57 protein-coding genes and 1 pseudogene (1 of these 58 running past the window's edge) are annotated in these 56918 nt (G+C 67.7%); 26 read left to right on the top strand and 32 right to left on the bottom strand.

The genetic code is table 11. The annotated features are described in order from the left end of the window. From N1031_RS18310 to N1031_RS18260, 11 genes are all read right to left on the bottom strand, one after another. Nucleotides 1-485 carry the 5' portion of a TrmH family RNA methyltransferase gene (locus tag N1031_RS18310; RefSeq protein ID WP_259481330.1) on the bottom strand. The gene continues 337 nt to the left of window position 1, outside the view, so 485 of the gene's 822 nt are visible here — the first part of the coding sequence; it begins with the start codon at nt 483-485; its stop codon lies off the left edge, out of view. 36 nt (nt 486-521) lie between these two features. Then, entirely contained in the window at nt 522-1046 is a 525-nt protein-coding gene (locus tag N1031_RS18305) for a ferritin (RefSeq protein WP_259481328.1), read from the bottom strand. Nucleotides 1047-1085: 39 nt separating this feature from the next. Continuing rightward, nucleotides 1086-2360, bottom strand: a complete 1275-nt coding sequence (locus tag N1031_RS18300; RefSeq protein WP_259481326.1) for an NRAMP family divalent metal transporter — start codon at nt 2358-2360, stop codon at nt 1086-1088. Between the two features lie 30 nt (nt 2361-2390). Then, nucleotides 2391-2912, bottom strand: a complete 522-nt coding sequence (locus N1031_RS18295; protein ID WP_259481323.1) for a VanZ family protein — start codon at nt 2910-2912, stop codon at nt 2391-2393. Between the two features lie 85 nt (nt 2913-2997). Further along, a complete protein-coding gene (locus tag N1031_RS18290) occupies nt 2998-4290 on the bottom strand; it encodes a type I glutamate--ammonia ligase (protein WP_259481321.1) in 1293 nt (430 codons plus the stop codon). A 289-nt stretch (nt 4291-4579) separates the two neighbouring features. Then, nucleotides 4580-4894 carry a putative quinol monooxygenase gene (locus N1031_RS18285; RefSeq protein ID WP_259481320.1) on the bottom strand — a complete coding sequence of 105 codons (315 nt, stop codon included), beginning with the start codon at nt 4892-4894 and terminating at the stop codon, nt 4580-4582. Between the two features lie 35 nt (nt 4895-4929). Further along, nucleotides 4930-6396 (bottom strand): GH32 C-terminal domain-containing protein, encoded by a 1467-nt coding sequence (locus N1031_RS18280; RefSeq protein ID WP_259481318.1) that lies wholly within the window; start codon nt 6394-6396, stop codon nt 4930-4932. Beyond that, nucleotides 6393-7793, bottom strand: coding sequence for a glycoside hydrolase family protein (locus N1031_RS18275; protein ID WP_259481315.1), 1401 nt, complete (start codon nt 7791-7793; stop codon nt 6393-6395). Before N1031_RS18275 ends, N1031_RS18280 begins: the two co-directional genes overlap by 4 nt. A gap of 85 nt (nt 7794-7878) precedes the next feature. Next, nucleotides 7879-8754, bottom strand: a complete 876-nt coding sequence (locus N1031_RS18270) for a carbohydrate ABC transporter permease (RefSeq protein ID WP_259481313.1) — start codon at nt 8752-8754, stop codon at nt 7879-7881. Continuing rightward, a complete protein-coding gene (locus N1031_RS18265; RefSeq protein WP_259481311.1) occupies nt 8751-9701 on the bottom strand; it encodes a carbohydrate ABC transporter permease in 951 nt (316 codons plus the stop codon). Before N1031_RS18265 ends, N1031_RS18270 begins: the two co-directional genes overlap by 4 nt. Nucleotides 9702-9753: 52 nt before the next feature. Then, complete coding sequence (locus N1031_RS18260) at nt 9754-10998, bottom strand: ABC transporter substrate-binding protein (protein ID WP_259481310.1); 1245 nt, start codon at nt 10996-10998, stop codon at nt 9754-9756. 159 nt (nt 10999-11157) lie between these two features. Here N1031_RS18260 and N1031_RS18255 point away from each other — a divergent pair, with 159 nt between their 5' ends. Genes N1031_RS18255 through N1031_RS18245 form a run of 3 tightly spaced genes read left to right on the top strand, consistent with a single transcriptional unit; the run spans nt 11158 to nt 13419 of the window. Next, nucleotides 11158-12201 carry a LacI family DNA-binding transcriptional regulator gene (locus N1031_RS18255; protein WP_259481308.1) on the top strand — a complete coding sequence of 348 codons (1044 nt, stop codon included), beginning with the start codon at nt 11158-11160 and terminating at the stop codon, nt 12199-12201. After that, complete coding sequence (locus N1031_RS18250) at nt 12198-13151, top strand: carbohydrate kinase family protein (RefSeq protein ID WP_259481306.1); 954 nt, start codon at nt 12198-12200, stop codon at nt 13149-13151. The genes N1031_RS18255 and N1031_RS18250 overlap by 4 nt, the downstream gene beginning before the upstream one ends. Nucleotides 13152-13209: 58 nt before the next feature. After that, nucleotides 13210-13419 carry a TOBE domain-containing protein gene (locus N1031_RS18245; RefSeq protein WP_259481304.1) on the top strand — a complete coding sequence of 70 codons (210 nt, stop codon included), beginning with the start codon at nt 13210-13212 and terminating at the stop codon, nt 13417-13419. A gap of 25 nt (nt 13420-13444) precedes the next feature. Here N1031_RS18245 and N1031_RS18240 read toward each other — a convergent pair whose 3' ends face one another. After that, complete coding sequence (locus tag N1031_RS18240; RefSeq protein ID WP_259481302.1) at nt 13445-13834, bottom strand: VOC family protein; 390 nt, start codon at nt 13832-13834, stop codon at nt 13445-13447. After that, nucleotides 13831-14112 (bottom strand): ArsR/SmtB family transcription factor, encoded by a 282-nt coding sequence (locus tag N1031_RS18235; RefSeq protein WP_259481301.1) that lies wholly within the window; start codon nt 14110-14112, stop codon nt 13831-13833. Before N1031_RS18235 ends, N1031_RS18240 begins: the two co-directional genes overlap by 4 nt. 188 nt (nt 14113-14300) lie before the next feature. Between N1031_RS18235 and N1031_RS18230 the strand changes: the two genes are divergently transcribed. Further along, a complete protein-coding gene (locus N1031_RS18230) occupies nt 14301-15800 on the top strand; it encodes a cell wall-binding repeat-containing protein (RefSeq protein ID WP_259481300.1) in 1500 nt (499 codons plus the stop codon). 19 nt (nt 15801-15819) lie between these two features. Here the strand turns inward: N1031_RS18230 and N1031_RS18225 are convergent, their stop codons facing one another. Then, the gene (locus tag N1031_RS18225; protein WP_259481297.1) at nt 15820-16632 is read right to left on the bottom strand and encodes a shikimate 5-dehydrogenase; all 813 of its coding nucleotides are present in this window, start codon (nt 16630-16632) and stop codon (nt 15820-15822) included. Between the two features lie 111 nt (nt 16633-16743). On the opposite strand from N1031_RS18225, the gene N1031_RS18220 reads away from it, so the two are divergent. The 4 genes from N1031_RS18220 (at nt 16744) to N1031_RS18205 (ending at nt 21017) form a co-directional block, all read left to right on the top strand. Further along, on the top strand, nt 16744-17529 hold the full coding sequence (locus tag N1031_RS18220; RefSeq protein ID WP_259481406.1) for a DeoR/GlpR family DNA-binding transcription regulator: 786 nt from the start codon (nt 16744-16746) through the stop codon (nt 17527-17529). Next, a complete protein-coding gene (locus N1031_RS18215) occupies nt 17526-18470 on the top strand; it encodes a 1-phosphofructokinase family hexose kinase (protein WP_259481294.1) in 945 nt (314 codons plus the stop codon). Before N1031_RS18220 ends, N1031_RS18215 begins: the two co-directional genes overlap by 4 nt. A 48-nt stretch (nt 18471-18518) precedes the next feature. Continuing rightward, nucleotides 18519-20681 carry a PTS fructose transporter subunit IIABC gene (locus N1031_RS18210; protein ID WP_259481292.1) on the top strand — a complete coding sequence of 721 codons (2163 nt, stop codon included), beginning with the start codon at nt 18519-18521 and terminating at the stop codon, nt 20679-20681. A 66-nt stretch (nt 20682-20747) separates the two neighbouring features. Next, complete coding sequence (locus N1031_RS18205) at nt 20748-21017, top strand: HPr family phosphocarrier protein (RefSeq protein WP_259481291.1); 270 nt, start codon at nt 20748-20750, stop codon at nt 21015-21017. A gap of 84 nt (nt 21018-21101) precedes the next feature. Here the strand turns inward: N1031_RS18205 and N1031_RS18200 are convergent, their stop codons facing one another. Then, nucleotides 21102-21548, bottom strand: coding sequence for a MarR family winged helix-turn-helix transcriptional regulator (locus N1031_RS18200; RefSeq protein WP_259481288.1), 447 nt, complete (start codon nt 21546-21548; stop codon nt 21102-21104). Nucleotides 21549-21665: 117 nt separating this feature from the next. Between N1031_RS18200 and N1031_RS18195 the strand changes: the two genes are divergently transcribed. From N1031_RS18195 to N1031_RS18135, 13 genes are all read left to right on the top strand, one after another. After that, nucleotides 21666-22856, top strand: coding sequence for an MFS transporter (locus tag N1031_RS18195; protein WP_259481286.1), 1191 nt, complete (start codon nt 21666-21668; stop codon nt 22854-22856). Nucleotides 22857-22897: 41 nt separating this feature from the next. Then, nucleotides 22898-23734, top strand: a complete 837-nt coding sequence (locus tag N1031_RS18190; protein WP_259481284.1) for an aldo/keto reductase — start codon at nt 22898-22900, stop codon at nt 23732-23734. A 92-nt stretch (nt 23735-23826) separates the two neighbouring features. Further along, nucleotides 23827-24285, top strand: coding sequence for a hypothetical protein (locus N1031_RS18185; protein ID WP_259481282.1), 459 nt, complete (start codon nt 23827-23829; stop codon nt 24283-24285). Between the two features lie 103 nt (nt 24286-24388). Beyond that, nucleotides 24389-25657 carry an ATP-binding protein gene (locus N1031_RS18180; RefSeq protein WP_259481279.1) on the top strand — a complete coding sequence of 423 codons (1269 nt, stop codon included), beginning with the start codon at nt 24389-24391 and terminating at the stop codon, nt 25655-25657. A 461-nt stretch (nt 25658-26118) separates the two neighbouring features. Continuing rightward, a complete protein-coding gene (locus N1031_RS18175) occupies nt 26119-26334 on the top strand; it encodes a hypothetical protein (RefSeq protein ID WP_259481276.1) in 216 nt (71 codons plus the stop codon). Between the two features lie 221 nt (nt 26335-26555). After that, nucleotides 26556-27464 (top strand): aldo/keto reductase, encoded by a 909-nt coding sequence (locus N1031_RS18170; protein WP_259481274.1) that lies wholly within the window; start codon nt 26556-26558, stop codon nt 27462-27464. A 42-nt stretch (nt 27465-27506) separates the two neighbouring features. After that, nucleotides 27507-28826, top strand: coding sequence for an NtaA/DmoA family FMN-dependent monooxygenase (locus tag N1031_RS18165; protein ID WP_259481272.1), 1320 nt, complete (start codon nt 27507-27509; stop codon nt 28824-28826). A gap of 52 nt (nt 28827-28878) precedes the next feature. Continuing rightward, nucleotides 28879-29718, top strand: a complete 840-nt coding sequence (locus tag N1031_RS18160; protein WP_259481271.1) for an ATP-binding cassette domain-containing protein — start codon at nt 28879-28881, stop codon at nt 29716-29718. Nucleotides 29719-29723: 5 nt separating this feature from the next. Further along, entirely contained in the window at nt 29724-30512 is a 789-nt protein-coding gene (locus N1031_RS18155) for an ABC transporter ATP-binding protein (RefSeq protein WP_259481269.1), read from the top strand. Beyond that, the gene (locus N1031_RS18150; RefSeq protein ID WP_259481267.1) at nt 30502-31611 is read left to right on the top strand and encodes an ABC transporter permease; all 1110 of its coding nucleotides are present in this window, start codon (nt 30502-30504) and stop codon (nt 31609-31611) included. The genes N1031_RS18155 and N1031_RS18150 overlap by 11 nt, the downstream gene beginning before the upstream one ends. Further along, nucleotides 31608-32591 (top strand): ABC transporter permease, encoded by a 984-nt coding sequence (locus N1031_RS18145; RefSeq protein ID WP_259481265.1) that lies wholly within the window; start codon nt 31608-31610, stop codon nt 32589-32591. Before N1031_RS18150 ends, N1031_RS18145 begins: the two co-directional genes overlap by 4 nt. A gap of 99 nt (nt 32592-32690) precedes the next feature. Further along, nucleotides 32691-34346, top strand: coding sequence for an ABC transporter substrate-binding protein (locus N1031_RS18140; RefSeq protein WP_259481264.1), 1656 nt, complete (start codon nt 32691-32693; stop codon nt 34344-34346). Between the two features lie 109 nt (nt 34347-34455). After that, the gene (locus N1031_RS18135; protein ID WP_259481263.1) at nt 34456-35205 is read left to right on the top strand and encodes a GntR family transcriptional regulator; all 750 of its coding nucleotides are present in this window, start codon (nt 34456-34458) and stop codon (nt 35203-35205) included. Between the two features lie 30 nt (nt 35206-35235). On the opposite strand, the gene N1031_RS18130 is transcribed toward N1031_RS18135, so the two are convergent. The 8 genes from N1031_RS18130 to N1031_RS18095 all read right to left on the bottom strand — a co-directional run bounded on the left by N1031_RS18130 (nt 35236) and on the right by N1031_RS18095 (nt 44010). Continuing rightward, entirely contained in the window at nt 35236-36915 is a 1680-nt protein-coding gene (locus N1031_RS18130; protein WP_259481260.1) for a ribulokinase, read from the bottom strand. Then, complete coding sequence (locus N1031_RS18125) at nt 36912-38066, bottom strand: Gfo/Idh/MocA family protein (protein WP_259481258.1); 1155 nt, start codon at nt 38064-38066, stop codon at nt 36912-36914. The genes N1031_RS18130 and N1031_RS18125 overlap by 4 nt, the downstream gene beginning before the upstream one ends. Before the next feature lie 48 nt (nt 38067-38114). Further along, nucleotides 38115-38732: a KpsF/GutQ family sugar-phosphate isomerase gene (locus N1031_RS18120; RefSeq protein WP_259481256.1), complete on the bottom strand. Its 618-nt coding sequence runs from the start codon at nt 38730-38732 to the stop codon at nt 38115-38117. Next, complete coding sequence (araD, locus tag N1031_RS18115; RefSeq protein WP_259481255.1) at nt 38701-39411, bottom strand: L-ribulose-5-phosphate 4-epimerase AraD; 711 nt, start codon at nt 39409-39411, stop codon at nt 38701-38703. The genes N1031_RS18120 and araD overlap by 32 nt, the downstream gene beginning before the upstream one ends. A 46-nt stretch (nt 39412-39457) precedes the next feature. Continuing rightward, entirely contained in the window at nt 39458-40429 is a 972-nt protein-coding gene (locus tag N1031_RS18110; protein ID WP_259481253.1) for an ABC transporter permease, read from the bottom strand. After that, on the bottom strand, nt 40426-41925 hold the full coding sequence (locus N1031_RS18105) for a sugar ABC transporter ATP-binding protein (RefSeq protein ID WP_259481251.1): 1500 nt from the start codon (nt 41923-41925) through the stop codon (nt 40426-40428). Before N1031_RS18105 ends, N1031_RS18110 begins: the two co-directional genes overlap by 4 nt. A gap of 79 nt (nt 41926-42004) precedes the next feature. Next, on the bottom strand, nt 42005-42982 hold the full coding sequence (locus N1031_RS18100) for a sugar ABC transporter substrate-binding protein (protein WP_259481249.1): 978 nt from the start codon (nt 42980-42982) through the stop codon (nt 42005-42007). A gap of 179 nt (nt 42983-43161) precedes the next feature. Further along, the gene (locus tag N1031_RS18095) at nt 43162-44010 is read right to left on the bottom strand and encodes a MurR/RpiR family transcriptional regulator (protein ID WP_259481248.1); all 849 of its coding nucleotides are present in this window, start codon (nt 44008-44010) and stop codon (nt 43162-43164) included. A 187-nt stretch (nt 44011-44197) separates the two neighbouring features. On the opposite strand from N1031_RS18095, the gene N1031_RS18090 reads away from it, so the two are divergent. From N1031_RS18090 to N1031_RS18075, 4 genes are all read left to right on the top strand, one after another. Beyond that, nucleotides 44198-44581 carry an LLM class flavin-dependent oxidoreductase gene (locus N1031_RS18090; RefSeq protein ID WP_259481246.1) on the top strand — a complete coding sequence of 128 codons (384 nt, stop codon included), beginning with the start codon at nt 44198-44200 and terminating at the stop codon, nt 44579-44581. 3 nt (nt 44582-44584) lie between these two features. Further along, nucleotides 44585-44785, top strand: coding sequence for an RICIN domain-containing protein (locus tag N1031_RS18085; RefSeq protein WP_310795716.1), 201 nt, complete (start codon nt 44585-44587; stop codon nt 44783-44785). 156 nt (nt 44786-44941) lie between these two features. After that, nucleotides 44942-45253, top strand: a complete 312-nt coding sequence (locus N1031_RS18080) for a transposase (RefSeq protein ID WP_259481244.1) — start codon at nt 44942-44944, stop codon at nt 45251-45253. A 47-nt stretch (nt 45254-45300) separates the two neighbouring features. Beyond that, complete coding sequence (locus tag N1031_RS18075) at nt 45301-46125, top strand: IS3 family transposase (protein WP_259481241.1); 825 nt, start codon at nt 45301-45303, stop codon at nt 46123-46125. A gap of 108 nt (nt 46126-46233) precedes the next feature. Here the strand turns inward: N1031_RS18075 and N1031_RS18070 are convergent, their stop codons facing one another. The 9 genes and pseudogenes from N1031_RS18070 to N1031_RS18030 form a co-directional block, all read right to left on the bottom strand. Then, nucleotides 46234-46416 carry an SDR family oxidoreductase gene (locus N1031_RS18070; RefSeq protein WP_375163655.1) on the bottom strand — a complete coding sequence of 61 codons (183 nt, stop codon included), beginning with the start codon at nt 46414-46416 and terminating at the stop codon, nt 46234-46236. A gap of 49 nt (nt 46417-46465) precedes the next feature. Further along, nucleotides 46466-47714: pseudogene (locus N1031_RS18065) on the bottom strand (IS256 family transposase). 245 nt (nt 47715-47959) lie between these two features. Then, nucleotides 47960-49078 (bottom strand): serine hydrolase domain-containing protein, encoded by a 1119-nt coding sequence (locus N1031_RS18060; protein ID WP_259481240.1) that lies wholly within the window; start codon nt 49076-49078, stop codon nt 47960-47962. A gap of 71 nt (nt 49079-49149) precedes the next feature. Next, nucleotides 49150-50151: an NAD(P)-dependent oxidoreductase gene (locus N1031_RS18055; protein ID WP_259481239.1), complete on the bottom strand. Its 1002-nt coding sequence runs from the start codon at nt 50149-50151 to the stop codon at nt 49150-49152. Further along, nucleotides 50148-50990 carry a DUF6807 domain-containing protein gene (locus tag N1031_RS18050; protein WP_259481237.1) on the bottom strand — a complete coding sequence of 281 codons (843 nt, stop codon included), beginning with the start codon at nt 50988-50990 and terminating at the stop codon, nt 50148-50150. The genes N1031_RS18055 and N1031_RS18050 overlap by 4 nt, the downstream gene beginning before the upstream one ends. Next, nucleotides 50983-52095, bottom strand: coding sequence for a Gfo/Idh/MocA family protein (locus N1031_RS18045; RefSeq protein ID WP_259481235.1), 1113 nt, complete (start codon nt 52093-52095; stop codon nt 50983-50985). The genes N1031_RS18050 and N1031_RS18045 overlap by 8 nt, the downstream gene beginning before the upstream one ends. 28 nt (nt 52096-52123) lie before the next feature. Next, nucleotides 52124-53002 carry a carbohydrate ABC transporter permease gene (locus N1031_RS18040; RefSeq protein WP_259481233.1) on the bottom strand — a complete coding sequence of 293 codons (879 nt, stop codon included), beginning with the start codon at nt 53000-53002 and terminating at the stop codon, nt 52124-52126. Further along, nucleotides 53002-53943: a carbohydrate ABC transporter permease gene (locus N1031_RS18035; protein WP_259481231.1), complete on the bottom strand. Its 942-nt coding sequence runs from the start codon at nt 53941-53943 to the stop codon at nt 53002-53004. Before N1031_RS18035 ends, N1031_RS18040 begins: the two co-directional genes overlap by 1 nt. Continuing rightward, nucleotides 53940-55280 carry an ABC transporter substrate-binding protein gene (locus N1031_RS18030; protein ID WP_259481229.1) on the bottom strand — a complete coding sequence of 447 codons (1341 nt, stop codon included), beginning with the start codon at nt 55278-55280 and terminating at the stop codon, nt 53940-53942. The genes N1031_RS18035 and N1031_RS18030 overlap by 4 nt, the downstream gene beginning before the upstream one ends. A gap of 276 nt (nt 55281-55556) precedes the next feature. Here N1031_RS18030 and N1031_RS18025 point away from each other — a divergent pair, with 276 nt between their 5' ends. Further along, nucleotides 55557-56735 carry an AraC family transcriptional regulator gene (locus N1031_RS18025; RefSeq protein WP_259481227.1) on the top strand — a complete coding sequence of 393 codons (1179 nt, stop codon included), beginning with the start codon at nt 55557-55559 and terminating at the stop codon, nt 56733-56735. Nucleotides 56736-56918: the final 183 nt, after the last annotated feature.

Raw genomic sequence — 56918 nt, 5'->3', positions numbered from 1 at the left:
TCGCTGCAGCGCGGGGTGACGAGCACGGCGTCGGCGCCGATGGCCCCGGCCGAGCGGAAGATCGCGCCCACGTTGGTGGGGTCGGCCACGTTCTCGATCACGACCACGCGCCGGGCGCCCGACAGCAACTCGACGGGCGGCACGAGCGCGGGCCGGTGCATCGAGGCGATGAGACCGCGGTGCAGGGTGTAGCCCGTGAGCTCGGCGAGAAGCGCGTCGGGGCCGACGAACACCGGCACGCCGGGGTGACCGGATGCGGCGAGCGCCTCGAGCGCCTCGGTCTCGCTCGAGCCGAGGGCCAGCACCGAACGCGGCACGTGGCCGGCCCGCAGGGCGCGCTCGAGCACGAGGAGCGACTCGGCGAGGTAGAGCCCGTGCTCGCGGCCGGGCGCGGCGCGGTGCGAGTTCTTGAGCGCGACGTCGGTGGCGTGCGCGTAGTCGGCCAGCCGCGGGTCGTCGAGCGTGGTCACGGGCACGACGGGCATGCCCCCGAGTCTACGAGGACAGTCGCCGGCGGGCGCCTACAGGGCACCGCCGGCGGCCTCGGGGGCGCTGACGTCGGCGGTGCTGGCGCCGGCGGTCTCGCGGGCCACGAAGTTCTCGATGTCGAAGAGGTTGTCGGTGCGCTCGGCGATGTTCAGCAGAGTCTGCATCGAGGCGACCTCCTCCACCTGCTCCTTGAGGAACCACAGCATGGCCTGCTCGCCGAGACCGTCGTTCTCGGCCCGGGCCGCCGCGAACAGCGCCTGGATCTGCGAGGACACCGTCTTCTCCTGCGCGAGGGCCAGCGCGATGGGCTCGCGCACGTCGGCGAAGTCGTTCTTCACGGGCGGCACCCCGGGAATCACCACGCCCATCCCGCTGTCGAGCCGGTACTGCACGAGCATCATGGCGTGGTTGCGCTCCTCGACCGCCTGACGGTAGAAGTAACCGGCCAGCTGGGGCAGGTCGTGGTCGTCGAACCACACCGCGATGGCGATGTACTGCTGCGAGGCGGCGAACTCGTGGCCGATCTGCTCGGCGAGGAGGGTGTCGAAGGTGGGCATGGGGGTCCTTTCAGGTGACGGATGCGGAGGAGTAACGGCCTAGGGCCCGCCCAGGATTCCCGCGACCGCGGAGTACACCCCGAACGCGGCCGTCACGGCGAGCAGCACCCCCACGAACCAGGCGTAGAAGCCGCGCAGACGGTAGGGATCGGGCAGCGCCTTGAGCGCGAGCAGGTAGAGGAAGCCGAGCACGATCGGCAGCAGGAGCGCGTTCATCACCTGCACGAACAGGTTGAGGTCGACGAGGTTGACGCCCGACTCCACCACCACGACGCCGAGCACCATCACGCCGCCGAACACCAGGTAGAACCAGGGCGCCTGACGGGGGCTGCTCTCGAGCGAGCGCCGGTACCCGGCGACCTCTCCCAGGCCCCAGGCCGCGGTGAGGCTCGCGACGATGGCGGCCACGAGGGAGGCGCCGATCATGCCCATCGAGAACAGGATGCGTCCCGCGAAGTCGCCGAGGTGCGGCGTGATGGCGTCGGAGATCTGCTCGACCGAGTCGAGATCGACCGCCGACTGGTTCGTCGCCCAGAGCGTGGCGGCGGTGGTGACGAGCATGCCGATCATGACCAGCTGCGTCACCACGGCGCCCACGGCGGTGTCGAGGCGCGCACCCTTCAGGTGGGTGGGGCCGAGACCTTTGTCGACCACGGCGGACTGCTGGTAGAAGATCATCCAGGGCATCACGACGGCGCCGATGTTGGCCGCCACCAGGAAGAGGTAGCCGCTGTCGCCCACCGGCACGTCGAGCAGCCCCTCGGCGACCTGGGCGGGATCGGGGCGCGCGAGTACCGCGGTAACGAGGAAGACCAGCTCGAACAGCCCGATGCCGATCGCCACCCGCTCCACCCGCTTGTAGCTGCCGGTGACCACCATGAGCACGAGGAAGAGCCCGACGGCGCCGGTGCTCGCCCAGGTGGGGATGCCCCACATGAGCCCGACCCCGGCGATGCCGCTCATCTCGGAGACGATCGCGCCGGCGCAGGCGACAGCGAGGGTGGACACCGACAGCCAGGCCCAGCCGCGGCCGAAGCGCTGGCGGATGAGTTCGCCGTGGCCCTTGCCCGTCACGAGCCCGAGCCGCACGGTCAGCTCCTGCGCGATGAACACGATCGGGATGAGCACGATCTGCGCCGAGAGGAGGGTGTACCCCCACTGCGCGCCGCTCTGGGCCGCGGTGATGAGGCTGCCCGCATCCGTGTCGGCGAGCATGACCGCGAGCCCCGGGCCCGCGACGGCGAGGAACGCGAACCAGCGGACGCGCTTCGGGATGCGACGGGTGCCCTCGACCTGCGTTGCACCCTTCGCCACCCCGGTCCCCTCTCCGAGGTAAGGCTAGCCTTACCTTTGTGGAGCTGTCCACCCGGGGGTCGTGTCACGGGCACCGGCGAGGGCCGCGCTCCGCGCCCAGAGTCGGATGCGGTGGGCCACGACCCAGCCGAGCACCGCGCCGAGGGTGTTGGTGATGAGGTCGTTGACATCGGCGGTGCGGCCGAGGTCGGTGAGGTACTGCGTGGTCTCGATGCCCAGGGTCACGGCGAACGCCAGCGGCAGGGCCACGCGCATCCGCACTCCCGCCGCCGCCAGCAGCAGCCCGAGCGGCACGAACACGAACACGTTGAGCACGGCGTCGATGGCCGACCCCGTGCCGTCGAAGAGGATGGGGACGAGGTTGAGCCGCACGCCGAGGCCCGTGCCCGGGCGCAGGGTCATGTAGCCGACCGCGACGGCCCAGACCGCGATGAGCGCGGGCGCGAAGCGCCTCGACGGAGCGGGAGAAGCGGCGGCACGCACGACGGCCGCCGCCGAGAGCGCCACCAGCACCGCTGCGAACAGCAGGTTGAGCAGCGCGGTGGTGGACATGGCCTCACTCTCGCAGGCGATCCCGGGCCGGCGCTGTGCGCATCCGATGAGGCCCCTGTGCGCGGCCGGGCCCGCGCGGTTCAGGTCAGCAGGTCCAGGCGTAGCGGAGACGGGTCGTGACGGTGGCGGGGTCGACGGCACCGTAGGTGTCGTCCTCGCGGGAGCGGACGGCGACGAGGGCTTCGACGATCTCGGCACCCAGTGTCGCCGCGGCGAACGGGGAACGGGCGAACGCCTCCAGGCGAGCACCCGTCTGGCCGGCCAGCAGTCGCACCCCGGCCGCCTCGCGTTCCGCCTCGGCCAGCAGCTGGGGGTCGACCGTCACCTCGGGCGGGAGCACCGCGCGGGTCTCGATGCCGTCGATCGCGGCGGCGAGCAGCACCGCCGTGGCGAGGTAGGGGTTGGCCGAGGGATCGATGCACTTCACCTCGACCGTCGCCTCGGGAGTGCCCTGCGTCACGGCGCACAACCGCACCGCGGCCTCGCGGTTCTCCAGACCCCAGCAGCCGTAAGCGCCCGCCCACATGCCCGGGCGCAGCCGCAGCGTGGAGAGCACCGAACCCGAGAGCACCGCGAGCACCTCGGGCAGCCGGGCGAGAACGCCGGCGATGGCCGCGGCGCCGTCGTCTGTGAGTCCATGCACCTCGGCGCCACCCGAGATCAGCGGCACTCCGGCGCGGCTGAACGAGAGGTGCTGATGGGCGCCGTTCGAGCTGCCGCCGGCGGCCGGCACGGGCGAGAACGAGGCGGTCAGCCCGTGCAGTCGAGCCGTCTGGGAGATGAGGATGCGCGCCAGCACGAGGTCGTCGGCCGCCTCGACCGGAGGCCGCGGTGCGAGCGACACCTCGTACTGGTCGGGGCCGTACTCGGCGTGCACCTGCGCCACCTCGAGGCCGGCCCGGTCGGCCGCCTCGAGCAGATCGGCGACGAATCCGCGGCTCTCCAGAAGCGAACCGAGGCCGTAGGCCGACCAGCGCTCGCGGGGCACGGCCTCGTCGAGCACGAACTCCACCTCGTGACCCACCAGCGCCTCGAGGCCGCGGTCGCGCATCCGTTCCACCTGCCGCTCCAGCGCCGACCGCGTGCACACCGCGGCGACGGCACCGTCCTGCGTGTGGAAGGTGCCGGGAGCCCAGCGCACCCCCTCGGCGATCTCGCGCAGCCGCGAGCGGTCCACGCGCATCCGCAGGTCGCCGGTGACGGAGAACGTGGGCGTGAACGCGGTCTGGTCGTCGACGCAGAAGACGTTCCAGCTGGGCGAGGCCCCCATCCCGACCGACTCGAACGCCTCGGCGCGCGCCGCGGGCACGGCCTTCGCGCGCACCACCCCCGACAGGTCGACGATCGAGCCGACGATGATGTCGCGTTCCCCGCTCATGCGTTCAGGCTAGCGCCCTCACACGGGGCGTGACCCCGGTTGGGGATATGGCGCCCGGCCCTGCGCACCCGTAGCGTCGAAGCACCGAGGCGGGTGACATTTTGGGGCATTCGAACTCGAGGGCTCGGCGACAGCGTGGTCGCCCGGTCAAGGCCCGTCACCGCTCCGATCGCACTCCACCGCTTGCACCCGGTGGGGTGCCGTCGGCGTCGCGGTGGACTCCCCGCCGGACACGATTGGGGTCGTGCCGGCGGGGAGCCCGACGGCGGTCACCGTCCCACCCGCCCCGTCACGACCTCAGGAACTGGAGCTCGGATGCACCCGTCACCATCCCGGCGATCGCACCGTTGAACTCGGCGTTCGCGGGGTCGGCGAGGTGGTGCTCGAACGCCGCCTGATCGGCGTAGCGTTCGAGCACCACGAACCGGCTGCTGTCATCAGCGTCGCGGTACACCTCGAAGCGGAGGGTGCCCGGCGAGCGGGACACGTGCTGCCCGTACTCCGCCAGGAGCCCGGCCACGGACTCCTCGTGCCCGCGCCCCGCCCGGATCCGGGCGATCAGGTCGACGGGCGCCTGCCCCGCTGCCACGGGATCATCGTTCATCTCCGCCTCTCCTCTTCGGTCCACGACAGCGGCCCCTAGCGCACGGACACGGCGATCTCCGTCACCTCGAGAGCGCTCGCCGCGGAGTAGAAGCCGATGGCTCCGCCCTGAAGGTCGTAGCCGCGGGTGGTGAGCGCGACATCGTCGACGTACACGGAGATCACCGATCCCTCCACCATCACCGTGACCGCCCACGCGGCGGCGCCACCGTCGAGCGGACGCTCGATCTCGAAGTCGGGGTCGCTGACATAGCTGCGGTCGACCTCGTGATCGAACGGCACGTCGATGCGGTGCGGCCGGCGGTCGAAGACGAAGCGCCCTCTGGCCGGCTCGAAGCGCACCAGATAGGCAGCCGTGAAGTCCTCGTTCGCCTGCACGGCGATGCCGAACTCCTCGGCTCCCTCGGGGGCCGCCACCGTCGCGCGCACGAGAGTGGGCCGGTCGAGCGTGGCCACCGACACCCACCCGAACGGCTCCACCGCGGAGGGCTGGGAGCGCACGGCCGATGCTCCCTCGATCCGCCAGTCACCGGAGCGCGCTTCGATCTGCGGGGCGACGGGCGCGAACGCATCGAGCCGCTCGGTGAGCGGCAGCACGCCCAGTGTCCCGTCGTCGCGCGGCACGAGCTCGTGCACCACGAGGTCACCGCCCCACTGCCGGTGCCCACGGTCGGAGTCGCCCGCCCGAGTGGCGATCCACCCCACCAGGATGCGACGCCCGGCGACGTCGACACTCGTCGCCGCGTAGAAGTCGTTACCGTCCAGCGCATCCCAGGCCGCGGCGCGCCAGGATTCCTGCGAGCCCGCCGGGCGTCGTCGATAGCGCACCGCGAAGCGATCGGAATAGGTGGAGTAGAGGAGGTACTCGACACCATCCCGTTCGAAGACCTCGGGACACTCCGGAGCGAGCGTCGTGCCCGGCGCGAACAAGGGCGGCTGGGCCTTCCAGGTGACGAGATCGGACGACGTCGCCACGCCCACCGCGCCGCCACGCCGGGCAGGCTCGAGATCGAGTTGGGCGCACAGCAGCATGCTCCAGCCCCGCTCGGCGTCGCCCACCACGAACGGGTCACGCCACGCGTTCGCGTCGTACCAGCGCGGGTCGGCGGCGAAGGCGAAGCCCTCGTCCTTCTCCCACCGTTCGAGGTCGCTCGACGTCGCGTGCAGCACCACCTGCTCGCGCTCGGGCGCCACCGCGTGCGGGTTGATGCCCACGTAGAAGGCGTGGAACACGCCGTCGGCAGGACCGACGACGGAGCCGGCCCCGGCCAGCAGATCCTGCTCGCCGGGCGCCCCGGAGGGGATGGCGTTCGGATGCTCGGTGAAGGTCACGAAGTCGGTGGTGCTGAGGTGCGCCCACCGCAACTTCTTCGATACCTCGGCCGACCCCGTGTCGTCGAAGTCGAGGTGCGTGTAGAAGAGATGGCACACGCCGTCGTGCACGACGGGCATGACGTCGCCGAACCATCCCTCGAGGGGGCGGTAGAAAAGAGCCTGGGTCATCGACGCTCCTTCAGGCTGCGGCGGATGCTCGTGTCGGTGAACACGGCCGATCCCTCCACCACGCCGAGGGTGAGCGCACTGCCGGGCTTGGTGTTGAGGCGCGCGTTGAGCGCCACGCCGTCGACGTACAGGGTGGCGATGGTGTCGTCGACCACCACCTCGAGTCGGTGGGGAACCTCGGGGTCGAGCACGATCGGCCGGTCGAGCCCCTTGTTGGCGTACTGGTGCCAGGGGTAGTTCGGCCGGCGGTCGAAGAACAGGCGGTTCTCGCCCGGCGTCACGACGAACTCGTATCCGGCTCCGGTGACCGAGTCCTCGTAGAGCCGGAGCGAGAGGGCACGGGTTCCCGGAGCCACGGTGAAGGTGGTGCCGAACAGGAACAGCGTGCCCGAGTCCGGCGTGAGCACCTGCTCGGCGAGTCCGTCGATCGAAGCGAGCTCGAGCGGGTCCGACCCCAGCGACTCCGCCTCGCCGAACGCATCCGCGACGCCCTGCGGAATCGCGGCGGCCAGCGATCCGTCGGCGCGCTGCACCAGTTCGTGCACCACGAGGGTGCCGCCCCACTCCCACGAGGCCAGGTCGTCGTCGTTCTCCTTGGTGGGCACCCATCCGAAGAGATAGCGGCGCCCGCCGTCCGCCGCGGAGCGAGCCGCGTAGTAGGCGCGCCCGTCGAACGCATCGTCGACCGGGGCCGTCCACGGCCCGTCGAGCGAGGTGCTCATGCGATACACGGTCTTGCTCTTGTCGCTGTACTCGGTGGTGAGGAGGTACCAGTAGTCACCCATCCGGAACAGATCGGGCATCTCGTGCATGCTGTAGAGCCCCGGGTCCCAGAAGTCGCCCTGGAACTCCCAGTTCTCGAGATCGGTCGAGGTGAAGGCCACCGTCGAGCCGGTGAGCACCTTCGGCCCCTTCTTCCTCCCCCCGAGGATCATGAGGTACTCCCCCGCCTCCTCGTTCCAGAGCACGAACGGGTCGCGCCAATCGTCGGGGTCGTAGCCCTCCTGCGGCGGGACGAGCCTGGTGTCGGTCTTCTCCCAGGTCACGAGGTCGTCGCTCGCGGCGATCATGAGCACTTGCGAGGCCTTGCCCTGGGCTGGGTAGTCCCGGTTGTACCCGGTGTAGAGCGCGTAGTAGCGGCCGTCTCGCGCCTTGAACACGCTCCCGGCGAAGATGAACTGGTCCTGCTCGTCATCGCCGCCGCGGTGCAGCGACTCGCCCCGGTCGTCGTAGTCCACGAAGTCGCGCGTGGTGGCGAGAGCCCAGCCGAAGGGCTCCCCGAAGGGCCCCGGCTTGCGGGTGTCCCGCTGGTGGTAGAGGTAGAACACGCCGTTCTCGGCGTACGGCATGCAGTCGCCGAACCAGGTGCCTTCTGGTTGGTAGTAGAGGGAGTGCACGGCGATCGGTCCTTTCAGGATGGAGGGTGTTGTCGAGGGGTGCGGATGAGCGCAGCGTGCTGCGCGGGGCTGCCGGGCGAGGCGCTCAGCGGCCGCCCATCCCGCTCAGGGCGATGCCGTTCACGAGGTACTTCTGCAGCAGGATCACGATGATCGCGCTCGGGAGCACCGAGATGGTCGACGCCGCCATGAGCAGGTTCCACTGGTTGCCGGTCTGGCCGAGGAACATGTTGAGACCGAGCGGGACGGTGGCCATGTTCACGTCGCTCACGATGAGCAGCGGCCACAGGAAGCTGTTCCAGTACCCGATGAAGGTGAACACGGCCAGCGTTCCGAGCGCCGGCTTCGACAGCGGCAGGATGATGCGGGTGAACGAGGTCCAGCGGTTCGCGCCGTCCAGCCGGGCCGCCTCCTCGAGTTCGTCGGGCAGCGTGAGGAAGAACTGGCGCAGCAGGAAGGTGCCGAAGGCGGTGAAGGCCCAGGGCACGATGAGCGCCTGGTAGGAGTTCACCCAGCCCAGTTCCCGCATCAGGATGAACATCGGAACGATGAGCACCTCCTGTGGGATCATCAGGGTGCCGAGGTAGAGCAGGAAGGTGCCGTCGCGCCCCTTCCAGCGCAGCCGGGAGAAGGCGTAGGCCGCCATCGCCGAGGTCGCGACCACGATCACCGTGCCGATGCCCGCCACGATGAGACCGTTCAGCATGAAGCGCCCGAAGGGCAGATAGTTCCAGGCGTCGGCGAAGTTCTGCCACTCGATGCTCGACCCGACGAGACTCGGCGGGTTGGAGAAGACCTCGCTGGAGGGCTTGAGGGCGGTGGAGACCATCCAGATGAACGGGATGAGGGTGATCACCGCCGCCACGAGGATGAGCACCTGCGAGACGACGCCGCCGATGGCGGACTTCGCGCGCTCCGGCGTCATCGGGCGACGAGGCGCCCGGAACTGATGGGTCGTCATGAGTAGTGCACCCACCTCTTCTGACTGCGGAACTGGATGAAGGTGATCACCATGATGAGCAGGAACAACGACCAGGCGATAGAGGAGGCGTAACCCATCTCGTAGCCCTGGAAGCCCTGCTGGTAGAGGTAGAACACGAGAGTGGTGGTCGAGGAGCCCGGCCCTCCGCCGGTGAGGATGAACGGCTGGGCGAACACCTGCAGCGAGGAGATGACGGTCATGACAGTGGCGAAGAAGATGCTCGGGGTGAGCATCGGCAGGGTCACACTGACCAGCCGCCGCCACCAGCCGGCGCCGTCGATCTCGGCCGCCTCGTAGAGCGTCTTCGGGATGCCCTCGATGCCGGCGATGAAGATGATCATGTTGTAGCCGAAGCCCGCCCACACCGACATGATGATGACCGCCGGCATCGCCCACTCCGAGCTGCCCAGCCAGTTGGGACCACTGGTTCCGGTGAAGGTCTGGAAGAACCAGGCGATGAGCCCGTCGTCCTGGTTGTAGAGCAGACGCCAGACCACGGCGTTCGCCACGATCGGGCTCACCACGGGCAGGAAGAAGACGAACCGCAGAAATCCCTTCCAGCGCACCTTCGAGGTGAGCCACAGCGCGAGGCTGAGCGACACGATCAGGTTCAGCAGCACGTAGACGCCGACGAAGTAGAAGGTGTTGCCCACTACCTGCCAGAACACCGGATCAGCGGTGAACAGGGTGATGAAGTTCTCGAGCCCGGTGAAGGTCGCCTCGCCGATCAGCGGCCACTCGAAGAAGCTGAGCACCAGCGAGGCGCCGATCGGCAGGATGGTGAAGCAGGCGAAGCCGAGCAGGTTCGGGGCCAGAAAGCCCAGTGCCGCGCCTCTGTCGGAGCGCCCGACGCCGCGGCGCCTGGCCTTCTTCAGCACCTCCGGCACCGTGGTCGGCGGTGGTGTCTGGGTGGGTGTGGTTGTCATGATCTCTCCCTGGGCGGGGCCCCGCTGACGGGGCCCCGCTTCTCGGGTGCGGCTAGTTGCCGACCTGGCTCTGCACCTGCTCGAGAACCTCCGCAGGTGTCTTCGCTCCGCTGAACGCCTCGACTCCGTACTGCAGCATCAGCGCGGAGAGCTGGTTCCACTTGGGCGTCGTGCGGTAGACGTTCACGGTGCTGAGCGCCGTTTCGATCGCCTCCTGAGCGCCGTCGACGCCGGCGGTGGTGTACCAGTTCTCCTGGGCGTCGAGGTAGGCCGGGAAGCCCCGCCCCGCGTCGGCGATGTACTTCTGCGCGTCGGCGCCGATGATCACCGAGATGGCCTTCCAGGCCTCCTCCGGGTGGTCGCAACCCTGCGTCACGCCGAAGCCGGTTCCCGACATCGTCGTGATCGAGGTGCCGTCCGTCGCGGGGACGGTCGCGAGCCCCACCGTGAAGTCGACGTTCGCCTTGGCGTTGATGAGCTGCCACGGACCGTCGACGTACATGGCGACGTTGCCGCTGCGCCACTGGTCGGCGGTCCAGTTCGACGCGCCGGTGGCGGGCGGCGCGGGGGCGACCTGCTCCTTCGTCACGAGGTCGGTGACCCAGGTGAAGCCCTCGACGACCTTGTCGTTCGTGAGGTCGGGCTTGCCGTCGGCGATGTAGTCGCCACCGATGCTGAGCACGTAGGGCAGCCAGGTGTCGGGGGTGCCGTCGGCGGCGAAGCCGTACTTGCCGTCGGTGGTGAGGGTCTTGGCAGCGGAGAGGAACTCCTCCTTGCTCCAGCCGGGGGTCGGCACCGGGAGACCCGCGGCGTCGAACATGTCCTTGTTGTAGTAGAGCACGTACGGGCCGAGGTCGTACGGCACGGCGAGCTGCTCGCCGTCGTCGTTCTGCAGGCCTTCGACGATCGACGGCGCGTAGTCGGCGATGTCGAAGTCCGTCGACTCGAACGACGGCTCGAGGTCGGTGAACAGCGATCCGACGTCGGGCACCCGCTGAGCCTGGAGGCCCGCGATGCAGGCGAGGTCGTTGCTGGCGGCCTGGGTGGTGAGCTTGTTGTAGTAGTCCTTGAACGGGGCGCTCTCGAAGTTCACCGTGATCTCGGGGTACTGCTCGTGCACCATGTCGGCGAGGTGCTCCCAGACGTCGACCTCCGCCTGGGAGTCGGCCGACATGATCCAGCGCAGTTCGACGTCGCCGCCGTCGGCCGATCCCGAGTCGCTGCTCGAGCATCCGCTGGCCAGCAGCGCGACGGCCGCCGTCGTCGCGACCAGCGCGACGCCTCTGTTGATCTTCATTGATTCACCTTTCGCGGGGTTCCTGGTGCGTTGTCCACGATGTTCTGACATCGTTGTCATGCGCTACCTTGACACAACACAATTTGATAGTCAAACGTTGCAGCTCAGATCATGTTGAGATTCCGATAACGTTGTCATGTCGAAGCCAGAGGAGTGCAGATGAGTACGTCCGTCGATGAGGACCGCGATTGGCGGGCCCTTCCCCGGGTGGGAAGGGCCACGATGAAAGACGTGGCGGCGCTCGCAGGGGTGGGCGTGAAGACCGTCTCCCGCGTGGTGAACGGGGAGCGCTACGTCAGCGAAGAGACACGGACCGCCGTCGAACGCGCCATCGTGCAGCTGCGATTCCAGCGCAACACGGGCGCGGCGAGCCTCAGGCACGGCAGCTCGGCGACCATCGGGCTCATCGTCGAGGACATCGCGGAGCCGTTCCAGTCGAACTTCGCCCGGGCGGTGGAAGGTCTGGCCATCGCGAACGGCACACTCCTGTTCACCGCGTCGTCGTCTGACAACATCGATCGCGAACGTGAGATGGCCCTGTCGCTGATCGCCCGACGCGTCGACGGGCTCATCGTGATCCCCTCGCCTTTCGACCACGGATTCCTTCAGCCCGAACTCGCGGCCGGCCTGCCGATCGTCTTCGCCGACCGGCCGCCGCTCGGTCTCGTCGCCGACTCCGTGACCTCCGACAACAGGGGCGGCGCGCGTGCCGCGGTGACCCACCTGATCGAGCAGGGTTGTCGACGGGTCGTCTACATCGGTGACGGAGAAGACATCTACACGGGCGCCGAGCGGCTCGCCGGCTACCGCGATGCCCTCGCCGATGCCGACATCCCCCTCGACAGCGACCTGGTGTTCCTGGGTCACCCTGATTCCGCCCGCTCGGAGGCTGCACTCAGGACCAGCTTCACGGGCGCCACGCAACCGACCGGCTTGTTCACCGGCAACACCCTGAACACGATCGCGACCCTGCGCACGGCCGCCTACGCCGAGTTCCTGCCCGCACACGTGGCGTTCGACGATTTCGAGCTCGCCGACCTGATGGCACGACCCCTCACGGTAGTCGCGCAAGATCCAGCCGAGATGGGCCGACGAGCCGCAGGACTTCTGTTCGATCGCCTCGAGAACGGCCCCGGACCCCACGAGACCGTCACCCTGCCCACACGGCTGATCCTGCGCGATTCCTCCAGGACCGCGCGATGATCGTCGCTCTCGGCGAGGCGCTCATCGACCTCATCCAGCGACCCGACGGCCTGTTCGAAGCCCGTGTCGGAGGCGGACCGCTGAACACCGCGGTCACGATCGCACGGCTCGGCGGAGCCGTGGAGTTCGCCGGCCGCGTGAGCAGCGACGCATTCGGCACCCGGATCCTGGAGCGGCTCCGCTCCGACGGGGTCGGGACCACGCTCATCGCCGGGGCCGCACAGCCCACGACGCTGTCCGTCGCCACGCTGAGCGACACCGGCGGGGCCGACTACTCGTTCTACCTGCAGGGCACGGCCGACTGGCAGTGGACCTCGGCCGAGCTGGGCAGGGTCGCCGAGCTGCAACCGGCAGCTCTGCACGTCGGCTCGTTGAGCGCGGCGATCGAACCCGGCTCGGCGCTCATCGAGACCCTGCAGCGCGAGCTCGCCACCACCACCCTCATCTCCTACGACATGAACCTGCGACCCGGCCTCGGTCTCGCGGTCGCCCGCGAGCGCGACCGGGTGGAGCGGCAGGTGCGGCTCGCGCACATCGTCAAGGCGAGCGACGACGACATCGCGTGGCTCCACCCGGGGGTCGATCCGTTTCTCACGGCCGCGAGCTGGACGGCTCCGGAGAGGGCCGTCGTCGTGACCACCGGCGCCGCCGGCGCAGCAGTCCTGTTGCACGGTGGCCATCGCATCGATGTGCCTGGTGTGCCGGTCGAGGTGGCCGACACCATCGGCGCCGGGGATTCGTTCTGCGGCGGCCTGCTCGTAGCACTCGATCGAGCGGGATTCCTCGCAGACGGCTCGCGCGGCATTCGAGGGATGACCTCGGCCGCGTGGACGACGGCCCTCTCCTTCGCGATGCGGGTCGCCGCGCTCACGTGCACCCGTGTGGGTGCGGAGCCCCCGACTCTCCGCGAGCTCGACGACTTCGCCGTCGCCGTCGCCGGCGTGAGCTGACGCGACGACACCGCCTGCACTCCCGGCGTAGGCTGGCGCCGGAGCAGAAGGAGCCGCCATGCGCATCAGTGCACGCAACCGCCTCAAGGGCACCATCGTCGAGGTCACGAAGGGCGCGACCACGGCGCACGTGCGCATCGACGTGGGCGGCTCGGTGGTAACCGCGTCGATCACGAACGAGGCCGTCGACGAGCTCGGCCTCGTGGTGGGCGGAGAGGCCTACGCGGTCGTGAAGGCGTCCGACGTCATGGTCGCCGTCGACGACTGAGGATGCGCGTGGCGCGCGGGCCGCGTCAGCCGACCCACTGCGCGAGCTGCAGCAGGTTGCCGCAGGTGTCGTCGAGCACGGCGACGATCACCGGTCCCATGGTCGTCGGCGGCTGCGTGAAGGTCTCACCGAGGGCGAGCAGCCTCTCGTACTCGGCCTGCACGTCGTCGACGCCGAGCACGAGGAACGGGATGCCGTCGGCCGCGAGTGCCTCGGTGAAGGGCACGACGGCCGGGTGGCCCTTCGGCTCGAGGGAGAGCTGGGTGCCCTCCGGATGCGCGGGGTCGACGACGGTCAGCCACCGATGCTCTCCCAGCGGCACGTCGGCGGCGACCACGAAGCCGAGCCGGCCGGTGTAGAAGTCGAGGGCCCGCTGCTGGTCGTCGACGAAGATGCTGACGGTCTGAAGTCTCACGGTGAGGTCCCTTCGGGGTTCCAGCGCCGCGCGATCTGCGCGAGCGGTGCGGTGTCGATCGTGTGGAACTTGTAGCGCCCCCGCCGCTCCGTGTGCACGAGGCCGGCGGCCTCCAGCACGTCGAGGTGCTGCGAGACGGCCTGCCTCGACGAGGTGAGGCCGTGGTTCATGGCCAGCCTCGAGCAGAGTTCGAAGAGTGTCTGCCCGTCTCGCTGCGCGAGTTCGTCGAGCAGGGCCCTCCTCGTCTCGTCGGCGAGCGCCTTGAAGACATCCGTCACGGTGACGACAATAGGCAAGCATTCACTTGCCTGTCAAGACTTCGTCCGTCGGGTGATCTCCGCCGTCGTGCCCACCATGTGGTCGGTCCGGCGAGCAGAGCCGGCTGCCCCAGAAAGTGGGGCTGCCGCTGCGGAGACCCCAGTCGATAGCGTACGAAAGCTCTTCGCCACACCGGAAGGACCCGTCCGTGCTCAGAACCACCGCATCCGTTGCCGCCGCGACCATCGCCGCCGTGGCCCTCGCTCTCATCGCACCGGCTTCGGCGTCAGCGGACGCCGTCGTCGCCGAGAGCTCCACGACGGCCGACGCGCAGGAACTCGCCGATTCGAACGGGCCGCTGCCGATCCGCTACGCCACCCCTCCCACTCTGGGACCCTACGACTGGAACGGTCCCGAGATCACGAACCTCGCGATCACCGCGACGAGCGACGGGTTCACGGTCGATTTCGACTTCGCCTCCGTGGCGAGCCCCACCATCCCTAACCTGTTCTACGGCGGGCTGGTCACCCTGCTGGTCGACTACGGCGACGCCTCCACACCGGTACGCCCGGCGCCGGTCATCGGTGGGCCGCCGCCGCTCTACGACGAGCCCGCGCTCGGCCTCGAGTCCAGCTCGGCGGCCAGGCAGACCGGCCACTTCACCCAGGACTACCGGATCGACCGCGCCGACCCGCTCGTCGTCGCCCTCTACACGGCCACCTCGTGCGACCCGTCATCCGGGCCCGTCGGATGCGGTGGGGGCGACGATCTCTTCGCCTCGGCCGTGCTCACCCCACCCACCGGCCCCGACCGCGTGACCGGCGCCGACCGCTACGAGGTCGCCGTGAACGTCTCCGCGCGTGCCTACCCGAGCGGCGCCTACACGGTCTTCGTCGCCACCGGCGCGAACTACCCCGACGCACTCTCCGCCGGACCGGCGGCCGCGATGCTCAACGCTCCTCTGCTGCTCACGCCTTCCGACGGGCTCCCGGGCCTCGTGCGCACTGAGATCGAGCGGCTCCAGCCCGGCCGCATCGTGGTGGTGGGCGGCCCCAACTCGGTGTCCGGAGCCGTGGTGGACGACCTGAAGAGCATCCAGGCGAACACCGTCCGCATCGACGGCGCCGACCGATTCGAGGTCTCGCGCGCACTGAGCGAGTTCGCCTTCGGCCCCTCCAGCCAGACCGCGTACGTGGCGACCGGCACGAACTTCCCCGACGCACTGAGCGCGGGCGCGGCCGCCGCCAGCGCTTACGGGCCGGTGCTGCTGGTGAACGGCGGGGCGAGCAGCCTCGACTCCGCCACCGTCGCAACGCTCACGAGCCTCGGCGTGAAGAACATCGTGATCGCGGGCGGCCCGAACTCGGTCAGCCCCGGTATCGAGGCCTCGCTCGGCTCCGTCTCGGGCGTCACCTCGGTGGTGCGCGATGGTGGCACCGACCGCTACGCCGCCTCGGCCGCCATCAACACCCGGGCGTTCCCGACTGCTGGCCGGGCCTTCCTCGCCACGGGCCTGAAGTTCCCGGACGCGCTCGCCGGCTCCGCCTGGGCCGGCGCGATCGGCGCCCCGCTCTACGTGGTCACCAGCGAGTGCGTCCCGCAGGCGACCCTCGCCGCGATGAGCGCACAGGGCGTGACCCACGTCACCCTGCTCGGCGGCCCGGCGACGCTCACCACCTCGGTCGAGTCGCTCACTCCGTGCGCGTAGCGGTTCGGGATGCGGCCGGTCAGGCCCGCGAGAAGGCCGAGGCCCGCTCGACCTGCTCGCGTGACGGCGTGACTCCGGTGTAGCGGGCGAACTGCCGGGCGGCCTGGAGTGCGATCACGTCGGCGCCCGTGATGAGCGAGGCTCCCGTCTCGCGCGCCGCACGCACGAGCGGCGTCTCCGACGGGAACGCCACCACGTCGACCACGGTCCCTGCCGCCGCGACGTGCTCGAGCGGGAAGGCGAGGGCGTCCTCGTCCTGCCCGGCCATGCCGAGCGGGGTGACGTTCACGATCACCGCGTGGCCCGCATCCGGGAGCTCGGAGGCGAAGCGGTAGCCGTACTTCTCGGCCAGGGCCGCCCCCGCCTCGCGATTGCGCGCGAGCACCGTGAGGTCGTCGAAGCCCGCCCCACGGAAGGCGGCGACGACGGCCTTGGCCATGCCCCCCGAGCCGCGCACCAGCACGGAGGCCGAAGGCTCGACCTCGTGCCGCGCCAGCAGCTCGGCCACCGCTTCGTAGTCGGTGTTGGAGGCGGTGAGGGTGCCGTCGTCGTTGACGATCGTGTTGATCGACTCGATGGCCGCGGCGGAGGGCTCGACCACGTCGACGAGCGGGATGACGGCCTCCTTGAACGGCATCGACACCGAGCAGCCCCGGATGCCGAGTGCTCGCACGCCGCCGATGGCCGCCGCGATGTCGTCGGTGGTGAACGCCTTGTAGATGAAGTTGAGGCCCAGCTCGTCGTAGAGGTGGTTGTGGAACCGGGTTCCGATGTTCGAGGGACGACCTGCCAGCGAGATGCAGAGCGTCATGTCTTTGTTGAGGATCGGCATGGAGCCATTCCATCACGGCCCGAGGTCGAATTGTTGGAATAGTTGGTTTTCTTCTGGCATAGCCTGTTGTTTTGTGTTGTACTGTGTGGACTCAGAACGGAGAGGGTGAGCATGTACGCAACGGAGCGGCAGGAGCAGATCGCGCGGATGCTGTCGGAGACGGGCCGCGTGGGAGTGCTCGAGCTCGCCACCCAGTTCGACGTGACCACCGAGACGGTGCGCCGCGACCTCGACGCCCTCGAGCGCGACGGCGTGCTCCGGCGGGTGCACGGCGGCGCGGTGCACCTCGACCGCACCAGCACGGTCGAGCAGTCGACGGCCGATCGCGCCGTGCAGCACAGCGAGGCCAAGAACGCCATCGCCCAGCGCGCGCTCGAGGTGCTCGGCGACGGCTTCCAGGGCTCGGTCTACTTCGACGCCGGCACCACCACGGCGGCCGTGGCCGACCGGCTGGGCTCGCGGCTCGCATCTGTCGGTGGCCGCGCCGAGGTCGTGACCCACTCGTTCTCGCTCGCCCCCGCGCTCTCCGCGGCCGAGGGCGTGTCGCTCTCCATCGTCGGCGGCCGCGTGCGCGGCGTGACCGGGGCCGCTGTCGGTGCCGAGACGGTGCGGGTGATCTCGGGCCTGCGCCCCGACGTGGCGTTCCTCGGCACGAACGCGCTCTCCGCCGGATTCGGTGCGAGCACCCCCGACCCCGAAGAGGCTGCGGTCAAGATCGCCATCGTGCGCGCCGCCCGCCGGGTCGTGCTGGTGGTCGACGGCAGCAAGTTCGAGCGCGAACGCCTCGTCTCGTTCGCCGCGCTCGCCGAGATCGACGTGCTGGTCACCGACACCCCCCTTCCCGCCGCGCTGGCCGAGGCCGCGCGCGAGGCGAACGTCGACGTGTGGCTCGCATGATCGTCACCGTCACCGCCAACCCGTCGCTCGACCGCACCGTCGGTCTCGACGGCCCGCTCGTGCCGGGAGCCGTGCAGCGCGCATCCGGCAGCCGGGAGGACGCCGGGGGCAAGGGTGTCAACGTCGCCCGGGCGCTGACCGCCGCGGGTCTCGACGTGACCGCGGTCGTGCCGTGCGCCGACGACGACCCCTATCTGCCGCTGCTGCGCCGCACCGGCATCGCCGTGCGCCGGGTGGAGGTGGCCGGCCGGGTGAGGTCGAACCTCACCGTGGCCGAGCCCGACGGCACGACGACCAAGATCAACCTGCCCGGCGCCGAGCTGAGCGCGGCGGAACGCGAGGCGCTCGTCTACGGCATCGTCGCGGCGGCCGAGGGGGCCTCGTGGGTGGTGCTGGCGGGATCGCTCCCTCCCGGCGCGGGCAGCAGCTTCTACGCCGACACCATCGCGGCGCTCCGCTCTCGGCTGGGCACCGCCGCCCCGCGCATCGCCGTCGACACCTCGGGCGAGGCGCTGGCGCGCGTGGTCGCCGAAGGCCGGCCCGATCTCATCAAGCCCAATGAGTTCGAGCTCGCCGAACTGACCGGATGCGCGACCGCCGACGAGGCGATCGCCCTGGCTCGCGCGGGCGGCCGGGCCCTCGCACTCGACACCGTCGGGGCCGCCCTCGTCACCCTCGGCGCCGAGGGGGCACTCCTTCTCACCGCCGACGGCAGCTACGCGGCACGAGCGCCGAAGATCGCGGTGGCGAGCACGGTCGGGGCGGGCGACAGCGCCCTGGCGGGCTACCTCATCGCGGAAGCGGCCGGCGCCCCGCCGGCCGAGCGCCTGCGTCTCGCCGTCGCCTACGGCGCATCCGCCGCCTCGCTTCCCGGCACCCAGATCCCCACCCCGCGAGACATCCCCGACAGCGAGATCACGGTCTCCCGCATCGAGGCGTGACGTCACGCCCCACCCGCACCCTCACCGATTGACCATGGAGGTCACATCATGTCCCAGACCATCACCACCGAACTGGTGTCGCTCGACGGAGAGCTCGGCGACGACAAGGCCTCGGTGATCCGCGCACTCGCCGAGCGCGTCGTCGCGCAGGGCCGCGCGACCGATGCCGCAGCACTGTTCGCCGACGCGTGGGCGCGCGAAGAGAAGGACGAGACCGGCCTGCCGGGCGGCATCGCCATCCCGCACGCGAAGAGCCCGGCGGTCACGGTGCCCTCGCTGGCGTTCGCCCGCCTCGACCCGGGGGTGGCCTTCGGAGCCCCGGACGGTCCGGCCGACCTCGTGTTTCTCATCGCCGCGCCGGCGGATGCCGCCGAGGCGCACCTCGCCGTGCTGTCGCGGCTCGCCCGCAGCCTCATGCAGGACGAGTTCACGGCCCGGCTGCGGGCGGCGACGACGGCGGAGGAGGTCGTCGGGATCGTGGGCGGGGCACTCGGAGAGGGGGATGCGGCGGCGACGGCCGCCCCGGCGGTCACGCAGGCGGATCCGGGCGCCTCGGCATCCGCGTCCGCGTCCGCATCCGCATCCGGGCACGGCGTCGCCGACGCCCTCTCGATCGAGGGGCGCCCCGCCCGCATCGTCGCGGTGACGGCCTGCGCCACCGGCATCGCCCACACGTTCATGGCCGCCGACGCACTCACCGCCGCGGGCAAGAAGGCCGGAATCGACCTCGTGGTCGAGCCCCAGGGGTCGAGTGGATACCAGGCGGTGGCGCCCTCGATCATCGAGAACGCCGACGCCGTCGTGTTCGCCACCGACGTCGACGTGCGCGAGCTCAACCGGTTCGCCGGCAAGCCCGTCGTGCGCTCGGGCGTGAAGCGGGGCATCGAGCAGCCGCTGCAGCTCATCGAGGAGGCGGTCGCCGCGGCCAAGGACCCGAACGGGGCCCGCGTGGCGGCGGGGTCGGCGACCGCGTCGTCGGCGGGCGGCGGCGCATCCGGATCGACCGCCTCGACCGGCTCGTTCGGGGCGCGCATCCAGCGCGTGCTGCTCACCGGTGTGAGCTACATGATCCCCTTCGTGGCGGGAGGCGGTCTGCTCATCGCCCTCGGCTTCCTGCTCGGCGGCTTCGAGGTGACCGCGCACGCGTCGACCGTGATCGTGCAGAACTCGCTGTGGGACCTCCCGACGCAGGACATCACCTCGCCTCTCGGTCCCCTCGGCCAATATCTCGGCTCGGTCGCCTTCATGATCGGGTCGACCTCGATGAACTTCCTGGTGTCGGCGCTCGCGGGCTACATCGCCTTCGCGATAGCCGACCGGCCGGGCATCGCCCCGGGCTTCGTGGCGGGCGCCGTGGCCGTGCTCATGTCGGCCGGCTTCATCGGCGGCATCATCGGCGGCCTGCTCGCCGGCGTGATCGCGCTGTACCTGACCCGTCTCCCCGCCCCGCGTTGGCTTCGCGGTCTCATGCCCGTGGTGATCATCCCGCTGCTCGCCTCGATCGTGGCCTCCGGCATCATGATCCTCTTCCTCGGGCGGCCCATCGCGTGGCTCATGGAGCGCATGACCGAGGGGCTCAACGCCCTCGCCGCCACCGGCGCCATCGTCGTCGTGGGCGTGATCGTGGGCCTCATGCAGTGCTTCGACCTCGGTGGCCCCGTGAACAAGGTGGCGTACGCGTTCGCCGTGGCGGGCCTCAGCACGGCCGCACCCGGTGAGACGGCTCCGTACCTGATCATGGCGGCCGTGATGGCCGCGGGCATGGTGCCGCCTCTCGCGATGGCGCTCGCCTCGACGGTGCTGGCGCGCAAGCTGTTCACGCCGCTCGAGCGCCAGAACGGCGTGGCCGCATGGCTGCTCGGGGCCTCGTTCATCTCGGAGGGCGCCATCCCGTTCGCCGCCGCCGACCCGCTCCGGGTCATCCCCGCCTCGATGGCCGGCGGTGCGGTCACGGGCGCCCTGACGATGGTGTTCGGGGTGCAGTCGTACGCGCCGCACGGCGGCATCTTCGTGTTCTTCGCCATCACGCCGCTGTGGGGGTTCCTGCTCGCGCTCGTGGCGGGAACCGTGGTCTCGGCGGTGCTGGTGATCGTGCTGAAGCGCTTCGTGGCCCCGAAGGAGCTGCGCGAGGCCGAGGCGCCGTTCGAAGCGGATGAGGCGGTTCCGGTGCAGGCGCCGACCGCGAAGACCCCGGCGCCCGCCGTCGCCTGACGACTCCGCGCATCCCGCCCGCCCGCCTGCCCACCCCGCCGCATCCGTTCGACCAGGAGACACCCCATGCCCGAGCGCACCGCCACCATCGCCAGCAGCACCGGCCTCCACGCCCGGCCCGCCAAGCTCTTCGTGCAGGAGGTGCAGGCGAAGGCCATCCCCGTCACCATCTCGCGGCCGGACGGCCCCGCGCTGCCGGCGGGGAGCATCCTGTCGCTGCTCGGTCTCGGCGTGGGCCACGGCGAGACGGTGACGCTGTCGGCCGAGGGCGAAGGCGCCGAGCGCGTGCTCGACGAGCTGGTCGCGTTCCTCGAGATCGACCACGACGCGGAGTGAGGGCGGCACCGGCCTCGCCAGCAAAGTGAGAACGTCACGATCACGCAGGCCGTCTATCCAAGCTGACCGTCATGGTTCAGCGGCTCAAGCCAGCGCGAGATCGTGCAGCGCCTCCACCACGGGGGCGAGCTCAGGCTGCGCCGCCGCGTCTTCGAGCGCCCTCCGCAGGGTCTCGTCATGGATGGGGTGGGCGCGCTCGTAGAGGTCGCGGCCGGCGGGCGTGAGCTCGGTGTAGATGCCGCGCCGGTCGTCGGCGCAGAGCACCCGGGTGAGCAGGCCCCGGTCTTCAAGCCTGGTCACCAGGCGCGTGGTGGCGCTGGGACTGAGCGCGGTGGCGCGGGCCAGCTGCTGCATCCGCATGTGCCACCCGTCCTGCCGGTCGAGCGCGTCGAGCACCGTGTACTCCACCACCGACAACTCGACCGAGTCGCCGAGGCTGCGCTCCAGCGCGGACTCCAGCAATCCGTGCAGAGCGGCGAGTCTGCGCCATCCCTGCGCCCGGATCTCGACGGCGTCGTCTGCGATGCCCATGGCGGCACACTCCTCAGCATTAGTTGCTTGCGCGGCATAGTTGCGTGTGCAATGATAATGCCAGCTGACGCAATATCCCGCGTTCGCAACTAATTTCAGCGTACCAGGAGTACCTTCATGCCTCTAGGACTGATCGCCCTCGCGCTCGGCGCGTTCGGCATCGGACTGACCGAGTTCGTCATCATGGGCCTGCTGCCCGAGGTGGCCGCCGACTTCGACGTCTCCGAAGCCACCGCCGGCTGGCTCATCTCGGGATACGCCCTCAGCGTGGTGGTCGGGGCCCTGGTCATCACCGCCGTGACCACCAGGCTGCCCCGCAAGCCCGTCTTGCTCGGCCTGATCGTGCTGTTCATCGTCGGCAACCTGCTCACCGCCGTCGCCGACGACTACGGCGTCGCGATGCTCGGCCGCGTCATCGCCGCGCTCTGCCACGGCGCGTTCTTCGGCATCGGCTCCGTGGTCGCCTCGAGCCTGGTGCCGGCCGAGAAGAAGGCCGGCGCGATCGCCTTCATGTTCACCGGCCTCACCGCGGCGAACGTGTTCGGTGTGCCGTTCGGCACCTTCCTCGGCCAGCAGCTCGGCTGGCGCTCCACCTTCTGGGCGATCTCGGCGATCGGCGTGCTCGCCCTCATCGGGGTCGCCGTGCTGGTGCCGAAGCTGCACAGCCCCGGGGAGCGGGTGAGCATCCGCCGCGAACTGGCCGCCTTCCGCTCCGGCCAGGTGTGGCTCTCGCTCGTCGTCACGATCCTCGCCTACGGCGGGATGTTCGGGGCCTTCACCTACATCGCCTACACCCTCACCGAGGTCAGCGGCTTCACCTCCGGCACCGTCCCGTGGCTGCTCGTTCTGTTCGGCGTGGGTCTGGTCATCGGCAACTGGCTCGGCGGACGCTTCGCCGACCGCTCGGTCGACGGCACCCTGATCGTCTTCATCGCCGCACTCGTCGTGGTGCTCACCCTGTTCGCCCTCCTCGCCGGCTCCGGCGTGGCCACCGTCGTCGCGCTGTTCCTGATGGGCGGATTCGGCTTCGGCACGGTGCCCGGGCTGCAGACCCGCGTGATGACCTACGCCGGCGCCGCGCCCACCCTCGCCTCCGGCGCGAACATCGGAGCCTTCAACGTGGGCAACGCCCTCGGAGCGTGGGCGGGCGGCGTGGGCATCGCTGCGGGACTCGGCTACACCTCGCCCATCTGGATCGGTGCGATCATCACCGCAGCCGCGCTGATCGTGATGGCGGTCGCCGCCGCGGGCGCCCGGCGTCGCACGACCGCACCCGAGCCCATCGGCGATCCCGTCGCCGCGAACTGAACCAGGCCCATCCCGGCAGCCTCCCCCACGAAAGAGAACTCATGAGCATCACCCCGATCATCCCGACCGTCACCCTGAACAACGGCGTCGAGATCCCCCAGCTCGGCTTCGGCGTGTTCCAGGTTCCGGATGCGGAGACCACCGCCGCCGTCACCATCGCCCTGGCCGCCGGCTACCGCAGCATCGACACCGCCGCGATCTACGGCAACGAGGCCGGCGTCGGCCGCGCCCTCGCCGACTCGGGTCTCGCACGCGAGGAGTTGTTCGTCACCTCGAAGGTGTGGAACTCCGACCAGGGTTACGACAGCACCCTGCGCGCCTTCGACGCCACTCTCGGCAGGCTCGGCCTAGAGGCGCTGGACCTCTACCTCATCCACTGGCCCACCCCGCAGCGCGGCCTCTACCTCGACACCTGGCGGGCGCTCGAGGCGCTCTACGCCGAGGGGCGCGTGCGGGCGATCGGCGTCTCCAACTTCGAGCCGGCGCACCTCGAGCGGCTCATCGCCGGGTCGTCCGTGGTGCCCGCGGTCAACCAGGTCGAGCTGCACCCGGCCCTCCAGAACCGCGCGGTCGTCGCCGCCGACACCCGTTACGGCATCGCGACCGAGGTGTGGAGCCCGCTCGCGCAGGGCACCGTGCTCGACGACCCGACCGTCACCGGAATCGCCGCCGCCCACGGCAAGACCCCGGCTCAGGTCGTGCTGCGCTGGCACCTCCAGCAGGGCCGCATCGTCATCCCGAAGTCCGTCACCCCGCGGCGCATCGCCGAGAACCTCGACGTGTTTGACTTCGAGCTCGCCGGCGACGAACTGGCGTCGATCGACACCCTCGACCGCGACGGCCGCACCGGACCGCATCCGGACGAGTTCAACGCCTGAGCGGCGGGGTGCGGGCGGTTAGGATGTTCATCACCTGTTGATGATGCGGCCGGCCACCTCGGCTCCGCTGGTCGGCGAGAGGAGCCGCGAGAGTGCACTCTCGACGAGTCGCCGCCGCAGCATTCACCGCCGCGGCACTCCTCGGGGCGACGGCCCTGGCCGGATGCACGTCCGACCCACCCGCATCCGGGAGCGAGTACGTGCAGGTCTTCGCCGCGGACCCCAGCTCGGTCGACGCCCTGCCTGCCGGCCTGATCGACCGACTCAAGCCCGCGTCGCCGATCGACGAGACCCGGCACGTGGGTTCAGCAAGCGGGTTCGACTACTGGGCCGCGACGACCGAGAACGGCCAGATCTGCCTGATCGCGAACCAGACGGAAGCGACCGACGGGTACGCGCTCGCCTGCTCGTCCGCCGCGAGCATCCTCGCGGGCGGCCTGGAGCTGACCACCCACCAGACCCGGGCCGCTCTCGTCGCCGACGGGGGCGAGCCCGCGGCTGACGGCGCCTGGGAGCAGGTCTCGGAGAACCTGTTCGTGGCGGGCAGGTGAGCGCTCCGAGGCGCAAGCGCCTCTCAGCGGGCCACCTGGGATCCGACAAGCAGAATGCTTGGGATCGGTAAAGTAAAGTACCTGTTTTTGGTAAAGTAGAAGCATGGGTGACTATCGACGTCGTGTGGTCGACGACGAGCTCGACGCTGTCTTTCCCGAGCTCGCCGCGATCAGTCTCGACGGCCCAAAGGGCGTGGGCAAGACGGCGACGGCCTCGCGACGCGCAGCGACAGTGGTTCCGCTCGACGAGCCGGCCCGGGTCGACGAGTTCTCCGCCGATCCGGGATTCATCGAGCGAGCAGCGAAACCATTGCTGATCGATGAATGGCAACGCCTGCCGAAGGTGTGGGATCAGGTGCGACGAGCGGTGGACCGCGATCGGCGCGGCGGTCAATTCCTCCTGGCCGGCAGCGCGGCACCGCTCGCTGCGCCCCTGCATTCCGGAGCGGGCCGCATTGCGAGCCTGCGGATGCGGCCCCTCTCGGTCGCCGAGAGGTCGGACCACGTGCCTGCAGTCTCGCTGGCGGCCCTTCTCCGCGGCGAGTCCGAGGTGAGTGCCACCACCGACTGGGCGTTGCCACGGTACGTGGAGGAGATCGTGGCATCCGGGTTCCCCGGCATCCGCGGCCTTGCGCCACGCGCACGGCGACTCGCCCTGGACGGCTACCTCGAGCGCGTCGTGGAACGCGACATGGTCGAGCAAGGCTATCGAGTCCGCTCTCCGGCCAGTCTGCGCGCGTGGCTCCGGGCCTTCGCGATGGCCACCGCTTCCACGGCGAGCTACACGACGATCCTCGACGCCGCGACGATCGGCGACAGTGACAAACCCTCGAAGCCCACCACGATCGTCTACCGCGACGTGCTCACGCAACTCTGGTTGCTCGACCCGATCGAGGCCTGGCGCCCGCAGGGCGTCGACCTCGGCCGACCAGCCAAGGCTCCCAAGCACTTCCTCGCCGACCCCGCGCTTGCAGCGCGCCTGATGGATCTCGACGAGACCGAGCTCCTCTCCGTCAGTGCGCACTCGATGCTCGGCCCCCAACAGGGAACGGCCCTCGGTCAACTGTTCGAAGCGCTCGTGGCTCTCAGCGTGCACACGTATGCTCAGGCGGCCGAAGCCCGAGTGTCGCACTTTCGCGACCAAGCGGGCACGCACGAGGTCGATCTCATCGTCGAGGCCCGTGGCCGCACCCTTGCCATCGAGGTGAAGCTGGCCGCTGCAGTCGACGATTCCGACGTGCGTCACCTGAATTGGCTGAAGGAGCGCCTCGGCGACCGCCTGACGGACCGGATCGTCGTCACCACCGGAGCCAGAGCGTATCGGCGCGCGGATGGGGTCGCAGTCGTGCCGCTCGCCCTGCTCGGCCCCTGACGAGGGTGAGCCCTGACCGTCGGCCGGTTGCGCCCCACCCACGCAAAAACCCCCGAGATGGCGAGATCTCGGGGGTTTTCCGTAGCGGGAGCGGGACTTGAACCCGCGACCCCACGATTAGATGCGTTGCTCCTCATCTCGGTCGAACCGGCTCACGTACCCTTTGTCCTCATGTCCCCGACGTCAGAATCAATCACGTTGTTACGCACAGTTCATTCTCAATCTGCGGGGTAAATGCGGGGTTCGCCAATGATCACTCACTCTCATTCATCGGAACTCGCCACCAGGGGTCACACCTATGTTGTCTAGAATGAGAGCGAGATTCCCTCCCGCTCGGCGTAGTGATGAGCGCAGTGGCCTGCATCCTCGTGACAAGCGTCTCAATCAGAGACCCTATCGACCCGAGGATCAGGACTCCGAACCTTCGTCTCCGCCAGCGCGCGTCCCGGGGCGAGGCCACGATGGCCATTAGCAAGCTGCTCGTCGCCGTGCTCCTCATGGGGTGGTTGATCCTCCCCGCCACCGATGCGCGCGATCCCGCGGCAGTCAGGCCGGACGGCTGGCGCGTCGTGCTGTTCGCCTTCACGCGCGTCGCGCTGCTGCTGTTCTCATGGACCGCAGCTCTCCTAGCGATGGAAGATCGCGCTCGCCGCCGACATGCTATTCACCCTCCGTGAGCTGCGGACCCCGCTGCCGTTCATCGATCTGGCCTCGGGCCGGGTGTATTCGTCAGTTCACCTCCCCCGCAGCTCTCGCTGAACGCATCTCGGCGTAACACCCACGAAAGAATCGGTCGTTCGGCGCAACACGACTGTCACCACGCTCACCACTGGCGCAATCGACCCGAAATCCCGCCTCCCTAGCATCGTCAGCATTCACCTACGGATGCGGACACCAGATGCCATCTCACACTGCCGGAACCCCGCGGCTCGGAGTCGGGACCTTCCCGGTCAGCGGCCTCGGGCGGCCCTCGGCCGAGCAGGCCACAGCGCTGCTCACGCGGGCGCTCGACGCCGGCATCCGGCTGATCGACACCGCCGACAGCTACCACCTCCCCGGCGAATCCGAAGGCTACGCGGAGCGCCTCGTGCTAGCCGCACTGGAGCGGTGGGGCGGCGACGTCACCGAGGTCGCTGTCATCACCAAGGGCGGCCGACGCCTCCTCCCCGACGGCACCCGGGTCAGCGCCGCAAGCCCGCTCGACCTCGAGCAGGCCTGCCGACGTTCGCTCGACCGGCTCGGCCTCGACGCCATCCCCCTCTACCTCCTGCACCGGCCCGACCCGGCCGTGCCCTACGCCGAGTCGCTGCGGGCGCTCGCCACACTGTGCGACACCGGACTGGTGGAGCGCGTCGGGATCTCGAACGCCGACCTCGACCAGATCGCGCTCGCCCACGACATCCTCGGCGAGCGCTTCACCGCCGTGCAGAACGAGTACTCGCCCTGGAACCGCGCCGCCGAACCCGAACTCCGGCACTGCCTCGAGCACGACCTCGAGTTCTTGCCGTGGGGCGGATTCGGCGGCGCCGAGAGCGGCAGCCGCCCCGACACGGAGCCCGCCCTTCGCGAGCTCGCCGAGCGCCACGGATGCACACCCCACCAGGTGCTGCTGCTCTGGCTGCTCGAGCAGGGCACCTGCCCGATTCCGGGCGTGCGCCGCCCGGAGAGCCTCGACTCCTGCCTGGCGGCGCTCGCCCTGCCGAACCGACAGCAGATCGCCATCGATGCCGCCTCCGTCATCGATCGGATCTCTGGGGTCTCCACGGTCTCGACAACCCCAGCATCCCCCACGTTCCCCGCTCACTGAGCGGACGCACCAAGCACCAAGCGACAAGAAGGAGAAAGCCCCATGTTCAAACTCGGATGGTTCGTCGACGGCTACAGCCCGAAGACCTGGTACCAGCCCTGGTCGGGCGAGCACCGCAGCGAGTGGGCGGGCTCGGATTTCTGGGTCGACATCGCCCGATCGATGGAGCGCGGCGGATTCGACATGTTCTTCATGGAGGACACCGCCATGATCGAGGACACCTACCAGGGCTCGATGGATGTCGCGCTGAAGTTCGCCCTGATGGCCCCCAAGAACGACCCGATGCCGCTCGCCCCGCTGATCGCCCAGGCGACCTCGCACATCGGGATCGTGCCGACGATCTCCACCATGCAGTACCATCCCTACCTCGCGGCCCGCCTCGGCACCACGCTCGACCACCTCTCCAACGGCCGCATCGGCTTCAACGTGGTGACCTCGGTCAGCCACCGAGTCGCGCAGAACTACGGCTACGACCGGATGTTCGAACACGACGAGCGCTACGTGCGGGCCGAGGAGTGGATGGACGCGGTGAGTCGGCTCTGGGAGTCCTGGGAGCCCGGCGCGATGATCCTCGACACCGAGGAGCCGCGGTTCGCCGACCACACGAAGGTGCACCCGGTGAACTTCGAAGGAAAGTACTACCGCACCCGCGGGCCGCTGAACAGCCCTCCCGGCCCGCAGGGCCGCCCCGTCATCGCCCAGGCCGGCGGCTCGCCGAAGGGCCGCGACCTCGCCGCCCGCAACGCCGACGTGATGCTCGGGCTCGTCCAGTCGCCTGAAGAGATGATCACCTTCCGCAAAGACATGGACGAACGCCTCATCTCGTTCGGCCGCAAGCCCGAAGACCTGCACATCTTCTACATCGCGCACGCCTTCATCGGCGCCACGGATGCCGACGGCCAGGCCTGGTACGACGGCGTCGAAGCCGAGAACCACGACCCCGACCAGATGGAGATGCGCCTGTGGGGCATGTCGTACGCCAGCGGCGGGGAGTTCGACTATTCGACGTTCGACCTCGACGAGCCGATGTTCAAGGAGATCGGCAACGGCGAGACCACCACGCTCAAGGCGGTCATCGACTCCGCCGGAGACAAGACCCTGCGCGAGGTGATCACCGGTCACGACTACCGCGGCATGGACTTCATCGGCTCGGCCAAGACCATCGCCGGTCAGATGAAAGAGGTGATGGATGCCACCGGTCGCCCCGACGGGTTCCTCATCGAGGGTGTGCAGCACGGCATCAGCCGCCGCTCGGTGGCGGAGATCACTGAGGGCCTCTGCCCCGAGCTGAAGCGGCAGAAGCTCATTCGCAAGTCGTACTCGGGCTCGACCTTCCGCGAGAACCTCAACGACTGGGAGTAGCCCCGCTCGTGCCTCTGCCCACCCGATCGCACCGGAATTCGGAGCTCATCGCATGACCGACACCACCACCGATCTGCGCCTGGCCGCGCTCCGGGTCGCCTACCCCGCGGGCGACCCGGCGCGGCCGGCCCTGAACGACGTGAGCTTCACGCTCGACCACGGGCTCTCCCTCGGGGTGATCGGCGAGTCGGGATCGGGAAAGTCCACGCTCGGCATGACGATCGCGGGTTTCGAGCACCTCTCGGGCGCGGCCATCACCGGCGGGTCGATCCGGGTGCTCGGCACCGAGTACCGCCGCTCCTCGTCGACGCGCTCGGCCATGCCGCGCCGCCGACCGGGGGTGGCGATGCTGTTCCAGGATGCGATGACCTCCCTCGATCCGCTCTACCGCATCGGCGCCCAGGTGAAGAAGGCGATCACGGCCCGCGGGAGGGTCGGCGCGGCCGAGCTGGAGCGGCGGATCGACGCGGCCCTGAACGACGTGGGCGTGCACGACCCCGATCGGGTGAAACGGCTCTATCCCTACGAGCTCTCCGGCGGCATGCGTCAGCGCGTCATGCTCGCGCAAGTGCTGCTCAGCGAACCCGATCTGCTGATCGCCGACGAGCCGACCAGTGCGCTCGACGTGGGCCTGACGGTGATGACGATGGAATTGCTCACCACCGCCTGCCGCGCCCGGGGCATCTCGCTCGTGCTCATCACGCACGACATCCCCGTGGCGCGGCGCTACGTCGACCGTCTCTTGGTGCTGCGACACGGCGAGATGGTGGAGTTCGGGCCCACGGACGAGGTGCTGGAGAACCCGAGGTCGGACTACGCGCGCGACCTGTTCGCGTGCATCCCGGACCTGGATTCCTATCGGCGACCGCTCCTGACGACGGTGGAGAGCTGAACGGCATGGCGGGCTCGGCAGCGCTCGAATCCCTCCGCCTCGACGGCGTCGGCAAGCGGTTCGGCTCCGCCGTCGTGGCGGTCGACGAGCTCGATCTGCTCATCCCCGGCGACGGCCGGCTCGGTGTTGTCGGCGAATCCGGATCGGGCAAGAGCACGCTGGGCCGGATGCTGGTGGGCCTCGAGACCCCGACCACGGGCCAGGTGCTGGTGAACGGGAAGCCGCTCGCCGGCATCCTGAAGTCCGCGACCTCACGGCGGTGGTTCCGGCGCGCGGTGCAGTACGTCAGCCAAGACAGCGTGGGCACGTTCGAGCCCGGCCGGAAGGTGTTCGAATCGGTGACCTTCGCGGCCCGCTACCTGCGCCGGCCGAGCGAGACCGGATTGCGCGACGCGCTCGACGAGATGCTGCACCGCTTCGCGCTCGACCCGGCCGTGCTGCAGCGCTATCCCGGCCAGCTCTCGGGCGGGCAACGGCAACGGCTCTCGGTCATCCGGAGTCTGCTGGTGGAGCCCGAGATGCTGATCTGCGACGAGGTCACCTCGGCGCTGGACGTCTCGGTGCAGGCGCGGGTGCTCAACGCGCTCAAGCAGCCCACGGGCGGCCACCGTCCCGGCCTCGTGTTCATCACGCACGGGCTGCCGGCCTGCGCCTTCGTGACCGACACCATGGCGGTCATGCACCGCGGCCGCATCGTGGAGAGCGGCAGCACCGACCAGATCGTCGAGAACCCCGCCGCCGACTACACGAAGCACCTGCTCCGTTCCTACCGGGAGATGATCCGTGTCGACTGAGACCACCCTGCCGGCCACCGCCGCACGCGAACCCGGCGCCGGCGCCGACTCCCGAGCGGATGCCCGCCCGTCCCGCCCGCGCATCCCCGGACATTGGGTTCTCCGCCGGCTCCTCCAGCTGCCGCTCAGCCTTCTGGTCTTCTCGGTGTTCGTGTTCTTCTTCGCGAAACTGATCCCGGGCGATCCGCTCGCCGCGTCGAGCACCTTCCTCTCGGCCGAACAGGTCGACTCGGTCAAGGACTCGCTCGGCATGAACGACCCCCTGCCCGTTCAGCTCGGCACCTATCTGCTCAGGATGGTCACCTTCGACCTCGGCACGGGCATCAGCGACGGCACCAGCATCGCCGATCAATTCGCTCAGCGCCTGCCGATCAGCCTGCAGCTGACCGTGCTCGGGCTCGGCGCCACACTGCTCGTGTCGGTGGCATTGGCGTTCGTGGGCTCGCTGCACCCGACGAGCCCGATCGGGCGGGTGATCCGCTGGTTCGGCCGCTCCGCCGGCGCATTCCCCGACTTCACGCTCGGCGTGCTGTTCATCTTCGTGTTCTATTCCCTGATCCGGATGGCGCCGGCCCCGCTCGGGCCGATCGATCCGCTGCTGTCGATGCCGCCGCGCATCACCGGCTTTCCGCTGATCGACGCCGTGCTCACGGGCGACAGCGCCGCCCTCGGCTCCCTGCTGGCGCACCTCTGGCTGCCGGTGCTCGTGATCGTGTTCGCCTACACGCCGATGCTGCTGAAGGTGCTGCTGGTGTCGATGGACACCGCGCTCTCGGCTCCGCACACCCTGTTCATGGTGGCGGTGGGCATGCGCCCCCGCGACGTGCGCTGGAGCATGCTGAAGCACTCCACGCCCACCACGGTGGCGAACCTCGGCAACCTCACCGTGATGGTGCTCGGCGGCACGATCGTGATCGAGCAGCTCTTCAGCCTCGGCGGGCTCGGGCAGTACGCCGTGCAGGCCGTCCAATCGGCCGACTACGTCATCGTGCAGAGCTTCCTCGTGGTGTACGCCGCGATCTGCCTGGTGGTCTTTCTGATCTGCGACCTGGTCATCGCCCTGGTCGACCGGCGGCGATCCCTGGGAGTGACCCGATGAGCACCGAAACGACGAGCACGCACCCGACTGGCACCGGCCCCACTGTCACCGACCTCACGGTCACCGACTCCCCGAACACGCTCACCCTCAGCGCCACGCCCGGCCGCACCCCTGCTCGCCGCACAGGTCGGCGCATCCGCCCCTCCGCCGGCGCCCTCCGGCACGCCGGCTGGCTCGTTCCGGCCGCGATCGTGCTCGTGCTCACGCTCTGGCCGAACGACTGGCTCCCGTTCCCGCCGACCGCGTCGGTGGGGGCGGCCGGAAGCGCGCCCGACGGCGTGCACTGGTTCGGCACCGATTCCGCCGGAATGGATGTCTTCTCCCGAACCATCGCGAGCTTCCGCATCGACGTGCTGCTCGGCATCCTGGTGGCGGTGCTCACCACCGTCATCTCCGGTGCGGTCGGGGTGCTGGTGGGCTTCTTCGAGGGCGAACGCAGCGTCACGGGCACGATCACCCGGCTCATCGGCCGCGGACTCGACCTCTTTCAGGCGATCCCGATCATGGCCGCCGCGCTGGTGGCGGTGGTGGCGTTCGGGCTCTCCATCCCCTCGCTCGTGATCAGCCTGGCCGTGGTGCTCAGTCCGGCGCAGATCCGGCTGGTGCGCACCGAGGTGCTGCGGGTGCGCGAACTCGGCTACATCGATGCCGCGACGATCGCCGGCTACGGCCGGTTCCGCATCGCCGTGTCACGCGTGCTGCCGAACTCGGTCTGGCCGCTGGTGGAGAACCTGCCGCTCATCTTCGCCACCTCGATCATGATCCTCGCGGCCCTGGGCTTTCTCGGCGTCGGTCTCCAACCGCCCACACCCGAGTGGGGCGCGATGATCGCCGGCGGGTCGTCGGATGCCGCGGTCGGCCGCTGGTGGACGGCCCTGTTCCCCTCGGCGGCGCTGATCGGAACCGTGCTGGCCACGCTCTCGGTGCGCGACGCCCTCGTGGTCTCGGTCGCGAACCGCCGGGCGACCGGGAGGGGGTGAGGCCCGCAGAAGATCGGCTCCCGCAGCTTTCGCACGAACTCCGACCCCTTCGCACCTCCGACGCTCCACCTCACGCACTGTTCCCGAAAGGACACCGCAATGACACGATCCAGACGAGGCCTCCTGCCTCGGGCGCTGGCAGCACTGGCCCTGGTGGGCCTGCTCGCCGCCTGCACGCCGGCCGCCAACAGCACACCCACCGATTCCAGCAGCTCCGACGCCTCCGACACCCTGGTGGTGGCCATCCCCGCTCTCGGTTCCAAGTGGGGCATGCCCGACACCGCCGACGACGGGCTCCTGCCCATCCTCACGAACGTCCGGGCCACGCTCATCCGCAAGCCCTACGTCGAAACCGGCGCCGACACGGTTCCCGGGCAGGATCTCTACTCGTTCGGCCCGTACCTCGCCAAGAGCTACGATGTGAGCGAAGACGGCCTCACCTACACCTTCCACCTGCGCGACGACATCACGAGCGCCGCCGGAAACCCGCTCACCGTCGACGACGTGATCTGGTCGTACGAGCGCAAGTTCGGCGCCGAGGGCGGTCAGACCCCCGAGGTGAACGCCCCAGCGATCACGAGCGCGAGCCAGTTCAGCAAGGTCGACGACTCCACCGTCGCCGTGACCATCGCATCCGCGTCCGACGGCCTGTTGCTGTTGGCCGTGATGGCCGACTACACCGGCTACATCTACGACTCGGTGCTGCTGAAGGAGCACGCGACGGCCGACGACCCGTACGCCCTGGCCTGGTCGGACTCCAACCCGAACTTCGGCTTCGGCCCCTACTCGGTGGGCGACTACGTGGCGGGCCAGTCGGTCGACCTCGTGAAGAACCCCGGGTTCCCGAGCGACCTCGGAACGGGACCGAACGAGGTGCGGATGCGGGTGATCCCGGATGCGGGCACGCGCTTCAACGCGCTGTCGTCGGGCGATGTCGACATGGCTCTCAACCTCGAACCGCAGGATCTGGCCGAGCTCGCCGATTCGAGCACCATCACCGTGCCGACGGCGGCGAAGTCGAATGCCTGGCTGATCATGTCGATGCTCACCAACAAGGCGCCGTTCGACGACACCCTGGTGCGACAGGCCATGTCGTACGCGATTCCCTACGACCAGATCATCGACAACGTCTACTTCGGTCGGGCCACACGCGGCACGGGTGGACTGCTCGATCCGGATGCGCCCGGCTACACCGACGAGAACCTCACGGTGTACGACTACGACCCCGCGAAGGCGAAGGAACTGCTGGCTCAGGCGGGGCATCCGGATGGCATCTCGTTCACTCTGACGGTCGATTCCACCGTTCCGGAGCTGGAGAGCGCCGCGGTGCAGATGAAGACCGCGGCCGCCGAGTCGGGCCTCGACATCTCGATCGAGAAGGTGTCGCAGTCGGTGTTCTTCGAGGGTCGTGGCGACCACACCCCGCAGGCGTTCCTCACCCGCGACTACGCCATCAGCCTCGTTCCCTCCTATGAGCTGCGGCTGTACACGCATCCGGATTCGCGCAACAACCTCGCCGACTGGACCTCGACGGAGTTCGAGAACCTCGTCACCGCGGCGGAGGCCGAGCCCGACCCGCTCTCGGATGCCGCGGGGGTGAAGTGGAGCGCCGCGGAGAACTACCTCGTGAACGAGTCGCCGCTGAACTTCGTGGCCGCGATCCAGCCGGCCCTGGCGTACTCCTCCACGGTCGACGGGTTCGTCTGGCGCACCGACCAGTTCGTCGACTACACCCAGATCACGAAGAGCAAGTGACGACGGGCTAAAATCGGCAGGACGACGATGCCGGCGGGATGGAGGACGACTCCACTCCCGCCGGCATCTCCGTTCCGGTGGCACGCGCAGGTCGATGGAGGGCAGGTTCATGGAGACACCGAGGCCGTTCAAGACCCGCCAGCCCAAGCAGCACGGCGCCCATCGCCTCTATGCGCTGCTGCGGATGGCGGTGAAGCTCGGCGACTGGGATCCGAGCACGCCGATCGACGAACGCCGGCTCTCGAACGAATGGCTCTTCTCCCGCGCCGAGGTGCGCGAGGTGCTGCGTCTGCTCACCGAGGAGGGCCTCCTCACCCGCCAGGTGTCCATCGGCACCTTCGTGGCGGCCGCACCCGTGCCGATCGACCTCTTCGACTTCACCTCGCTCGACCCCCGGTTCCACCTCACCCGGCGCCAGACCGACAAGTTCGTGATCGACGACGGCGAGTTCCTCTCGTCGAAGTTCGGAGCCTCCGGGACCCTCGTGGTGACCGAGCACCACCTGATGATGAACGACGAGATCGTCGCGGTCAACACCGCCTTCTCGCCCACCGGGGCGAAGTCCGGCCGCACCCGTTTCGAGGAGGTCGAGCACCAGGTTCCGCTCACGGGGCAGTTCCCCGTGGAGTACGGGGTCGACTTCGGCGGCATCGAGATCTCGGTCGACTCCCGGATGGCCGACGCCCAGGTCGCGGCGCTGCTCGACGTGGAGGCCGGGGCGCCCATCCTGATGCGCGATCAGGTGCTCTCCGACGACACGGGCAAGGTCTGGGAATACAGCCTCAGCCAGTGGCGCGCCGACCGCGTCGTCTTCCGCGCGCAGCGGCGAGTGGTCGACGCCGGAACGCAAGCGGACTGACCGCGCGAGCCGGCTGCTCGCGCACGCCGCCTACTCGCGCGCGGCGGCGCTGATGCGGCGCAAAGCGCGCATCACGTCGCTGCCGCCTCGACCGAAGTGCTCGTGCAGCTGAACGTACTGCTCGTAGAGCTCGCCGTACGCCCGGTGCCGTCCCTGATCGGGCAGGTACCGGATGTCGTCCCGGCTGGCCATCGCCGCGGCCGCCTCCGAGATGGTCGAGTATCCCCGACCCGCCAGGCCGGCCGCGACGGCGCCGAAGATGGCCGACCCGAGGGCCGGGCCGATCGCCAATTGCGAGGCCCGGATCTCTCGACCCGTCACATCCGCATAGATCTGCATGAGCAGGGGCGATTTCTGCGAGATTCCGCCGGTGACGGTCATCGTGTCGACCGCGACGCCGTGCTCGACGAAGGTGTCGACGATCGTCCGCATTCCGAAGGCGACGGATTCCAGGAGCGCCCGATAGACCTCCGCCGCGGTGGTCTGAAGGGTCAAACCCACGAGGAGCCCGGACAGCTCGGCGTCGACCAGCACGCTCCGGTTGCCGTTCCACCAGTCGAGGGCCACGAGACCGTTCGCGCCGGGCGCGAGCTCCCGGGCGAGCGACTCCAGGTAGACGAAGATGTCAAGGCCGAGTCTCCGCGCCTCCTCGACATATGACGCCGGCACGCTCTCCCGCACGAACCACGCGAAGATGTCCCCGACCGCCGCCTGCCCCGCCTCGTAGCCGAAGAATCCGGAGAGAATGCCGTCGTGCACGCATCCGGAGATCCCGGGGACCGGCCGGAACGACTCGTCTAGGATCAAGGTGCAGCTCGAGGTTCCGACGATCGAGAAGAGATCGCCCGTTCCGGTCACACCGAGCGCCGGCGCCGAGACATAGGCGTCGCTGTTGGCGACCGCCACGGGCGTGCCCACGGGCAACCCCGTGAGCGCGGCCATCTCCGGGAGGAGGGATCCGGCGCGGGAGCCGGCCGGCCGAAACGGGCCGGGGAGCTTCGCACCGACCCCGACCAGCCCGCTCTCCACGGCGGCCCAGAAGGAGTTGTCCGGGAAGCCGCTCTCGGCATCCCACATGGCCTTGTAGCCGGCCAGCGCGGCGCTGCGCACAGGCACACCGGTCAGCTGCCGGATCACCCAGTCGCCAGCCTCGATGAACTCGTCGGCGCGGGCGTAGACCGCGGGGGCCAGGTCGAGGGTCTCCCAGATCTTCGGGAACATCCACTCCGACGAGATCCTCCCGCCGTACCGCGACAGCCAGGCCTCGCCGCGAGCCTCCGCGACCTCGGTGATCCTCGTCGCGTAGGGCTGCGCCGCGTGATGCTTCCAGAGCTTCACGAACGCGTGCGGCTCGTCAGCGAACTCCGCGAGCGTGCACAGCGGGGTACCGTCGGCAAGGATCGGCAGCACGGTGCAGGCGGTGAAATCGAGGCCGAGCCCCACCACCCGCGAGCCGTCGACATCCGCGGTGGCCAGCACGTCCGGTATGGTTGTCGCCAGCACCTCGACGTAATCGAACGGATGCTGCAAGGCCCAGTCGGCCGGAAGCTCCCGGCCCGAGGGCAGATGCCTGCTCATCACGCCGTGCGGGTAGTCGAGCACGCTGGTGGCCACAATGTCGCCACTCGCAACATCCACCAGCACCGCCCGCCCGGACAGGGTGCCGAAGTCGACGCCGATCGAGTACAGCGGCTCCGCCGTGGTGCTCACAGCTCGACCCAGGCGTTCCCCGCCTCCTGGCTGTCCACGCAGGCGTTGAAGAAGCGCACGCCGGCGACTCCCATGGCCAAAGTCGGGTAGCCATACTCCTGCTCGGGCTTCACCGTTCCGTCACGACGATCCCGAATCGCGTCGGCGAACGCACTGTAGATGTTAGCGAACGCCTCCGTGAGGCCCTCCGGGTGCCCCTTCGGGGTGCGGAGGTACTTCAGCGACTCGGGCCGGGAGTAGGCGCTCCCCCGCGACAGCACCTGCATCGGCTGATCGCGCAGGCGCAGCACGAGGTAGTTGTTGTTCTCCTGCCAGAACTCCAGCGACCCCTTCTCGCCGAGCAGCATCACCTTGAACGCGTTGTCGTAGCCGACCGCCACCTGGCTGCCCCAGAAGAACCCGGACGCGCCGTTCTCGAACTTCGTGATCACCTGGAAGTTGTTGTCGAGCATGGTGCCCGACCCCAGGGCCTCCAGGTTGGCGAGCACGGAGTGGATGCCCAACCCGGTCACGTAGTGCACCCAGTTCTCCATGTGTGATCCGATGTCGCCGATCGCGGCACCGCGACCGGAGAGCGCGGGGATCGACCGCCAGGTCTTCGTCTCCTCGGTCTCCTTCTCGAGCGCGTCGACCAGCCAGTCCTGCGGGTACTCGACCACCACGGTGCGGAGCTCGCCGATGACTCCGTCTTCGTAGAGGGCGCGCGCTTCACGCGACATCGCGTGCCCGGTGAAGGTGTGCATCAGGCAGAACAGGGCGCCCGTGCGGGCAGCGACCTCCTCCAGGTCCACGCCCTCCTCGGGGGTGAGACACAGGGGCTTCTCGCAGGCGACGTGGATGCCGAGTTCCAGGAACGCCTTTGACGCGGCGTAGTGATAGGCGTTCGGCGTCGAGATGTCGACGAAATCGATGCCGTCCTCGCGAGCTGCCTCGCGTTCCGCCATCTCGTCGGCGGATGCATAGATGCGGGATGCGTCGACGCCGAGTTCCGCACCCGTGCGCCGGGACTTCTCGAGATCGTGCGAGAAGACACCGGCGACGAGTTCGGCGTCGCCGTTCAACCGGAGGGCGTTCCGGTGGAGCTCTCCGACGCTGGAGACGTCGCCGCCTCCGACCATTCCGTACTTCAGTACGCGCGATGAGTTTGTCATGGGATTCCTTTACTGTGGTGGTTTGTGATTCGGGGGCGCCGGGCGCGATCAGCTGTGCGCTGCCAGTCGTTCCCCGACAGCGCCACCAGGGTGGATGACGCCGAATTGCCGGCGGTCGAAGCCGTTGCGCTGCATCACGCAGATGGTCACGGCATCCATCACCGCGGTCACGGCCAGGGTGCTGGCGGTGGCGAGCATGTTGAACGGGTCGGGTTCTGCGTCGACCTCGACCCGCAGCGTGATCTCCGCCTTGCGGCCGATGACGGAGTCGGGCACACCGGTGATCGCCACGATGCGGACGCCCAGGCTCGCGAGGGCGGGCAAGAGCCGCACCAGCTCCTCGGTACCGCCCCCCTTCGAGATCAGAATCACCACGTCACCACGCCGCACCGCCCCGAGTGCGCCGTGCGGGGCATCCGACGGGTTGAGGAACGACGCCGAGCAACCCACGCAGCTCAGGGTGTGGGCGATCTTCTTAGCGGCGGCTCCGGATGTGCCGCAGCCGGAGGTGAAGACACGCCCGCCGGGTTCGAGTAGGAGGTCGACGAGCGATTCGACGGCGCTCCAGTCCATCCGGTCGGCCAGCGCCGCGATCGCGGCTGACTCCACCCGCAGCACGGCGCGGGCCTGCTGGTCAACGGACGCGTGCGGCGGGAGACTGGCCATAGTAGGCATCCTTTCCGAACTTGCGCTCGTAGTGCTTGTGCATGAGATCGCGATCAATCGTCGGATCGGCACCCCCGGAGAGAACCGAGGTGTTGAAGGCCTGCTGCGAGACGTACTCCAACACCATCGCGTTGTGAAGGGCGTCGGCGGGCGAGGACCCCCAGACGAACGGGCCGTGGTAGCGCACCAGCACGGCGCGCATCTTCGCCGGATCGAGATCGGCAAATCGCTGCACGATGGCATCACCCGTGGCGAGCTCGTAGTCGCCGGAGACCTCGTCGCTCCCGAGCGTGCGGGTGCACGGGATCGGGCCCGGGAAGTAGTCGGCGTGCGTCGTTCCGTAGCAGGGGATGTCCCGGCCGAGTTGCGCCCAGGCGGTGGCGTACAGGGAGTGGGTGTGGATCACGCCCCGAGCCGAGGGGAAATTGCGGTAGAGCGTGAGGTGTGTGGCGAGGTCGGTGGACGGCGTGGCCGCGCCCTCGACCGCGTTTCCGTCGAGGTCGACGACCGCCAGATCGTCCACGCCCATGTCTTCGTAGGCGACGCCGCTCCCCTTGATGACGACGAGCCCCGACTCCGGGTCGAAACCCGACGCGTTCCCCCAGGTCAGGATCGCGAGAGCTGCGTCCTTCAGCCCGCGATTGGCCTCGACGACCTGCTTCTTCAGTTCTTCCAACATCTGCTGTACCCCGTTTCTCGTTCTCTGGTCACCGTGTCTTCGCCGGTCACCGTGTGATGGTGCGGCCGCCCTGCGACCTCGCCGCGATCTGGGAGAACGCGACCGCTGCCACCAAGATCAGTCCCTTGACCACTTGCTGCACGTAGTCGTTGACGTTGTTCATGACCATTCCGGTCGAGAGGGTGCCCATGATGAGCACACCGACGAGCACCAACCAGAGCCGTCCCTTTCCGCCCGTGATCGCCACGCCCCCGAGCACGACCGCCGTGATGACATCCAGCTCGTAGCCGGAGCCCGCGCTCGGCTGACCGCTGTTCGTGCGCGCAAGCAGGAGCAGGCCGCCGACCGCCGCCAGCAGTCCGCTGAGGGCGAAGACGAAGTACTTGATGCGCGTCACCGGCACGCCGGAGAGGCGGCTGGCCTCCTCGTTGCCGCCGACGCCGTAGATCTGCCGGCCGATCTTCGCCCGGTTGAGCACGATGGCGACCACGACGAAGATGCCGAGGAAGAGGAGACCGGGAATGGGGATCGACAGAAACGAGCCCTGAGCCAATTGCTTGAATCCGGCGTCGATGTCGTAGATCGGTATGCCGTTAGAGAGCAGATAGGCCAGCCCACGGAGCGCCGTCATCACGGCCAGGGTGCCGATGAGCGACGGGATGCGGAACAACGTCAACGACAGAGCGTTGAAGAGACCGATCACGATTCCCACGATCAGGGTGAGAATCACCGCCGACCAGACTGGAAAGCCCATCGACATGAGCAGCGCAGCGGTCACACTCACCAGACCCGCGGTGGCGCCCACCGACAGATCGATGCTGCCGAGGAGCATCACGCAGGCCATGCCGATCGCAATGATGCCGATGACGGAGACCTGGCTGAGGATGGTGGTCAGGGTGCTGGCCGTGAAGAACGACGGCGAGCTCAGGGAGAACACCAGCACCAGCACCGCCAAGACGACGACGATTCCGTACTCGAACACGTAGTGGACGAGACGATCCCGGTTCACAGACCTCATTGCATTCCTTCTTCCATTGCGAGCTTCGTGGAGGCGAGCTCCAAAATCGTTGCCTGATCGGCCTCTCCGCGGCCGAGATCCGCCACCAGATAACCGGCGCTCATCACCGCGATCCGATCGGACATCCCGAGCAATTCGGGCATGTCGGAGCTGATCAGGATGATGGCCTTGCCCTGGTCGGCGAGTTCGCGCATGAGGCCGTAGATCTCGTGTTTCGCTCCGACGTCGATCCCGCGGGTGGGCTCGTCGAAGATGATCACTTCGCAATCCCTCGCCAAGACCTTCGCCACCACGACCTTCTGCTGGTTGCCGCCCGAGAGGGTACTCACGAGGTTGTTCGGGGTCGCCGTCTTGATCGCGAGCTCTGTGGCGTATTTGTCGTAGTACTCGTCCTCCCGGGCGCGACTCAAGATTCCGGCGGCGTTCGAGAGCTTGTCCAAGATGCCCAGTGAGACGTTGCGTTTCACGCTCAGCGACATCACGACTCCCTGATGCTTCCGGTCTTCCGGAATCAGGCCGATGCCCCGGGTCAGCGCGTATCGCGACGAGCGCGGCCGGTAGTCGGCTCCCCGCAACAAGACGGTTCCGCCGTCGATCTTCAACTCACCCATCAGGGCCATCGCAAGCTCCGTGCGCCCGGCGCCGATGAGCCCGCCGAAGCCGAGGATCTCCCCCGCGTGCAGCGCGAAGCTCACGTCGTGGAGCCGATCGTTCTCGAGATTGCTCACCCGCAGAACCTCCGCTCCCGGAGCGGTGCTCGATTCCGGGTAGGACTCGACGAGGTCCCGTCCAACCATGAGGGAGATGAGTTCTCGCCGGGTGACGTCCTCCACCGGCCGGGTCGCGGTCATCCGCCCGTCACAGAGCACGCTGACCTCGTCGCACAGGCTGAAGACCTCCTCGAGCCGGTGCGAGATGTAGATGATCGCGGTGCCGGCCGCCTGCAGGCGGCGGACGATGTCGTAGAAGACCTGGGTCTCGCCGACGGTTAATGAGGCCGTGGGCTCGTCCATGATCAGCAGTCGCGCTTTGCTTGAGACCGCTTTGAGGATCTCCACGATCTGCTGCTGTGCCACACCCAAGGTCTCGACCCTGGCCCCGGGATCGATCTCCACACCCATCTCCCGGCACAGCGCGCGGGCGTCGTCCTTCATCTTCCCGAAGTCGCAGAAGCCGGCCCGGGTCGGCTCGCGGCCGTAGAAGATGTTCTCGGCGACGGTCAGGAAAGGAACGAGGCTGAACTCCTGGTAGATCGCGCGGATTCCGTGGTTCATGGCCTCGCGAGGGGTCATGCCCGTGGATTCGACCCCGTCGATCACGAACCGCCCGCTGGTGGGCACGATCGCCCCCGAGAGCATCTTGATCAGTGTCGACTTGCCCGCGCCGTTCTCGCCGCAGAGGGCGTGGACGCTCCCCTCTTTCACCTCGAAGGATGCGTTCTCCAGGGCCAGGAAGTTCCCGTACTTCTTACTCAGATTCTCGACCTGCAGAATCACCAATGTCGACTCCGATCTCGTGCTGCGGGCTGGTGGACGAGCATCCGGTGGCCCGCTGCGGGGCGGGCCACCGGAGGCACTACTTGGTGGCGAGCGCCTCTTCCTGCGTGAACGGCGTCATCTCCAGCTGCTGACGCTCCTGCTCGGCGGGGAGCCCGTCCTTCAACTGCTGCAACGCCATCTCGACCGCCGCGTAACCGGCGTTGTACGGCTGCAGGTCGACGGTTCCGCGGTAGATGCTGTCGGGGATCGACATGTACTTGATCGCCTCGTCGGTCTTGTCGCCCGAGAAGATGCCACGCTGCGGATCGGTGGCGAGGCCGCTGTTCTCGAAGGCCTGGTAGGCGCCGATTCCACCCGAGTCGTTCGCGGCGACGATCACGTTGAGGTCGGGGTACTGCAGCAGCAGGTTCTGGGTGACGCTGAGGCCCAGATCCGGTGTGTTCGCGTGCTGCCGCGCGACGATCTTCACGTCGGGGAGCTCACGCTTGATCGTCTCCTCGATCCCGTCGCCGCGGGCGATCGACGACTCGATGTTCTCCTCACCGAGAATCGCCACGGTGCCCTTGCCGCCGAGCTCCTCCTTGATCCACTGCACCGCGTTCTCCGCGATCATCTCGCCGTACGCTGCGTCGTCGAGGTAGATCGAGCCTGTCGACGCATCCGCCGTCTGGGCGACCGTGATGCTCGCGACGCCCTTCTCCTTGCCTGCGGTGAGCACCGATTCGAGCGCGGTGCCGTCGACGGGGTTCATGATGATCGCGTTCTGGCCGCCGTTGATCGCGTTCTGCACATCGGTGACCTGCTTGTCGACGTCGCTGCCGGCGTTCAGGGTGGTGCAGCGGATGTTGTTGTCCTTGCAGGCGGCCTCGAAGCCGTCCTTGACGGTCGACACCCACGGGTTCGCGAGCTCGGAGCCGGAGAACGCCATGCTCAGGTTGCTGGAATCAGTCGGCGAATCGCTCTGTCCGGCGTCGGTTCCGCCCGCGGAACACCCCGCGAGCAGCATGACCGCGATCACGGCCGTGCCGACCCCCTGTACGAGTGACTTGTGCATCGTTTTCCTCTTTCTCCTGGTTTTCTCTCGGGATCGTGCGCCGTCGTCGTCGATCGGCACACTTTTCGGGCGCGGCAAGGAGAAGTGGTGGCTCGTCCTGCTCGTGCCGGGGCGGCGAGCGCGTTTCCGCGCTCGCAAGAACTGCGTCTTCTGGGGCTATTGAGGGCTGCTCATCGGCGCTACTTGTAAGCTTCGATCGCCGACAAGGACTGTTCGCCTCTCGGACCGTAAATCTCGGAGTCTTGCGAGATCATCGCCATGTAGAGGGTGTCGACGATGGCGTGTTCGGCGATCCTCCGTGCGATCTCGTCGTGGGTCGGGGTGAGGTCGGTGGTCGCTGTGAACAGGCTGATGTCGGCCAGCTTTCCGAGGGTGCTCTTCTCGTTGTGCAGGATCGCGACGACGGTGGCGCCGTTCTGCTTCGCCAACCGCACCGCGTTCGTGAGCACGCGGCTCTGCCCCGAGAACGAGACAGCGACGATGACGTCAACCGGCTCCGCCAAGCTGCCCGTCGCCAGCATCAACGCGGAGTCGCTGTAGGCGGTGGACTGCTTCCCCACGCGGGTGAATTTCATCTGCGCCGCTTGGCAGACCAGGTGCGCGTCGCCGATTCCGAAGAAGTGCACGATGCGTGCGTCGCGGATGGCCGCCAGTGCCCGCTCGTACTCCGGCGTGTACAGCGCCAAAGTATCGGTGAGCGTGTCGTTGTAGTTGCGGGCAACCTTCTCGAACGCAGTCTTCACACTGTCGCTCGCGGCGATCCGATAGGCGCCGTGCCCGTTCGGCGCCTCACTCGCGTGCTGTAGGAGTTCGGTGAACTCCGCATATCCGGCGGCACCGATCCGTCGGCAGAATCGGATGACGGACGACTCCGAGGTGCCCGCTCTCATCGCGTACTCAGCCAGGGTATAACCTGCGGCCGCCTTGCCGTCGTCGAAGAGTAGATCAGCCGCGCCGCGCTCCGCTTTCGGCAACGAAGCGTAGACGAATCGCGCCTTGACGAAGATGTCGCTTTCATTCGTCGCCATAATGCGCCCCTCCATTGCGGTCTGTGTCGCAGCCCATCACGACCAGAATCTCTCATGGCCATCGCGTGCTTCAACTTCAGATTAGTGATCTGAAGTTGAAGTGTCAAGTGGCTCATTCGGGCCTAAATAGGCCTAGGTGCTCGGAATGCCGTCCCGATTGTTGATGGCAACCCGCTAGGCACTTCATTTGTCAATTCCCGAGCTGAAGCGCTCTCCTGAGTCGTCGAAGCAACAACGCACAGCCGACTCTCGCACTGCACAGCTGTCCGGCCGTCGCACTCAACTCTCTAGCGGCGCCCGACCGCCGTCATACATCTCCAACGGCCGCATCGGCTTCAACGTGGTGACCTCGGTCAGCCACCGAGTCGCGCAGAACTACGGCTACGACCGGATGTTCGAACACGACGAGCGCTACGTGCGGGCCGAGGAGTGGATGGACGCGGTGAGCCGGCTCTGGGAGTCCCGGGAGCTCGCACTCGCCGCCCTCAGGATCGTCGCGAGCCCGGCGGCATTCCTGAGCGACCAGCACAGCTCTCGGCGTATAGAAGTATGCGACGCGGCGCTTACATAGGCCATGCGATCGATCGGGCGGGTCTTGATGCGGGATGCCTCGCCCAACGCCGCGACCATTGCGGCCCGGACGACGCCGTCGAGATTCGGAGCGCTCAGCGGCAAGTGTCTCGATCTCGTCGGCGGATCCACCGCCAACGGAACCCAAGCCCACGTCTGGAGCTGCCACGCCGGTGCGAGCCAGAAATGGACCCTGCCGCAGTAAGGAACAGTCATTCGTGTCGGGGAAGAGCCGAAAGAAACTTCCCCGACACGATGGACGCCACCGCCGGGCGATCATAACGAACGCAACCATCACACCACTCCTAAGATTCGAGGTCTGGGAGCCTGACCCGGTTTCCCGGACACCTGAGTTGAGGCGATGATCGTCTCGGAAGGAGTCCGTGAGATGCCTGCTGCCCACCCGCCGGAGTTCCGGCGTCGAGCCCTGGATCTGGTCGCCCAGGGCAACCCTGTCGGTCAGACTGCCCGTGATCTCGGGATCAGCGAGTCCTGCCTTCGGAACTGGATGAACCGAGACGCGGTCGACACCGGCCGTAAGGCCGGCGTCACGACGGACGAGCACAAGGAGCTCGTCGAGCTGCGGCGTCGGAACCGGGTGCTGGAGATGGAGATCGAGATCCTCAAGCGTGCGTCGGCGTACTTCGCGAGGGAGAACGTGCTCCCAAAATAGGGTTCCGGCTGGTCCAGGAGCTCGCCGCGGACGGTATCCCCGTCGCGGTGGCCTGCCGGTTCCTGAACATCTCCACCTCCGGCTACTACGAGTGGGCGAGCCGACCACCCTCACCGCGGGCGGTCGCGGACGCGGAGCTGACCACGACAATCCGCCGTATCCACGCCGACTCCCGGGAGACCTATGGCGCGCCGCGGGTGCTGGCGGAACTGCGGCGCGGACTCAACGTTCACGTGGGCCGCAAGCGCGTCGCCCGGCTGATGCGACTGGACGGACTGGTCGGGGTCTCCCATCGCCGGAAGCGGCGCGGCTGGAAGCCCGACACTGCCACGCACGAGGACCTCGTGAAGCGGCAGTTCCGCGCCGATGCGCCGAACCGGCTCTGGTTCTGCGACATCACGCAGCACCGGGCGAGAGACGGCTGGGTCTACTGCGCGGCCGTGATCGACGCCTACTCACGCCGGATCGTGGGGTGGTCGATCTCGGATCGGATCACCGCGGACATCGTCGTCGACGCGCTCGACATGGCCCGCTGGCGGCGGCGCCCCGAACCCGGCACCGTGGTTCACGCGGACCGAGGAGCGCAATACACCTCGTGGCTCTTCGGCCACCGGCTCCGCCAAGCCGGGCTCCTCGGATCGATGGGCAGAGTCGCCTCCAGCGTCGACAACGCCCTCATCGAGAGCTTCTGGTCAACGATGCAACGCGAGCTCCTGGACCGCACGGCCTGGGACTCCAAGGCGCAGCTCGCGTCGGCGATGTTCGAGTGGATCGAGGGGCACTACAACCCGCGCCGCCGGCACACAAGCCTCGGCGACCTCAGCCCCGCCGAGTTCGAAGCCCTTCACACCGCCGCAGAAATCGCGGCATGATCAACACACAAGAACCGTCCGGGAAACCGGGTCAGGCTCCCTGCCGTGTGAACGTGGGCTGCGTCGTGGGAGTCCGGCGGGACTTCCGGGCGGCGTGAACTCGTGGGGTCAGACAACGCTGGTTAGCCCTCCGTCGATGTAGATCGTCTGACCGTTGACGAATGTGCTGGCTGAGGAGGAGAGCCAGACTGCGACGCCTACCAGGTCGTCGGGGGTCCCCCATCGGCCAGCTGGCGTGCGGTTCTGGACCCACCCACTGAATGTCGGGTCCTGGGAGAGGGGCTGAGTCATGGTCAAGTCCCGGGTAGTGGTGTAGCGCGGTGTCCTTTGGTTTGAGGGGTCAGGCGCTGAGTTCGAGGACGGTGTCGGTCACCTCCTCGATGCCGGTGTTGGCGACGAGGGTGAGCCTGCTCTTGGCGAGGATGTCGAGCCCGAGGTAGCGGCGGCCTTCGGCCCATTCGTCGGTCTGTTCGGCGAGCACGGCGCCGACGAGGCGGATGATCGCGTCCCGGTTTGGGAAGATTCCGACGCTGTCGGTGCGGCGGCGGATCTCGCGGTTGAGACGCTCGTTCGGGTTGTTGGACCAGATCTGCTGCCAGAGGCCCTCGGGGAATCCGGTGAACGCGAGGATGTCCGCCCGGGCGGCGTCGAGGTGCTCGAACGCGTCGGGGAGTTTCCCGTCGACGTAGTCGAGGAGCCGGTCGAACTGGGCGTGGACGCTGTCGGCGTCGGGCTGGTCGTAGACGGAGTGCAGCATCGCTTTCACCGCTGGCCACATGGCCTTCGGTGTCACGCTCATCAGGTTGGCGGCGTAGTGGGTGCGGCAGCGTTGCCAGACCGCGCCGGGCAGGTTCGCGGCGACCGCTTCGACGAGCCCGGCGTGAGCATCGCTGGTGACGAGACGGACCCCGCCCAGGCCGCGGGCGACGAGGTCGGCGAAGAAACTGTTCCAGGCAGCTCCCGTCTCACTGGTCGCGACCCGCAGCCCGAGGACTTCGCGGCGCCCGTCCGCGTTGACCCCGGTCGCGACGAGCACGACGGCGCCTATGACCCGGCCGCCTTCGCGGACCTTCATGGTGAGCGCGTCGGCGGCGACGAACGTGAACGGGCCGGCGTCGTCGAGCGGACGGTGCCGGAACTGGTCGACGTGCTCGTCGAGCTCGACCGCCATTCGGGACACCTGCGACTTCGAGAGGGAGTGGATCCCGAGGGTCTTGACGAGCTTGTCCATCCGGCGGGTGCTCACGCCGGCGAGGTAGCAGTCCGCGACGACGGTGATCATCGCTGTCTCCGCGCGCTTGCGGCGCTGAAGGGGCCATTCCGGGAAGTACGTGCCCTGCCGCAGCTTCGGGATCGCGACGTCGATCGTTCCGACCCGGGTATCGAGGTCGCGGTGCCGGTACCCGTTGCGCTGGGTCGTGCGGTCGGGTAAGGGCTTGCCCCATTCCGCGCCGACGACAGCGTCTGCGTCCGCGGACAGCAACGCGTTGATCATCGTTTGCAGCAGGCTGCCGCATCAGATCGGGCGACGCGTCGAGAAGGGCTTCGGTGAGCAGGCCGGAAGGGTCGACAATATGAGGTGCGGTCATCGTGATGATGCCTTTCGAGTGGGATGTGAGAGTTTCCTCGAAGGATCACACGGTGACCGCGCCTACGTCCAAGCGACGAACCCAGCCACCGCGCGCTACACCACTATGCGGGACTCCACTCGGAGTGGCTTAGATCAATGAGCGCTTCGAGTAGTTGGGCATCCGAATGGCGGCTCGATTCCACAAGAGCCACAACCAGCTTGTTGATTAGCAGACCGAACTCTTGACGAGGATTGATTGCGTGCTCAGCAAAGGACTCGCCGCAGTGCATTGATGATCGAGGCGCCCCGCCCGTCTGGCCCTGCCTCGAGTCGATTCGTAAGGTAGGCGAATCCCAGGCGGGCGTCAGGATCGGCGAATGCGATCTGACCACCTGCGCCGTCATGACCGAAAGATCGCGGGGACAGAAAGCCTCGCCCTGGCGAGGGCAACTGAAACCCCAGACCCCGTTTTGACCATGGTGGTGGGCGCCCGAAAGCTGGGGGCCCCAACGTCACGGGCGCTGTCGCGCGGGCGAGAATCGCGTCATCAAGTAGACGAACCCCGTCCGTGCGCACGACTGTTGCCGACATCGCTTTGGCGAGGGACCGTGATGTTGCGATGCCGCCTGCGCCGGCGATCTCGGCGGCCCGCACCCTTGGGTCGTTGAATCCTGTTCCTGGCCCGGCGAGTTCGACTGGGAAGGCGCCACCCAGCGTCAACGAGCGCACCCCCCAGTCAGGTTCTTGCGGCGTGCGCTCACCAGCCGCAGCGTGTGCGGTCTCACTGCCCTCTTCAAGCAGCAGCTCTGCGACCCGGAAGGACTGTTCGGGAGGGACGCCGATCCAGATCTCGGCGTTCAGCGGCTGGCTGATGATCTCCTGCAGCGCGTCGCCGACCGATCGACCGCTGACTCTTCGGATCAGTTCGCCGACGAGCCAGCCAAACGTGAGTGCGTGATACTCGTGGGCGGTTCCTGGTGTCCAGAGAGGACGCTGCGAGGCGAGCAGCTCGGTCATGAACGGCCAACTGATTGCCTGATCGGTCGACACGGACCGTCGTGGTGCTGACAGGCCGGCCTGGTGGGCAAGTACGTGCTTGACGAGGACGTCTTCCTTACCCGCCTGCGCGAACTCCGGCCAATAGTGAGCCACCGGCGCCTCGTAGTCCAGACGGCCTTCTTGGACGAGCCGTGCGGCAAGGATGGCGAGAAGCGCCTTCGTACACGAGAAGACGACGGTAGTCGTTGTTGCTGTCCATTGGGATGCGAAGTTTCCGGCGGTCACGCCACCCCAGACGTCGACCACCTGACGGCCGTCGATCCAAACCGATAGCGCCGCCCCCATCGGGCCGCGGTCGGCAAAGGAGTCACGAAAGGCATCCATGACGCGACCGAACTCTACATCCGCTTGGCCATCCACGCTGGATGGGAACTGCACACCCTCCGCGCGAGGATTCATCGGCGAAGGCGCACCGGTGGCGCGACGGCGTGAGGTTCGAACTCCGGGAGTTGCTCGGCCAGTGCCTCGGCCCACCGGTATCCGGAGTCGAGCGTACGTCCCGCGATGTGGGGCGAGAGCACGACGTGATCCAGACTCAACAGCGCGTCCCCGACGGGAAGAGGCTCGACATCGAAGACGTCGGCGGCAAGACTCAGCTCACCGGCGATGACACGTCTCCGCAACTCGGCGACGTCGCAGATGCCGGCACGGGTTGCGAGGACGACCAGCGACCCATTGGGGATGGACCGGATGAGTTCCGCTGTGACAAGACCCCGTGTCGAGTCCATCAGTGGAACCATCGGCACGAAGATGTCCGCATCGACCGGCAGCTTCTCCAGGTTCCACTCACGACGTGCGCCAGCCCGATGGAAGGCGGGCTCGCCGGCGAAAGGGTCCCATGCCGACACGTCGGCACCGAGCATCGAGGTGAAGCTCGCATATCTGCTGGCGATGTTGCCCGCGCCGACGACTCGGATCCGCTTGCCAGCGATCGTGCCGCTGACGAAGCGGAGATCATCGCTGAGCTGCTCCGCCTCATATTCCCAACCGGCGCCCGGACCGTCGAGGACCAGGCTCGTGCGCTGGGGTATCCGGCGGAGCGCCGCGATCGTCAGACCAAGCGCGAACTCGGACACCGACTGCGCCCAGTATCCCTCGGAGGGATGACCGATCCTTTGGATGCCGCGATCGCGGAGGAGGGCGTCCGTGAGCGGGTCGGACGCGTACCCGAGAGTGGTGAATGCCTCACGCAGCGCCGGATAGCCGTCCAGGTCGAGGTCAGTGAGGCTGCCGCCGAGCCAGAACAGCCGATCGACGCTGCTCGACCCGACAGGCGCTCCCTCGCTCGTCCGGATCAGTTCGACATCGCTACTCGGCTCCAGAAGACTCTTCAGACGGTCGGCCGACACAGGCCAGATCTCGTCGAATCGCGGCGTGACGACGATTCGGGTCTTCATGCTCGCTGCTCCTTCGCGTAGTCGCCCCAGCGAGCGTCGATCATTTCATCGGTCAAGTCGGATCCCCCGACGAGGATGCCGTAGTCGAAGGTACGAGACTCGCCCCGGGCGAGTGCCCATGAACCGGCAATGCAGGGAGACGGAGAGATCCCCAATTGGTTGTCGATGCGCCACGGCACCGGATGCTCGAAGTTCTCGGGATGATCAAACATCGCCACTGCGCCCGTCTGTCCGCTCTCCGGCAACGGCATCCGTACGGCGACCCATCGTGCTCGGCTCGCAGGCCCATGGCTGCCTTCGCTGTCGATCGCGGTCCCGCCGACGTCTGAACGGTAGGGCATCCGCAAGAACAGCCCACCGTAGTCATACTGACCGAAAACTAGGTCGCGGTCGGCAGTTAACGTCCACCGCAAACGCAGCTCGAGCACGGAGTCGGTCAGCGTAAGGGACCAGTTCTGCGCGTCGTGCATCATTTGCTCGCCCTGGGGGTCGAGGTAGTCCGTGGTCACAATCCAGCTCACCGCATCGGGACTCGCCGTCGCACTAGCAGTCACTCGCGATGCGAAGCTCCCGTCCAGGTGCGCCGTATCCGGACTGAGTGACTCGCTCCAAAATCCGACGCCATTGACGTCGTTTAGTCCGATGTAGAGACCGTGCTGCCAGGGGTGATGAGAGGGAGCATCCTCAGTCACACTTCCGATGCCTCCTGGCGCCTGAATTGGGTGGAGGAATGGACGCCCACTCACAGGCGCGTTGTGCACCAGCAATGGTTCCGTGGCGTGGGAGGCGAACACTTCAACGCGATGCGCGTGAGACTCAAGACGGACACCTTCAGACATGCAGAACTCCTCGAAAGTTGGGAACAGCCACTTCGAGATCCGACACGGCTGAGTGATGTGCGGCGATGCCCGCAGCCGTCCAGTTGGCCGCAGTGAACGCATCAGGGAAGGGGGCACGATCCTCGAGGATCGCGGAGACGAACTCGTGGGCGAGGTGCGGATGCGATCCGCCGTGGCCGCTTCCCTGCGTGAAGGAGAGGTGCTGGTTCTCGGCTGTGTCGTAGACACCCCGGGTTGTGAATGCACGGATCTCGTCCGGGAGACGATCGGCGTAGTCGGGGATCGAAACGCGCTCCCCTTCCTCGCCCCTGAAAACGACGGGAGCCTCACGCTCGAGTTGCTGCCATTCGTAACTCATCAGCGAGCCGTAGACGTCGAAGCTCTCGACGTACTCACGTGCGACGTCATACAGCGAGCGGGTGACCTCCATCGCGAGGTCAGAGTCGCGCAACGCGAACAACGCACTCTGGACGGCGAAGGGCGGACCTCCCGATCCATCGTCCCTCCGCACCATGCCGGAGCCAATGCAGCGCACGCTTTCCGCCTCCGCTTCCGCTAGCGCGAGCAAGGGCGCGATAGCGTGCGTCGCGTAATGCATCGGAGGCAGCTCGCGCCAGTAGTCCGGCCATCCGGCCATCTCCTGCATATGGGCGCCACGCAGGAACTGGATTCGGCCGAGTTTGCCGCTGGAGACGAGCTCCTGCGCGTAGAAGAACTCCCTGGTGTAGACGGCGGTTTCCATCATCATGTAGTGCTTGCCGGAGCGCTGCTGCGCCCCGACGACTCGTGCGCAATCCTCGAGGCTCACGGCCATCGGCACCGTGCAGGCGACGTGCTTGCCAGCATCCAGGGCTGCCACAGCCTGATCGGCATGGAACCCGATCGGCGTATTGATGTGCACGGCATCAATGTCGGGATCCTCCAGCATCTCCTCGAAACTCGTATACCGCGCGTGCACTCCGAAGTGGTCGGCCACCCGCTCGAGCTGCGCGGCCGACCGCTGACACACGGCCACGAGCTCGGCGCCCGGGTGGGCTTGATAGATCGGGATGAACTCGGCTCCGAAGCCAAGACCGACGATTCCGATGCGCACTGCGCGCGTCATGAGGTTTCCTTTCGTGTGAGGTGGTTCGTCATCCCTTGGTCCCGCCCGTCGCCAGCCCCGCGATGAAACGTCGCTGCATGAAGAGGAAGAGGATGATGAGAGGGATCACGATGATGACGCTCGCCGCGTTGACGAGGTTGTAGAGCTGGGTGAAGCCCTGGCTGAACTGCAGGAACGACGTCGAGATCGGCATCAACTCAGGGTCGACGAGGAAGTTGACGGCGAACAGAAGCTCGCCATACGCGCCGAGGCCGGAGACGAGCCCGACTGTAAGGAAACCCGGCCACCCGATCGGCATGATGATGCGTGTCGCGACCTGCCACTCGTTCGCGCCGTCGAGGCGGGCGGCCTCATCGAGCTCGCGCGGGATCCCGACGAGGAACGTGCGCAGAAGCAGAACTGAGAAGGGCGTATTGAGCGCGACGTAGATGATGATGAGCCCGAGCAGCGTGTTCATCAGTCCGAGCTGCACCCACAGAAAGAACAGGGGCACGATGAACATCTGCACCGGCAGAGAGATCACGAGGAACAGGTACGTCTCGATGCCGCGCTTGAACGGCAGGTTCAGCCGAGCCAGAGCGTAGGCGGCTGAGCCCGCGCAGAGCCAGGTGCCGAGAATGGTTCCGGCGACGATGATGGCGCTGTTGCGGAAGCCCTGTGCCATGTTCCCGCGTTCCCACGCCTCCGCGAAGTTGGCGAAGTCGAGCTCCGACGGTGGGCCGAGCGGATTGGTGCCGATCTCAAGGCTGGTCTTGAACGAGTTGAACACCAGCACGAGCAGCGGAAGTGCGGCGATGAGGGCGAGCAAGATCAGGACGGTGTACGACACGGGTGTCGGCCCCAGCCCGCCCGTCGCGTGGACTGCCGCCTTCTTCCGGGGGGAGCGCAGCGTGGCGAGGACGGCCATTAGTTCTCCTCTCCGCGCCGTAGGAAGTTGAACAGGATCAGGAAGACCGCACTGAGGAGAGACAACGACAGCGCGAGAGCTGACGCGTATCCGGCTTCGCGGGCCACGAATGCGGTGCGGTTCACCAGAAGCGACGCGACATCGCTTGCACCGGCTGGCCCTCCGTTGGTGAGGATGAACGGGTAGTCGAACGTGAGCAGACTGCCGATCGCGATGATCATGAGCGCGAAGGTGAGCGTGGGTCGGATTCCCGGCAGCACGACATAGCGAAACTCCTGCCACGCGTTGGCTCCGTCGATGCGCGCCGCTTCGAACTGACTCGCGTCGATGCCCTGCATCGCGGCGAGGAAGAGGACCACCAGGAAGCCCCAGAAAGTCCAGCTGTCGACGAATGCAACGCTGTAGAGCGCCAGATCCTTATCGGCGAAGAAGTAGACGCCGTCGAGCCAGTGGATGCCGATCCTGTTCAGCGCTGAGGCGAGTCCGACTTCGGGGTCGAGGATGTTGCGCCAGATCTGGGCGTTGATGACGCTCAGCAAGAGGTAGGGGATGAAGAAGAGCACCCGGAACAGCGCGGCTCCCCGTCGGATCCGTGAGAGCATGAAAGCCCCGGCAAGGCCGACGCCGAGGGGAACTGTCAAGAAGATCAGCAGATAGACGAAGTTGTGGCCCAGGGCGTTCCACAGTGCCTCATCGTTCAGCAGCCTGACCCAGTTGTCGAGACCGATGAACTCGGGAGCGCTGATGCCGTTCCAATCGGTGAACGAGTATCCGATCCCCGCGATCGTAGGACCGCCGATCACCAGAAGGTTGATCGCCAGCGCCGGAAGCGCGAAAGCGATCGCGATCAGCTGACTGCGGCGGCGGAGGCCCACCCGCCGAGGGGCGGACGTCGCTGCTGTCGCCTCATCCTTCGCTGGAGGGGCGAGCACCGCGCTCACCGTGCCGCCGTGTCGAACAGGGGCGGGACCACACCGGCGTCAGCATCCTTCTGATAGGCATTCGCAAGCCCGGCGCAGAACTCATCGGCCGACATGTCGCCGGTCAGCATCCGGTCCTGGTTCTCGGAGATGAAGGCCTCCGCAGCGCCACCGAATGACGTCCACGTGACGTAACCGACGTGCTCGGCCAGAGAAGCATCGCTGATCGCGCTGTACTGCGCGACGAACCGCGGATCGATCCCGTCCGGCACCGCCGATGTGTCGAAGGGAACCGGCTTCGGGAGGGCTCCAATCTCCTTGATGGCAGCCCACTGAGTGTCGGTGTCTGAGAACTTCCACTTCAGGTACGCCTCGGCGGCCGGGAGATTCTTGGTCGCAGCGTTGATCGAGATCGTCCCGCCGACCGAGAGTGGGTAGACGTCGCTCGGGATCCCATCCGCGAGCGGAGGTAGCGCAACCCAGTCCCAGTCGGCGTCACTGTCCCCGAAGTACTGGTTGAGCGCCTGGATCTCCCAGCTCCCGGAGACGAACATGCCCGCTTCGCCCGTGACGAGCTTCGCATACTTCTGGGGGTCGGTCGTCGAGAAGTACTGTTTGACACCGCCGCCGAACCAGCCCGCGTTGAAGTCGTCCACCATCATCTGCATGGCGTCGACGAAGGCAGGGTCCTCGAAGCTGACCTCTCCCGCGAGAGCGTCGTGGATCTTGCCCGGTCCGGCGACCTGATTAAGGTAGGCCGACACGAGCCACTCGGTGGCACCGGCGTAATCCGCGTTCCCCGCCGTGAATGGCAGGATGTCCTTCGCCTCCATCTGGGCGGCGAGCGATTCTAGCGACGCCCGGTCGGTGGGCGGCTGCCATCCGTTCTCGTCGAACAGAGTCTTGTTGTAGTAGAGGACGAGGGTCTCGTAGTTCGTCGGCATGGCTACCAGCTCGCCGTTGATGACGCCCATGTCCAAGGCCCAGGGCAGCATCTCGTCCTTCCAGCCCTCCTCCTCAGCGACGGCATCCAGATTGGCGAGATATCCTGCCTCGGCGTAGGGGATCGCTGTCGCCGAGCCCGGCGTTTCGATGAAATCAGGCCCCTGGCCCGCCGCGAGCGCGGTCTGCAGCTTCTGTGCGGCACCGGTCTCGGGCTGAACGACAAGCTGAAGGTCCACATTGGGGTACAACTCAATGAACGGGTCGGCGAGAAGGCGCTGTGCGACCGCTTCCGCATCGGGGTTGGAAGAGTCGACGCCGATCCAGTAGGTCAGCTTTCCGCCGATCTCGCCAACGGGAGTATCCGGTTCCGCCTCGCCGGCGCAGCCGGCGAGGACGATGGCGATGGCAGCCAACGCCGCGGTCGCCGTCAGCAGTCGGCCCCGACGAGGTGCGAAGCGGGCACTGTGGGGTTGAGTTCGATTGATCATCATGACTCCGTTGTCGTGAGCGGGTGACGTCGCGGCGGGCTGGTGCGATGACTCCACGGTAAGCGGGGATGTCGAACGAAGCGATGCGATAAATCGCTGTCTAGGTTAGATTTTTTACATACACATCACGCGCATCGACCAGCACTCGGAGTCGCACGTGAAACTCATCCACGAAAGCCCCGGTATCGTTAGCTTGATGACATGAGCCCCCAGTTACCGCTGTCTCTCACGAAACATGTCGCTCTCGTAGTTGAGACCTCCAACGCCTACGCACGCGGCCTGCTAGTTGGAGTGCGAAAGTACCTCGCGACCCGGCCCGCCTGGTCGATTTACATCGGCGAGCACAGCCGACAGGACACGGACCTTTCGTGGCTCGAAGGGTGGCACGGCGACGGCGTCATAGCCCGCATCGAGAATGAACAGACGGCACTGCAGGTTCGCAAACTCGGAGTGCCCGTCGTGGACCTCAGCTCAGCCAGACTCGCTCTCGAGTTCCCGTGCGTCGAGACCGATGACGAGATGATGGCGCGATGGGCGGTTCGCCACTTCGCCGAGCGAGGGATCGACAACTTCGCTTACTGCGGAGACTCGCGGTTCGGTTGGTCCATCAATCGACAGGAGCACTTCTCTCACCAGGTGCGCGCGCACGGACAAGGCCGCCTCGCACACCTGTTCGAGTTGAGCGATTCAGGCACCGCCGCAGACAGCCGCCGAGCCCTGGTCGATTGGCTCCACTCGCTACCCAAGCCAGTAGGGATCTGGGCGTGCTACGACATCGCTGGCCAGGAGCTCCTCGAAGCATGCAAGGTCGCAAACCTCGCGGTGCCGTACTCGGTGGCGGTTCTCGGAGTCGACAACGATGAGCTCATATGCAACTTGACCTCTCCGCCTATGTCGAGCATCCAACCGGACGCGACCAGCACTGGATACCTCGCTGCGCAGCTCCTAGATTCAATGATGGTCGGCGCGGTCGTAGACCCGGAACTATATCCAATCCCTCCCCTCCGAATCGAACCGCGCCTGTCATCGGACGTTCTGTCGGTTGACGATCCCTTGGTCGTGAAGGCGCTTCGTTGGATTCGAGAGCACGCCGACGAGAGTATCCGCGTTGATGATGTGACACGACAAGTGAATTTGTCCCGTCGCTCACTCGACTACCGCTTTGTCGGCGCCCTCGGCCGGACAGTGCACGACGAGATAACTCGTGTGCGGATGAGCCGCGTCGCAGAGCTCCTGCTGCACACCGACTGGCCATTGACCCGAATCGCCGAGCGCCTCGGCTTTCGCCAATCCGAGTACATGGGCGTGGCGTTCCGCAGACATGTCGGTCGGTCGCCGGGCGAGTTCCGGCAACTGAACGGCGGTACTCGCTCGCTCTGACTGGCAGCTGCGTGAGTATGTCCTCGGCCGCGAACGCCACCACGACAGGCAACGCGAACACGAAGAGAAGAGGAGTATTTCATGGTGGCGCCGGGGACTGCTGCACGTGTAGGTGACATCTTGACCTGCCCCACGGAAAGGGTTCCAGTTTCGGTGGCTAACTGGTGGCCTGATCCGGAAGGC

It is taken from the genome of Herbiconiux moechotypicola, assembly GCF_024979255.1.
GTDB lineage: Bacteria > Actinomycetota > Actinomycetes > Actinomycetales > Microbacteriaceae > Herbiconiux > Herbiconiux moechotypicola.
The sequence above is the reverse complement of the archived record's forward strand: the minus strand, read 5'-3'. Positions and strand labels throughout refer to the sequence as shown.

Bases quoted from the DNA above. Each gene is read 5' to 3' on its own strand.
- N1031_RS18305 (WP_259481328.1), bottom strand. From the start codon at position 1,046: ATGCCCACCTTCGACACCCTCCTCGCCGAGCAGATCGGCCACGAGTTC.
- N1031_RS18295 (WP_259481323.1), bottom strand. From the start codon at position 2,912: ATGTCCACCACCGCGCTGCTCAACCTGCTGTTCGCAGCGGTGCTGGTG.
- N1031_RS18290 (WP_259481321.1), bottom strand. From the start codon at position 4,290: ATGAGCGGGGAACGCGACATCATCGTCGGCTCGATCGTCGACCTGTCG.
- N1031_RS18285 (WP_259481320.1), bottom strand. From the start codon at position 4,894: ATGAACGATGATCCCGTGGCAGCGGGGCAGGCGCCCGTCGACCTGATC.
- N1031_RS18280 (WP_259481318.1), bottom strand. From the start codon at position 6,396: ATGACCCAGGCTCTTTTCTACCGCCCCCTCGAGGGATGGTTCGGCGAC.
- N1031_RS18270 (WP_259481313.1), bottom strand. From the start codon at position 8,754: ATGACGACCCATCAGTTCCGGGCGCCTCGTCGCCCGATGACGCCGGAG.
- N1031_RS18265 (WP_259481311.1), bottom strand. From the start codon at position 9,701: ATGACAACCACACCCACCCAGACACCACCGCCGACCACGGTGCCGGAG.
- N1031_RS18260 (WP_259481310.1), bottom strand. From the start codon at position 10,998: ATGAAGATCAACAGAGGCGTCGCGCTGGTCGCGACGACGGCGGCCGTC.
- N1031_RS18255 (WP_259481308.1), top strand. From the start codon at position 11,158: ATGAGTACGTCCGTCGATGAGGACCGCGATTGGCGGGCCCTTCCCCGG.
- N1031_RS18250 (WP_259481306.1), top strand. From the start codon at position 12,198: ATGATCGTCGCTCTCGGCGAGGCGCTCATCGACCTCATCCAGCGACCC.
- N1031_RS18245 (WP_259481304.1), top strand. From the start codon at position 13,210: ATGCGCATCAGTGCACGCAACCGCCTCAAGGGCACCATCGTCGAGGTC.
- N1031_RS18225 (WP_259481297.1), bottom strand. From the start codon at position 16,632: ATGCCGATCCTCAACAAAGACATGACGCTCTGCATCTCGCTGGCAGGT.
- N1031_RS18220 (WP_259481406.1), top strand. From the start codon at position 16,744: ATGTACGCAACGGAGCGGCAGGAGCAGATCGCGCGGATGCTGTCGGAG.
- N1031_RS18215 (WP_259481294.1), top strand. From the start codon at position 17,526: ATGATCGTCACCGTCACCGCCAACCCGTCGCTCGACCGCACCGTCGGT.
- N1031_RS18210 (WP_259481292.1), top strand. From the start codon at position 18,519: ATGTCCCAGACCATCACCACCGAACTGGTGTCGCTCGACGGAGAGCTC.
- N1031_RS18205 (WP_259481291.1), top strand. From the start codon at position 20,748: ATGCCCGAGCGCACCGCCACCATCGCCAGCAGCACCGGCCTCCACGCC.
- N1031_RS18200 (WP_259481288.1), bottom strand. From the start codon at position 21,548: ATGGGCATCGCAGACGACGCCGTCGAGATCCGGGCGCAGGGATGGCGC.
- N1031_RS18195 (WP_259481286.1), top strand. From the start codon at position 21,666: ATGCCTCTAGGACTGATCGCCCTCGCGCTCGGCGCGTTCGGCATCGGA.
- N1031_RS18190 (WP_259481284.1), top strand. From the start codon at position 22,898: ATGAGCATCACCCCGATCATCCCGACCGTCACCCTGAACAACGGCGTC.
- N1031_RS18180 (WP_259481279.1), top strand. From the start codon at position 24,389: ATGGGTGACTATCGACGTCGTGTGGTCGACGACGAGCTCGACGCTGTC.
- N1031_RS18175 (WP_259481276.1), top strand. From the start codon at position 26,119: ATGGCCATTAGCAAGCTGCTCGTCGCCGTGCTCCTCATGGGGTGGTTG.
- N1031_RS18170 (WP_259481274.1), top strand. From the start codon at position 26,556: ATGCCATCTCACACTGCCGGAACCCCGCGGCTCGGAGTCGGGACCTTC.
- N1031_RS18165 (WP_259481272.1), top strand. From the start codon at position 27,507: ATGTTCAAACTCGGATGGTTCGTCGACGGCTACAGCCCGAAGACCTGG.
- N1031_RS18160 (WP_259481271.1), top strand. From the start codon at position 28,879: ATGACCGACACCACCACCGATCTGCGCCTGGCCGCGCTCCGGGTCGCC.
- N1031_RS18155 (WP_259481269.1), top strand. From the start codon at position 29,724: ATGGCGGGCTCGGCAGCGCTCGAATCCCTCCGCCTCGACGGCGTCGGC.
- N1031_RS18145 (WP_259481265.1), top strand. From the start codon at position 31,608: ATGAGCACCGAAACGACGAGCACGCACCCGACTGGCACCGGCCCCACT.
- N1031_RS18140 (WP_259481264.1), top strand. From the start codon at position 32,691: ATGACACGATCCAGACGAGGCCTCCTGCCTCGGGCGCTGGCAGCACTG.
- N1031_RS18135 (WP_259481263.1), top strand. From the start codon at position 34,456: ATGGAGACACCGAGGCCGTTCAAGACCCGCCAGCCCAAGCAGCACGGC.
- N1031_RS18125 (WP_259481258.1), bottom strand. From the start codon at position 38,066: ATGACAAACTCATCGCGCGTACTGAAGTACGGAATGGTCGGAGGCGGC.
- N1031_RS18120 (WP_259481256.1), bottom strand. From the start codon at position 38,732: ATGGCCAGTCTCCCGCCGCACGCGTCCGTTGACCAGCAGGCCCGCGCC.
- araD (WP_259481255.1), bottom strand. From the start codon at position 39,411: ATGTTGGAAGAACTGAAGAAGCAGGTCGTCGAGGCCAATCGCGGGCTG.
- N1031_RS18110 (WP_259481253.1), bottom strand. From the start codon at position 40,429: ATGAGGTCTGTGAACCGGGATCGTCTCGTCCACTACGTGTTCGAGTAC.
- N1031_RS18100 (WP_259481249.1), bottom strand. From the start codon at position 42,982: ATGCACAAGTCACTCGTACAGGGGGTCGGCACGGCCGTGATCGCGGTC.
- N1031_RS18095 (WP_259481248.1), bottom strand. From the start codon at position 44,010: ATGGCGACGAATGAAAGCGACATCTTCGTCAAGGCGCGATTCGTCTAC.
- N1031_RS18085 (WP_310795716.1), top strand. From the start codon at position 44,585: ATGCGATCGATCGGGCGGGTCTTGATGCGGGATGCCTCGCCCAACGCC.
- N1031_RS18080 (WP_259481244.1), top strand. From the start codon at position 44,942: ATGATCGTCTCGGAAGGAGTCCGTGAGATGCCTGCTGCCCACCCGCCG.
- N1031_RS18070 (WP_375163655.1), bottom strand. From the start codon at position 46,416: ATGACTCAGCCCCTCTCCCAGGACCCGACATTCAGTGGGTGGGTCCAG.
- N1031_RS18060 (WP_259481240.1), bottom strand. From the start codon at position 49,078: ATGGATGCCTTTCGTGACTCCTTTGCCGACCGCGGCCCGATGGGGGCG.
- N1031_RS18055 (WP_259481239.1), bottom strand. From the start codon at position 50,151: ATGAAGACCCGAATCGTCGTCACGCCGCGATTCGACGAGATCTGGCCT.
- N1031_RS18050 (WP_259481237.1), bottom strand. From the start codon at position 50,990: ATGTCTGAAGGTGTCCGTCTTGAGTCTCACGCGCATCGCGTTGAAGTG.
- N1031_RS18045 (WP_259481235.1), bottom strand. From the start codon at position 52,095: ATGACGCGCGCAGTGCGCATCGGAATCGTCGGTCTTGGCTTCGGAGCC.
- N1031_RS18040 (WP_259481233.1), bottom strand. From the start codon at position 53,002: ATGGCCGTCCTCGCCACGCTGCGCTCCCCCCGGAAGAAGGCGGCAGTC.
- N1031_RS18025 (WP_259481227.1), top strand. From the start codon at position 55,557: ATGAGCCCCCAGTTACCGCTGTCTCTCACGAAACATGTCGCTCTCGTA.